The 52,517-nt window shown below is 60.1% G+C and carries 34 protein-coding genes; 21 read left to right on the top strand and 13 right to left on the bottom strand.

Features of this window, described 5'->3' with window-relative positions:
* Positions 1-223: 223 nt before the first annotated feature.
* The 3 genes from ACV4UY_RS10430 to ACV4UY_RS10420 all read left to right on the top strand — a co-directional run bounded on the left by ACV4UY_RS10430 (position 224) and on the right by ACV4UY_RS10420 (position 6,033).
* A complete protein-coding gene (locus tag ACV4UY_RS10430; protein WP_491607532.1) occupies positions 224-1,651 on the top strand; it encodes a hypothetical protein in 1,428 nt (475 codons plus the stop codon).
* 3 nt (positions 1,652-1,654) lie between these two features.
* Positions 1,655-2,083, top strand: coding sequence for a type 2 periplasmic-binding domain-containing protein (locus ACV4UY_RS10425; protein WP_491607531.1), 429 nt, complete (start codon positions 1,655-1,657; stop codon positions 2,081-2,083).
* Positions 2,084-2,160: 77 nt separating this feature from the next.
* Positions 2,161-6,033 carry a PAS domain-containing hybrid sensor histidine kinase/response regulator gene (locus ACV4UY_RS10420; protein ID WP_491607530.1) on the top strand — a complete coding sequence of 1,291 codons (3,873 nt, stop codon included), beginning with the start codon at positions 2,161-2,163 and terminating at the stop codon, positions 6,031-6,033.
* An 89-nt stretch (positions 6,034-6,122) separates the two neighbouring features.
* Here ACV4UY_RS10420 and ACV4UY_RS10415 read toward each other — a convergent pair whose 3' ends face one another.
* From ACV4UY_RS10415 to ACV4UY_RS10400, 4 genes are all read right to left on the bottom strand, one after another.
* A complete protein-coding gene (locus ACV4UY_RS10415) occupies positions 6,123-7,256 on the bottom strand; it encodes a glycosyltransferase family 4 protein (protein WP_491607529.1) in 1,134 nt (377 codons plus the stop codon).
* A gap of 17 nt (positions 7,257-7,273) precedes the next feature.
* Positions 7,274-9,250, bottom strand: a complete 1,977-nt coding sequence (gene asnB / locus ACV4UY_RS10410) for an asparagine synthase (glutamine-hydrolyzing) (protein ID WP_491607528.1) — start codon at positions 9,248-9,250, stop codon at positions 7,274-7,276.
* A gap of 184 nt (positions 9,251-9,434) precedes the next feature.
* Positions 9,435-10,472, bottom strand: coding sequence for a class I SAM-dependent methyltransferase (locus ACV4UY_RS10405; protein WP_491607527.1), 1,038 nt, complete (start codon positions 10,470-10,472; stop codon positions 9,435-9,437).
* A gap of 127 nt (positions 10,473-10,599) precedes the next feature.
* Entirely contained in the window at positions 10,600-12,414 is a 1,815-nt protein-coding gene (locus ACV4UY_RS10400) for an ArnT family glycosyltransferase (protein WP_491607526.1), read from the bottom strand.
* A 624-nt stretch (positions 12,415-13,038) separates the two neighbouring features.
* Between ACV4UY_RS10400 and ACV4UY_RS10395 the strand changes: the two genes are divergently transcribed.
* The 9 genes from ACV4UY_RS10395 (at position 13,039) to ACV4UY_RS10355 (ending at position 26,113) form a co-directional block, all read left to right on the top strand.
* Positions 13,039-15,177, top strand: coding sequence for a PAS domain S-box protein (locus tag ACV4UY_RS10395; protein WP_491607525.1), 2,139 nt, complete (start codon positions 13,039-13,041; stop codon positions 15,175-15,177).
* Between the two features lie 131 nt (positions 15,178-15,308).
* On the top strand, positions 15,309-15,848 hold the full coding sequence (locus ACV4UY_RS10390) for a response regulator (protein WP_491607524.1): 540 nt from the start codon (positions 15,309-15,311) through the stop codon (positions 15,846-15,848).
* A gap of 228 nt (positions 15,849-16,076) precedes the next feature.
* Complete coding sequence (locus ACV4UY_RS10385) at positions 16,077-18,311, top strand: CHASE domain-containing protein (protein WP_491607523.1); 2,235 nt, start codon at positions 16,077-16,079, stop codon at positions 18,309-18,311.
* Positions 18,308-20,344 carry a PAS domain S-box protein gene (locus ACV4UY_RS10380; protein ID WP_491607522.1) on the top strand — a complete coding sequence of 679 codons (2,037 nt, stop codon included), beginning with the start codon at positions 18,308-18,310 and terminating at the stop codon, positions 20,342-20,344. Before ACV4UY_RS10385 ends, ACV4UY_RS10380 begins: the two co-directional genes overlap by 4 nt.
* 16 nt (positions 20,345-20,360) lie before the next feature.
* Entirely contained in the window at positions 20,361-22,643 is a 2,283-nt protein-coding gene (locus tag ACV4UY_RS10375) for a PAS domain S-box protein (RefSeq protein ID WP_491607521.1), read from the top strand.
* Positions 22,644-22,722: 79 nt separating this feature from the next.
* Positions 22,723-23,565, top strand: a complete 843-nt coding sequence (locus ACV4UY_RS10370; RefSeq protein ID WP_491607520.1) for a response regulator — start codon at positions 22,723-22,725, stop codon at positions 23,563-23,565.
* 43 nt (positions 23,566-23,608) lie between these two features.
* Entirely contained in the window at positions 23,609-24,220 is a 612-nt protein-coding gene (locus ACV4UY_RS10365; RefSeq protein ID WP_491607519.1) for a response regulator, read from the top strand.
* Complete coding sequence (locus tag ACV4UY_RS10360) at positions 24,213-25,088, top strand: GGDEF domain-containing response regulator (protein WP_491607518.1); 876 nt, start codon at positions 24,213-24,215, stop codon at positions 25,086-25,088. Before ACV4UY_RS10365 ends, ACV4UY_RS10360 begins: the two co-directional genes overlap by 8 nt.
* The gene (locus tag ACV4UY_RS10355; protein WP_491607517.1) at positions 25,085-26,113 is read left to right on the top strand and encodes an HD-GYP domain-containing protein; all 1,029 of its coding nucleotides are present in this window, start codon (positions 25,085-25,087) and stop codon (positions 26,111-26,113) included. Before ACV4UY_RS10360 ends, ACV4UY_RS10355 begins: the two co-directional genes overlap by 4 nt.
* Before the next feature lie 21 nt (positions 26,114-26,134).
* Here ACV4UY_RS10355 and ACV4UY_RS10350 read toward each other — a convergent pair whose 3' ends face one another.
* The 4 genes from ACV4UY_RS10350 to ACV4UY_RS10335 form a co-directional block, all read right to left on the bottom strand.
* Positions 26,135-26,914 carry a response regulator gene (locus tag ACV4UY_RS10350; protein WP_491607516.1) on the bottom strand — a complete coding sequence of 260 codons (780 nt, stop codon included), beginning with the start codon at positions 26,912-26,914 and terminating at the stop codon, positions 26,135-26,137.
* Between the two features lie 8 nt (positions 26,915-26,922).
* Entirely contained in the window at positions 26,923-28,215 is a 1,293-nt protein-coding gene (locus ACV4UY_RS10345) for an ATP-binding response regulator (protein ID WP_491607534.1), read from the bottom strand.
* A 179-nt stretch (positions 28,216-28,394) separates the two neighbouring features.
* Positions 28,395-28,802 (bottom strand): PilZ domain-containing protein, encoded by a 408-nt coding sequence (locus ACV4UY_RS10340; RefSeq protein WP_491607515.1) that lies wholly within the window; start codon positions 28,800-28,802, stop codon positions 28,395-28,397.
* Positions 28,803-29,275: 473 nt separating this feature from the next.
* A complete protein-coding gene (locus ACV4UY_RS10335) occupies positions 29,276-31,435 on the bottom strand; it encodes a heavy metal translocating P-type ATPase (protein ID WP_491607514.1) in 2,160 nt (719 codons plus the stop codon).
* A 152-nt stretch (positions 31,436-31,587) separates the two neighbouring features.
* On the opposite strand from ACV4UY_RS10335, the gene ACV4UY_RS10330 reads away from it, so the two are divergent.
* Positions 31,588-32,034 carry a Cd(II)/Pb(II)-responsive transcriptional regulator gene (locus ACV4UY_RS10330; RefSeq protein WP_491607513.1) on the top strand — a complete coding sequence of 149 codons (447 nt, stop codon included), beginning with the start codon at positions 31,588-31,590 and terminating at the stop codon, positions 32,032-32,034.
* A gap of 394 nt (positions 32,035-32,428) precedes the next feature.
* Positions 32,429-32,866: a cache domain-containing protein gene (locus ACV4UY_RS10325; protein ID WP_491607533.1), complete on the top strand. Its 438-nt coding sequence runs from the start codon at positions 32,429-32,431 to the stop codon at positions 32,864-32,866.
* A gap of 285 nt (positions 32,867-33,151) precedes the next feature.
* Here ACV4UY_RS10325 and ACV4UY_RS10320 read toward each other — a convergent pair whose 3' ends face one another.
* The gene (locus ACV4UY_RS10320) at positions 33,152-33,598 is read right to left on the bottom strand and encodes a bacteriohemerythrin (RefSeq protein ID WP_491607512.1); all 447 of its coding nucleotides are present in this window, start codon (positions 33,596-33,598) and stop codon (positions 33,152-33,154) included.
* A 445-nt stretch (positions 33,599-34,043) separates the two neighbouring features.
* On the opposite strand from ACV4UY_RS10320, the gene dsrA reads away from it, so the two are divergent.
* The 5 genes from dsrA to ACV4UY_RS10295 all read left to right on the top strand — a co-directional run bounded on the left by dsrA (position 34,044) and on the right by ACV4UY_RS10295 (position 41,183).
* Complete coding sequence (gene dsrA / locus ACV4UY_RS10315) at positions 34,044-35,306, top strand: dissimilatory-type sulfite reductase subunit alpha (RefSeq protein ID WP_491607511.1); 1,263 nt, start codon at positions 34,044-34,046, stop codon at positions 35,304-35,306.
* A gap of 73 nt (positions 35,307-35,379) precedes the next feature.
* Positions 35,380-36,456 (top strand): dissimilatory-type sulfite reductase subunit beta, encoded by a 1,077-nt coding sequence (gene dsrB / locus ACV4UY_RS10310; protein ID WP_491607510.1) that lies wholly within the window; start codon positions 35,380-35,382, stop codon positions 36,454-36,456.
* Positions 36,457-36,467: 11 nt separating this feature from the next.
* Positions 36,468-38,198 carry an NAD(P)-binding protein gene (locus ACV4UY_RS10305; RefSeq protein WP_491607509.1) on the top strand — a complete coding sequence of 577 codons (1,731 nt, stop codon included), beginning with the start codon at positions 36,468-36,470 and terminating at the stop codon, positions 38,196-38,198.
* 21 nt (positions 38,199-38,219) lie between these two features.
* Positions 38,220-38,585, top strand: a complete 366-nt coding sequence (locus ACV4UY_RS10300) for a hypothetical protein (protein WP_491607508.1) — start codon at positions 38,220-38,222, stop codon at positions 38,583-38,585.
* A gap of 531 nt (positions 38,586-39,116) precedes the next feature.
* Positions 39,117-41,183 (top strand): HD domain-containing phosphohydrolase, encoded by a 2,067-nt coding sequence (locus tag ACV4UY_RS10295; RefSeq protein WP_491607507.1) that lies wholly within the window; start codon positions 39,117-39,119, stop codon positions 41,181-41,183.
* Positions 41,184-41,311: 128 nt separating this feature from the next.
* Here the strand turns inward: ACV4UY_RS10295 and ACV4UY_RS10290 are convergent, their stop codons facing one another.
* Positions 41,312-42,124, bottom strand: a complete 813-nt coding sequence (locus ACV4UY_RS10290; protein WP_491607506.1) for a hemerythrin domain-containing protein — start codon at positions 42,122-42,124, stop codon at positions 41,312-41,314.
* 195 nt (positions 42,125-42,319) lie between these two features.
* On the opposite strand from ACV4UY_RS10290, the gene ACV4UY_RS10285 reads away from it, so the two are divergent.
* Positions 42,320-43,921 (top strand): alkaline phosphatase D family protein, encoded by a 1,602-nt coding sequence (locus ACV4UY_RS10285; protein ID WP_491607505.1) that lies wholly within the window; start codon positions 42,320-42,322, stop codon positions 43,919-43,921.
* Positions 43,922-44,138: 217 nt separating this feature from the next.
* Here the strand turns inward: ACV4UY_RS10285 and ACV4UY_RS10280 are convergent, their stop codons facing one another.
* The 3 genes from ACV4UY_RS10280 to ACV4UY_RS10270 are packed head-to-tail and all read right to left on the bottom strand — an operon-like array spanning position 44,139 to position 51,920.
* Entirely contained in the window at positions 44,139-46,388 is a 2,250-nt protein-coding gene (locus ACV4UY_RS10280; protein ID WP_491607504.1) for a response regulator, read from the bottom strand.
* Positions 46,385-49,561, bottom strand: a complete 3,177-nt coding sequence (locus tag ACV4UY_RS10275) for a 7TM diverse intracellular signaling domain-containing protein (protein ID WP_491607503.1) — start codon at positions 49,559-49,561, stop codon at positions 46,385-46,387. Before ACV4UY_RS10275 ends, ACV4UY_RS10280 begins: the two co-directional genes overlap by 4 nt.
* 7 nt (positions 49,562-49,568) lie before the next feature.
* The gene (locus ACV4UY_RS10270; protein WP_491607502.1) at positions 49,569-51,920 is read right to left on the bottom strand and encodes a bacteriohemerythrin; all 2,352 of its coding nucleotides are present in this window, start codon (positions 51,918-51,920) and stop codon (positions 49,569-49,571) included.
* Positions 51,921-52,186: 266 nt separating this feature from the next.
* On the opposite strand from ACV4UY_RS10270, the gene ACV4UY_RS10265 reads away from it, so the two are divergent.
* Positions 52,187-52,517, top strand: a 331-nt coding sequence (locus ACV4UY_RS10265) for a response regulator (RefSeq protein WP_491607501.1), incomplete at its 3' end; no start/stop codon positions are given.

The following is a 52,517-nucleotide window of genomic DNA, read 5'->3' as shown; positions in this document are numbered from 1 at the left end:
GGAGAACCCCCACACCCCCCGTACCATGGACCTCCCTTCGGGAGTTCCATGGTAAAAAAGAAGGTATACAAACTTGTAAAACATGGCGTATGCTCTTCACCATATCACGCGCGCGCCGAGTCTAAAATGAGGCAGGGCGCGCGAGCCGGATCATGCCCCCAGAAACGGCCTCTCCGGCCAGCAACACCACGAACAAGACGCGCTTGTCATCCATCATCGGCTCATGAAAGAGAAAGCGCATGGTTTCCTGGTATCCCACATCCTGGCACGCCTGACGCAGAATCCGGACCTTGCCATGCGCGACCCGACCCGACACGCGACGATCCGATCCCCATGGTTGCCGATGACCCGCTCCAGCCTGATCATCGCCCTGCTCGGATCCATCCTGGCCTGGCTCCATCCCACCCGTGCCATGGCCCTGGAACTCCAGCCGCCGAGCATCCATGGTTATGGGACGCTGGGATGGGTCCACGACGACCATGCCCGATCCGCCTTCACCCGCGACATCAACCAACGTCCGAAAGACTCCCTGCCCGAGAATCAATCCTGGTTCAACAACGACGCCTGGCTGCGGGATTCGCGATTGGGGATCCAGGCCAGCATGCGCCTCTCCCCGGAGCTGTCGCTGATGTCGCAGGGGGTGCTGCGCGATCAGATCAGCCGTGATTTCGGCTACTACGTCGATTGGGCCCTGTTGGCCTGGAACCCGTTTCCAGAGACGCAGCTGCGCCTGGGTCGAGTGGGATACGATCTGTTCCTGATCTCCGAACAACGCCACATGGGATACGGTTACCCCTGGATCCGTCCTCCGGTGGAGTTCCATGGCTGGATCCCCCTGTTCTCACTCGACGGGGTGGATCTCTCCCATTCCGTGCTCGTCAACGACGCACGATGGCGCGTCAAACTCCAGGGCGGACGCTCCCTGGGCATTGGCGTACCCATGGATGACGATCTCTATCATCTCGATCTGGATCGGTTGTTCGTGGCCACGCTGACCTACGAAAAAGGGCCCTGGCAGGTCAAGATCGGCCACTCCCAGCTCCACCTCAACCACGAGGCCAAACCGTTGACCCTGCTCCACGACGGTCTCGACGGGTTGACGGGATCCGGTCTGCCGGCGATCGAGGCCCAGGCCGCCCAATACCGACGCGACATGGGCTTCGCCGGATCAAGCATCACCCTCTCCACGCTCGGGGTGGTCTTCGACAATAAGGATTGGCTGGTTCAGGCCGAAATAGGCCGGACTTCCGCCTCCATCGACATGTCCACCAACCATGACATGGGCTACCTGGCGGTGGCCCGACGCCTGGGAGACTGGACCCCATACACGCTGGTCAGCGCCATACGTCCCCATCATCCGGCCCATGCCGCGACCTTCAACTGGGGCGACGGACTGCCCGCCGGCGTGGCCGATGGCCTCAACGGCCTGCAACAGGCCGCCATCACGGCGATCAACTCCAGTCGCATGGATCAGGAGACCTACTCCCTGGGGTTGCGATACGACGTGACCCCCTGGGCAGCCCTGAAGTGGCAGTGGGATTCCACACGGATCCATCCGAATGGTTATCTGCTGCGCCCCGGAAACCTTCTGGACCGCTCCCAGCCCCTGTCGGTTCAGTCGCTCTCCATGGCTCTGGATTTCGTGTTCTAACGCATGAAAACGGCCCTCACACTCCTGATTCCGATGCTGGCCTTCGTTCCCGAAGCGGCGCTGGCGGAAAATCTCGTGGTCGTGGTCCACCCCTCGAACGGACTGACGACCTTGACCCGACCGCAACTCTCCGACCTGTTTCTCGGTCGCGGCACCACCTTTCCCGATGGACGTCGCGCCATGATCGTCGAGCAGGCGCGCGACAGCCGGACCCGCGAACTCTTCTTCCGCATGATCAACGGCATGTCCCTGAATCAGGTCAACACCTACTGGGCCCGTCTGACCTTCAGCGGACGGGTCAACCCGCCGACCTTCATGACGGATGGTCAGGGCGTCCTGCAAACGGTCGCCAACAACCCGGCGGCCATCGGTTATGTGGAGGCCGGATGGGTGAATGAGTCGGTGCGGGTACTGTTGGATCTGCGCGAGTAACTTTCGATGCGGGACTCCCCTCCCCGCCGCCCGCAGAGTTCCCTGACGAGCGTTCCACGGTAAAGGATCACACGCCGATGATCACCCCCTCGCGGAGTCTGAATCGTAAACTGGCCACGATCATCGGCCTGAGCATGCTGCTCTTCTCCCTGGTGGTGAGCCTTGTCTCCTACTCCTTCACCTACACAAACGAAATCGCGGCTGGAGAACGGTTTCAGGAACGTCTGTTCCTCACCGTCAAATCCCAGGCCGAAGTCGGGGTTTACGCCCGCAACGAACCGATCGCCCGGGATGTGGTGGATGGCCTGATGGCCCACTCCCTGTTCGTGGGGGTGCGCATCGACGGCATCGATGGCTTTCGCGTGGAACAAAGCCGACGCTTCGGGGTCGATTTTTCCCACGGCAGCCCCTTTCCGCTCCACTCTCCGGTGAATGGCCAGGATGTGATCGGCTCGCTGGTCCTGGTGGTCAACGCCGAGGAGACCGATGCGATCGCGGTTCGCACCTCGTTGATTCAAGCCATGCTCTCCCTGGGCCAGAATCTTCTGGCCACCCTGATCCTGGCCTGGCTGATCCGTCAATATCTGGGCAAACCGGTGATCCGGCTCGCCGAAAAAATGCGGGAGATCCTGCCGGGAACGGGGATGCGTCTTCCGGTGGAAAAGGGACATGAGGCCGACGAGATCGGTCTGCTCGCCCAGTGGATGAACCGCATCCTGGAACGGGCGGATGAGGGGATCCGACGCGAGGGCCGGTTGCGCGCGGATCTGGAACACAGTGAAAAGCTGTTTCGCACCATCTTCGAGCAGGCCGCGGTCGGGGTGGCGCTGATCCACTCCGAGTCCGGTCGGTTCACGCGACTCAACCACCGCTATGCCGAGATGCTCGGCTATACGGTGGACGAGATGCTGGATCGCGGGTTTCAGGATATCACCCACCCGGATGATCTGGCGGCAGATCTGGCCAACATGCGGTTGCTGATCGACGGCATGATCCGCAGCTTCACCATGGAAAAACGCTATTTTCACAAAAGCGGGGCCACGGTGTGGGTCCGGCTGACGGTATCGCCCACCTGGAGCGGCGACGAGATGCCGGAACATCACATCGCGGTGGTGGAGGACATCACGCCGGAAAAGATCGCACGGGAGGATCTGGCGCAACAAAAACTCTTTCTGGCCACGGTGTTGGAGAACATCCAGGATGGGGTGGCGGCCTGCGACAGTCAAGGCCGGATGACCGTGTGCAATCCGGCCTATCGCGCCTTCATGTCCATGGAGAGCGATGCGCCGACCGGGGAGCCGTGGGTGGAGGATGGGCTGTTCCGGTTGTCCGACGGGGTGACGCCGTTGCCTCCGGACCGGGAACCCCTGACCCGCGCCTTGCGTGATGAGCCGGTGCTGGACGAAGAGTTGATGCTGGTCTCCCGGAGTGGCGACATGCGCCGCGCGCTGATCGTGACCGCACAGGCGATGCGCGATGTGCAGGGGGAACAACTGGGGGCGGTGATCTCGTTGCACGACATCACCGCGCGCAAACAGGCCGAGGAGCATCTGGCGCTCAGCGAAAAACGCTTTCGTGGCGCCTTCGAAACTGCGGCCCACGGCATGGCCCTGGTGTCCACGAACGGCTTCTTTCTCAAGGTCAACCGGGCGTTGTGCACGATCGTCGGGTACGACGAATCCGAACTGTTGGGCATGAATTTCCAGGAGATCACCCATCCGGAAGACCTGGAGCTGGATCTGAAACTGCTCCGGGAGACCCTGGACGGGAAACGAAACACCTTTCAGATGGAAAAACGCTATCTCCACAAGGACGGACAAACGCTCTGGATCCTGTTGAGCACCTCCTTGCTGCGCGACAAGGATGGCAAACCGGTCCATTTCGTGTCGCAGATCCAGGATATCACCGATCGCAAGTGGGCCGAATCGGCGTTGCGGGATAGCGAGACCCGTTATCGGATTCTGTTCGAATCCGCGCCGGATGCCATCGTGCTCACGGATCTGATCACGGATACCATCGTCAGCGCCAATGGCACGGCGTGCCGCTGGGTGGGACGTTCCCTGGAGGAACTGCGCGGCACGCCACCCGCCCGGTTGCATCCCGCCGCGATGCAGGCCGAGGTGGAGGCGTTCTACGAACCACGTCGGGAGTGGTTCACCATCGAGGCGGGTCAGAGTCTGGAGTTGGCCCTGCAGTCCAGGGATGGACGGATCGTGCCGGTGGATGCGAATGCCACGGTGCATCGTCTGGCCGGGCGTCTGGTGCGGCAGGCAGTGTTTCGCGACATCACGGAGCGCAAACAGATGGAGGTCGCCTTGCGGGCGGCCAAGGAGGCGGCGGAGACAGCCAATCGCGCCAAGAGCGAGTTTCTGGCGGTGATGAGTCACGAGATCCGCACCCCCATGCACACCATCATGGGGTTGGGACATCTGTTGCGGGACACCGGGTTGGATGCGGTGCAGCTCAGTTACGTGCAGACCATGATCGCCAGCGGCGAGAGTCTGCTGGGGATCATCCGCAACATCCTGGATCTTTCCAAGATCGAGGCCAATGCCTTGACCCCGATGAAGAGCCCCTGTCCGTTGCAGGCCCTGGTGGATGGGATCGCGCGACGGTATGCCACCCAGGCCAGGGCCAAGGGTCTGGAGCTGCGGCGCGCGGGTCTGGAAAGCCTCCCGGAGTGGGTGATCACCGATGGAGAGCGTCTGGCGCAGGTGCTCAACAACCTGTTGGACAATGCCCTCAAGTTCACCCAGCAAGGCGCGATCACCCTGGATTGCCGCGCCAGGACACAATCCGAAGCCATCGCCCTGGTCACGCTGGAGGTGCGGGATACGGGTCCCGGTTTTCCCGAAGGGTTCGCGGAACGGATGTTCGAACCCTTCACCCAGGTGGACAGCTCCCCGAGTCGCACCTTCGAAGGTGCGGGGCTGGGACTCTCCATCGCCCACCGGTTGACCGGGTTGTTGGGTGGCGTGATCGGCGGCGAGAGTCTGAGGGAGGGGGGCGCCCGGTTCTGGATCACCCTGCCCTTCCCGCTCACCGCTCCCCCGTTGGAGGAAGAAGAAGAAGAGTCGCTGCCCGAGCAGATCGGCGCGCCACGGGTGTTGCTGATCGAGGACCATCAGCTCAACCGAACGATCACGGCCCGGCTGCTCGAACAGGTCGGCTGTCGGGTGAGCGAGGCATCGGGCGGGACCGAGGGGTTGGAGCGCTTGAAGGTGGAACCATTCGATCTGGTGCTGATGGATGTGCACATGCCCGGTCTGGACGGGTGCGCGACCACGCGACGGATTCGCGCCCTGGATGGGGCGGTGGGACGCATCCCGATCATCGGTTGCACCGCGGATGCCCGCCAGGAGAACATCGATGCCTGCCTTGAGGCCGGCATGGGGGATGTGGTGACCAAGCCGGTGGTGCCGTCCCGCTTGCGGGAGGTTCTGCAACGTCTTGCCCGAGACCGGAGCGCGGATGATGCCGCGCCGGAGCGGGATCCGGAGGATGGCGGGAGTGCGGCATCCCTCCTTGGCGCCGAGGCGCCGGAGGCATCATCCGTCCGCGCTTCCGATCGGCCTCCTCGGGAGCCAACCAAACAGGAACCACACCGCCCCGCCCTGCTGGATCCGAAACAGTTCCGGCTGATCGGCTCGGCCATCTCCCCCGAGGGGTTGGTGGCGTGGAAGGAGGCGGCTTGCGCGGATGCGCGCGGTCTGTTGGTCGAGGCGCGCCGGCATCTGGATGCGGGGGATGCCCACGCGGCCCACGAAAGCCTGCACAAACTCAAGGGCAGCGCGCGCCTGATCGGCTGGGAACGACTGGCCGAGAGCGCCGAACTGGCCGACGATCCCCAGACCCTCGCGGATCCGACCCGTGCCCACACCCGGTTGGAAAGCCTGCATACCCTGCTGGAAGCGAGCCTCCAAATCCTCGTCCACGCCGACCCCGCGTGACCCGAAGGGTTGCCCTGGACGGCACCCCCGATCAGACCGCTGCGGCGGACGCATCCCGCCGCCGCATCCAACCGGAACTCAACGCGGCATCAGGGCGACCCCGCGTCGTTCTGCAACCTCTCGTAGATGTCCAGATGACCCGCGACCACCTGATGCACATCGAAAACCTCCTCTGCCCAGCGACGACCTGCCCGCCCCATCCGCGCGCACAGGATCGGATCCGCGAGCAGACCTCCGATGGCATCGGCCAGAGCCCCTGAATCACGCGCCGGCACCAGCAATCCGGTCACACCGGATCGAACCGCATCGCGACAGCCCGGGACATCCGTGGTCACCACCGGGCGTCCGCAAGCCGCCGCCTCGCACAGAACCTTGGGCAGACCTTCACGGTAGGAGGGAAGCACCACGATCGTCGCGGCGGCCAACACCGTCGGCATATCCCGACGCTTTCCCCAGATCTCCACCACCCCCTCCCGAGCCCACGCTTCCAGCTCCTGCCGGGTCAGGCTCGCGGGATTGCCTGGATCGGGCGCACCCACCAGCACGAATCGGGGCGATTCCGTTCCCTGACCATTCGTCTGGACGTGGAACGCCCTGGCAGCCGTCACGAACTCTCGAACCCCCTTGTCGATCAGCATGCGGGCCGCCAGCAACACCACGGGACGTCCCGTGGGCAATGGCGTGTCCACGAATTGATCCAGCGCAACGCCAGAGCCAGGAATCAGGGTGAGGCGCCCGGCAGGCAGGCGCGCCAACCGGGAGACCATTTCCAGGTCATCGCGATTCTGACAGATCACCATGCCATGCGCATGTCCCAGCGCCACCCGAAACAGCACGCCGATCACCTTGCGCCGAATGGCCGGCCAGATCCCCCGCGCGATGAAGACGAATCCCAATCCTGGAAGAGCCGACACCAGAACCGGCACCCCCGCCAAACGTGCCATCACGCCCCCGAACACCACCAGCTTGAGGGTGATCAGATGGACCACATCCGGCTGGATCTCCCTGAAGAGCTTCCACAAACGGATCAGCAGTCCCACGATCTCCCCAATGCCCACATGGCTGCGCGTCATCGGCAACGGATGAACGATCAAGCCATACGCCCGCAATTCCGCCATCTTGTCGGAGATGCCCGTGGCAACATGCACTTGATAGCCCTGTTCAATCGCTTTCAAGGCAATCGGCAGACGATGCGACAAAAAGAACCAATCAATGTTGATCACGAAAAGAATCTTGCGGTTCAATGGCGATTCCTTTCCAACCAGGATTGAAACATCAGAACAATCCAGAGTTGATGCTGCCAGTTGCGTTTGCCTTCCAGATGCTCGCGCCATTTTTGTCGAATGGGACCGGGTTCCAGATATCCCTCGCGGCGTAAACGGGCGGGATCGAGCAACGATTCGGCCCAATCCCGCATCGGCCCGCGCAACCAGGAATCGATCGGCACCCCGAATCCCATCTTCGGACGTTCGATCAGCGTGTCCGGGAGGTATCTGCGCAACACCTGACGCAAGATCCATTTGCCTTGTCCCTGGTTGATCTTCATCGACACCGGGATCCTCCAGGCAAACTCCACCACGCGATGATCCAGAAAGGGGACGCGGGTCTCCAGCGAGACCCCCATGGCCGCCCGATCCAGTTTCACCAGAATGTCATCCGGCAGATAGCCTGCCAGATCCCAGGCCATCATCTTCTGGACGAAACCGGATGGTTCCATCACACCATCCGGACGACACCAGGAGATCGACGGATCCTCGCGCGCGCCGACAACCCGATGCGCGGCGTTCCAATGGGAAACCAATCCAAGATAGACCTCCTCGGGCGTGGTGGCGGACAAGATTGCGGAGAGCTTGAAAATCTTGTCCGCTGGTTGCGCAAACCGGGTCTCGCGTGGCAACCATCCGCCGATCCGGTTCATCCATCCGTCGCACACGGATGGAGGCACGGATTGCAACACGGACGCCAGCGCACGCCGCATCGACACGGGCCACTTTCCGAACCGGTTCCAGATCGCTGGCGCGACACGATACCGGTTATACCCCCCGAAAAGCTCATCCCCTCCATCCCCGGATAGCGATACGGTCACATGACGACGGGTCAACCGGGCCAAAAGAAAGGTCGGAATTTGCGAGGAGTCCGCAAACGGTTCGTCGTACAGATCCGGCAGACGCGGAATCACCTCCAGGGCCATATCCGGCGTGACATAAAGATCGGTATGCTCGGTACCCAGATGACGGGCCACGGCTCTGGCATGATCGGCCTCGTCGTATCCGGCCTCGTCGAAACCAATGCTGAACGTTCGCACCGGGCGACCGGAACGGGATTGCATCAGCGCCACCACCGTGGAAGAATCGATGCCTCCCGACAGAAAGGCCCCCAACGGAACATCCGCACACATCTGCCGCGCCACGGCATCACCGAGCAGCCGATCCAACTGGTCAATCACCCCCTCGGGATCGCGGGTCGGCACAGGGTCGTTCATGCCCTGTTCGACCACATCCGCAAGCCGCCAGTAGGCTTTGGGAACCGCCTCCACGCCATTGGCGCCCAGCGCATCCCAGGCGACCGTCAACAGACATCCTGGCGGAAGTTTGCGAATATCACGGTAAATCGAAGCCGGAGCGGGAATGTTGTTGTATCGCAACATCAAGGCAATGGCCCCGCGATCGATCTCTCCAACAAAGGCCGGATGGCCCTGCAACGCTTTCAGTTGCGACCCGAAAAGAAACACACCATGCTGGCATCCATAATAAAGCGGCTTCTCCCCCAGTCGATCCCGCCCCAGGATCAACCGTCTGTCGTGTCGATCCCAAACGCCGAAGGCAAACATCCCCACGGCATGCCGTATCGTCTCCTCGACCCCCCAGACATCGAAACAGGCGACCAGGGTTTCGGTGTCGGAATGACCGCGCCAGACCGGTTCCACCCCTGTGTCGGCGAGTTTGCGCCGCAACTCCCAATGATTGTAAATCTCACCGTTGAATACGATCAGAAAGCGACCACTGGGCGATTCCATCGGCTGGTGCCCGGCTGACGACAGATCGACAATGGACAGCCGTCGATGCCCCAGGGTGATACCGGTGACCGGATCATGCCAGATCCCGGCATCGTCCGGACCCCGATGGACGATGGCATCCATCATCCCGAGGATGATCGTCCGCGCATCCTCTGCCTGCCTGCCGGTTGCAGGTTCCAAAAAACCAGCGATTCCACACATCGTACCATCATCTGCAATTCAGCAGCCTCGTCTATCCGCGCATCAGGCCGATGCCACGGATCAGCCTCTTGCAAGGGCTCATGGATCATGAAGCACCGGGAGCGGTGCATGCAGGATACGCTGTCGCCCGGTCTTTCCTCGGAATCTTTTCAGCTCCAATGGATGTTCTTGCCCTCTCCAGAGTTCAACTCCGGGTCACCTCATGCTCGCTCCGCGATGCGGATTCGCAGAGAAAATGCCAGTATGGCATGTTGTCCGAAATGGTGATCGTGTCGAAATGGCCTTGAAGAGCCAGGATCTGCGCACGGGTGACCCGTTGCTCGATGCTGGTGAAAAACCGGTCGTACACATCCTGACGAATACGCAAGACGGATTTGTTGGCATACCCCTCATACAAAGGCACCAGCTTGCCCCGTTGAAAGCGTTCGAGCAGATGTCCCAACCCCACCAGAGGCAGGTAAAGTGCGAGCGTCAGCAGCCAGGTCAGGAACGAACGCGCCAGGGGGTGATGAACGGTGTGCAGGATCCGCCGCACGACTGTCACCCCGTTCAACAACCAACGAAAATAGAAGGGACGATTGTCCAGCGCGTAGTACAGGTAGACCAGCAAACGGGGTGCATAAACGCCCAATTTTCGGGTCATTTCCAGTGCATCGCTTGGCAGGTGATGAAGGACGCCCAGGCAGAACAGAAAATCGGCAAATCCCTCTCGAAACGGGAGGCGTGTCAAATCGCCGAGAAAATAGATCACCTGTGGATTGGTGCGCAAATTCTCGCGCGCGACAAAAATGGCATCCGAAAAATCCACCAACACCAGTTCACGACACTGGTCAGCGAGCCAGTAACTCCAGCGACCGATACCACAGCCCAGATCACACACCCGACTGTTCTTCAAGGTTGCCAGATCGACAAGATCGAAATACCGATCAAACTCCACCCGGTGTTCCGGCAATACCCGATTGAAGGTCTTCCACTCCTCGCCAAAGGTGAACTGGATCTCCCTGTCCATCGTTTCGGAACCGGCGCTCCGCGCGCTGTCCAGATTGCGCTCTCCTCTCAGGAATGGCGGGTACTCCTCGGGAGAGAGCAACACAATGACATCCCCGACAATGGGATAAAGGCGCCCATTCACCATCAGCCCTTCTTCGGATATCCCGACACGATCCGTGGCAAAAATATCCTTCAGACTGTCCAGTTTGTCCGAATAATAAGAAGCGATCATATCCCTCCAACTTGATGATCCTCTGACCTCCGCACGGAGTCGTCCCAAGGAAAGACGCCTGGTGGACATCCGGCTTCACAAAACGTTTTTTCCAACGCACCGTTTCCCGGAAACCGTGGCAAGGCCCTCAATCAAGCGGCTTCCCGGTCTGGCACCGGGTCTGAGGATCGCTACACACGTCTGCCAAGGCTCTCCCCCGATCAACGGCGTCCTGACCAAAAAGCATGAGAACGAGCATCGAAGGCGTCTGAAAGACAATCTCGCCTGCCTGCTTCCGGATCACCTGTTCGACCAGAGATGCGTTCAAAACCCGGTGATGCCACCAACCGCTTTCGGCAACCACGGATTTCTTCATCTTTTCGACATCCAGTTCTCGAATATAGCATGATTTTGTCCATTCAGGAACCGGGCTGACCTTCCCGGCAGACAGGCCATGGATGTTGCTGTTTTGTGTATAATGTAAAGGCGGGTTGGGAACCACCAGGAACCGGATCGATTGTTCGGTGACAAACCGATTCAGAGGCTGTTCGCAGTTGTTATAATAAATCGCATGTTCTCCGAAATAAGGACGGATACTCCAGGGACGGGTACGATCCGCGGGATCTTCAAGAAAGACGATGCGATTGTTCGCATCCACCAAGGATCCGATTTTGTTGTGCAACTTACGTTGTATTGACACGTCTTGCGCAACAATTTTCTTGACCACCCCAGGAACCGCATGCCATGCAAACAAACCAACAAAAAAAGCCAGCAGTAAAACCGATCCAACAGGCGTGATCCAACGCGCGGAAATCGCATAAAGGGTAACCGACACGCTGATGACAAAAATCGGCAACAGTTGCAGATGATCTCGCATCTGGCGTATACTTGTCGGGAAAAACAAAGAAAAAACAACAGCAAAACACAGCATGACAATCCAGGGGGCATGCACCTTCAGCTCCCCTCCCCAGTCAGGGGGCACGGAAACACCAGAAAGACGCAGCAACAACAAAAGCATGGCCGCTCCAAACAACACAAACAGCGCCTTGACAAGCCCATCCGACAGCATCATGTTGTTCCTGACGAATGAGACAGGCACGGAAACCAGTTTAAGTCTTGATTTTATCTCATGAAAATCAAGCGTGAACCGCACTCTGTTGATCTGCGTCATACTGGTGGTCACAGTCGATCTGTCTTGTCCCGCAGCGACACTCGGATGCTGATGCATCCCGATCATGGTCAACAAGATCAAATAAACACCCAGGATACCGGCCATCAACGTACCCGAGGTGACGGCCATTTTTTTGGCTTGCGCTTTCCAGCCCTGCCTGATCGACAGCCCGTCGAGTACGACTACGGCAAAGAATCCGGGGGCATTTAACAGAACACTGGGATGGACATGACTTCCTTCGGCAAGCGCAACACCAGCCATCAGCAGATAGAACAATCTGACTCTCGACGTCACCTCCAGAAACCGAACCAGAAAATAAAAAGCCATCAACAGAAAGAATATTGACAACGTATGCAGAAACTCGATTCTGGAATACGTGATCAGAATGGGAATGCAAACATACCACACAGAGGCCAACCACCCGACCCACTGATTGGACAATCGCCGACAAACAAGAAGGATCAAGTATGCGTTACAAGCATCAATCAAGATATTGAAAATCTTGATGGCATAGTCCTGATTCTCAAACACCCTCAATGCCCATGAGAACAAATAGAACGAAACAGGGCGATAAAGCCTTGGCTGATCGATTTCCAGAATCTCCAGACCATGACGACCATCACTCCATCGCATGGCAAAGTGCCAATACAAGAACTCATCGCTCCCACCGACCCCAATCTCCGAAATTCGCAGGAAACGCAACAAAAGAACGCTGAATATCGTCAAGAAAAACGCAAGACCGACGATCTTCTGCGCTCGATCCGCATGGACAACGGAAGACCAGGTATTCATAAGCCTCCAACGAACCTGATGTGATTGCACCATTCAACCAACCTCTCGCGGGTCAGAACAAAGAACTCAATTTTTCGAGTCCAGATTGTACCATCAAGCACCGACTTGGCACTTACCCTCACCCGCGACCACCGGATCCAGAAAAAGCACAATGACATATTGGCTCAATTTGGATTCCAGAGGCTTGAGCATACCATTGAATTGCGATAATCTCCATACTGATCGTCACTCCGGCAGAAGATCGGGAATGGTGCCGCACCCCAGATCAAACCGCGCCCAAAAACGAAAGACTTGCGATGGGCAAAAAAAAGGGGAGCAGGTGCATTCGGGAGCATCCGACCACAGGACGAAATTCTCAATTTTCAAGGATCATCAACCGGTTCGAGGCGGACCACGATGACACCCGTGCCCGGTAAAAACCAGTCCGACCGACCCCGATCCAATCGTGCGACCGATCTCGGGTCAACCGTGTTCGCGCGCATCCGCCGGTTTCTGACCGCCTCCCTGCGTCGCCAATGGATGCTGGGTGCGGCCTCGGTTTTCGCGGGGTGGATGGGTTTGTTCATTTTCGATCTCGTTGTGGCCCAAGAAACGTTCCTCGAACGACAAAGTGAACGACACGCCGTGAATCTGAGTCGCCTGTTGGCCGTCAGCAGTCGCTCCAGGCTGCTTGCCAACGACAGGATCGGAGTCGCAGAGGTGCTGCACACCCTGGCGACCGATCACGAGATACGAAACGCCATGGTGCTTTCTCCCCAGGGGGAGGTGGTCGGGCACGAGGATCCGCAACGGGTCGGCACGCTGGTGGAGGATGCGGTCAGGCAGAAACTGCGGCCTGAAACCCATCAACCGGTGGTGTTGCTGTCGAACCCGCTCAAGGTCGATGTCGCCATGCCGATCCTGGACCAGGAACGGATGATCGGTTGGGCGCGCATCGCTCTTGATCGACATGTCAACCAGGACGAATGGCAGAGGGTCTCCCGCAACGGCTGGATCTTGACCCTCGCGGCCATTCTGATCGGCGCCCTGTTTGCCCGGTGGCTGGCTCACGACATGACATCGGGATTGTATCAACTCTTGAAGGTGGCCGAAGCCACGCGCAAAGGACGGCGGGACCTGCGCGCACCGGATGCGCGTCTGGATGAGTTGGGACAATTGGCAACCGGTTTCAACCGGATGCTGGATGCACTGGCCAAAAAAGAGCGCTCCCTGATCAAGATTCAACACCGTCTCGAAAACTCCAGGCAGGAGGCCAGAAATGCCGCGCGTCGTTTAAGCGTCAGTCACGCCTTCATGCACCAGGAACGCAACAAACTGCACACCATCCTCCACAGCACCCGCGAAGGGATCGTGATCACCGATGCCCAGGGTGAGATCATCATGATCAACCCCTCCGCCGAACGCCTGTTGCAGAAGTCCAGCGAACAGATCGAGACGGAAGGGTTCGACAAACTGGTGGATGATCCCGACTTCATCCGCGACTGTCTGGAGCACGAAGAGGATGGCCGCTCCTTTACGCGCGCCTACAAGGGCAGGATTCTGCATTTTGATGCCTCGACCTTCCGGGAGGAAGGAGCCCCCGTGGGTACGGCGGCGCTGATCCGCGACATCACCGAAGAGGAGCGACTGAAAGAGGAACGCAACGAAATCATCAACCGGGCACCCTTCGGAATCGTCGTTGCCGATGATCAGGGCATCATGCGGGGGTTCAATCCCGAGGCGACACGCATGTTCGGCCATGCTTCTTGCGAGATCATCGGCCAATCCATCCTGGCATTGATCCCGGAGGATCTGCACAAACGCTACGCAGCCCGATTCGGAAACCTGTTACATCCGGAATCGGGTGATCAAACGACGCAAGAGACGCTTGCCTTCGAATCCGAGGCGCTGCGCCGTGACGGCATCCGGTTTCCGATGCGCATGGCGGTCAATCGGATGCAACTGGACGGTCGCACCTCCCTGGTAGGGATGATCGTGGACATGACCGAGGAGAAGATCCTGCAGGAGGATCTGATCCGCTCGGAGAAAATGGCGGGGCTGGGTGGGATGGTGGCTGGCGTGGCACACGAACTCAATACGCCGGTCGGCATCGGCGTCACGGCGATCTCCGAATTGCAGGATCGCACCGCGGTTTTTGAGACGCTGTTGCAATCCGAAGGGATCAGCGAGGAGGAGTTGCAGGGCTACATCGCTTCCACGAAACGGTTGGTCGCCCTGGTGCAACTCAGTCTGGGGCGCACCGCCGAACTGGTGCAGAGCTTCAAATCCGTGGCAGCGGATCAATCCAGCGAACGCCTGCGCACGTTCCGTCCGAGAGCCTCGGTGGAAGTCTCGGTTCAGACCTTGCAGCACGAATTCGAGAACACCGGACTGTCGATCGAGATCCTGTGCGACGATTCGCTGGAGATTCGCAACGATCCCGGTGCATTCACCCAGATCGTCATCAACCTGCTCAGCAACTCCCTTCTCCACGGTTTCGCCCCTGGAGAAACCGGGCACATCCGGATGGCCTTCGAACGTCAGGAAGACGAACTCCGTTTCATCTACCGGGATGACGGGCGCGGCATGACGGAGGAGATTTGCCGTCGGATGTTCGATCCGTTCTTCACCACAAGCCGCGTTCAAGGCAGCAAGGGGTTGGGGATGCATACCGTCTACAACCTGGTCACCCAGACCCTGGGGGGCACCATCTCCTGCCAGAGCCAACCGGGTCAAGGGGTGTGCATGTGCATCCACATTCCCGACCTGCTCGAAGAGTCATGACATCCAAAAGGATATTACCGGAAAATCCGTGAATTATGTGATTGTTTACAAGCGTTGCACGCCATGCTATCCTTTCATGCAAACAGGAAAGGAAGGGCTTTCCATGCCTCTTATCCGACAGGGGTACACTCATGTTCAAGATCCTGATCGTCGATGACAACGAAGCGGAAATCCGCCGTCCGTTGGTACGTCTGCTGGGCCGCATATTCGATCCAGAATCGATTCTGGAGGCTGAAAACGGAAAAATGGCGCTCGATATCCTGCAATCCTCCGAAGAGCCGATCGGGGTGATCGTATTGGATGTCATGATGCCGGTCATGGACGGAATCACCGCCTGCAAGGCGATTCGCGGCATCGACGGTCATGATAACACCTACATCATCATGCTGACCGGACGCGATGGCGGATTGCCGGAAGGGTTGGAAGTCGGGGCCGATGTCTACATCCGCAAGCCCTGTGCCACGAACGAATTGATCGCCCTGGTGCAAAAAGGGTTGCTGGAGTACGAACAACGCAAGAATCAGCGCGATGAACGAAAAGAGTTGACCAACCTGTTGCACCGCGTCGAAGAGGAAAAATTCCGACTCCAACAAACCCAAACCATCCTCGACGTACCCTTCATGGAAGATTCGGGAGTCAATTGGCTGAACCTGGTGGATGACACTCGGTAACGTTCATGGAGGGGGACCTCTCGTGATCCCCCCTTGCCATGAAATTCCCGAAAGGAGGTCCATGGCAAGGTTTCCGAAGGGAGCAAGGGGGTTCTCCCCCCATCATGCAAGTTACGGTAACCTTTCGGATTGCATCACCCTCCGCCGACAGCAGGTTCATCAATCGGCATCACCTTCAATCGTTTCGATGGCCCTTGCATGGACAGAAGACGATCCCTTCGGTTGCTCATGTTCATGGTCGCCTTGGGCGGCACCCTGCTCTCCCTGGCCGGAGGCTATCTGACCGGTCATCTTCAAGCACAAATCCATCGAAAAGAGTTCGAGAAAGGGGCAAGCGAACGGTTCGAGGCGATCAACAACCGTCTCGGTCGCTATTTGGGGGTCGCGGAAGATCTGAGCGGTTTGTTCGCCGCCTCCCAACAGGTCGATCGTGACGAATTCGCGACCTATGTCCAGCCCATCCTGAAACGCCTGAAGGGGCTTCATTCACTCACCTGGAACCGAAGGGTGCTCGCGGCGCAACGGCAAGCCTTCGAGACGAAAACCGCGCGGGAATTCCCGGGTTTCCGGATTACGGAACAATCGAACACGGGAACGATGATGCCGGCTGCCCTGCGCGACGAGGCCATTGTCATCGACTATGTGGAACCGTTTTCCGGCAACGACAAGGCGTTCGGTTTCGATGTCGCCTCGGACCCCGTGCGCCTGGCCTCGTTCGAGTTGGCCAGGGACTCCGGAGAGACGACCGTCACCCCGCGGACCCTGCCGGTTCTGGAGAAGATCAACCAGTACGTCGCGCATATCATCCATCCCATTTACGCAAACGGCCAAACCGTCGAAACCGTCGAGGAGCGTCGTCACCATCTGTCGGGATTCGCCGTTGGCGTGATCTGCTTTCGAGACTTGATCGAATCCGCCATCGCCGGCCTGTCGCCGCGCGGCATCACCTTCTGGCTGCATGACATCTCCGACTCCGGGAAACCGGTTCTTCTCTACCGTCACCTGACCCGACTGGCCTCTCCAGGCGACGCACCGAACCATCCACCGTCCACCGACGCCCTGCATCTGGACAGAACCCTGACGATCGCCAATCGGCAATGGCTTTATACGGCCTTGCATCATCACGACATCCAATACGATGCGCATGTGTTCTCCAGGGGATTGTTCATCATTCCCTTGATTGGATTCTCCTTGACGATCCTCTCCCTGCTCTTCTTGAGGCGCCTGCTGCGCAACGAAACGGAACGGCTCGAACTGGAAACCGCCTTGAGAAATGGCGAGGAGCAGAAACGCATCATCATCGAACAGGCCCCTTTCGGCATCATCGTGGCTGACCGACAGGGAAGGATCCAGGAGTTCAACCTCGAGGCCGAACGCATGTTCGGGCATGCCCGCCCGTTGATCCTGGAGCAAAGCGTGACCGACCTGATTCCTCCTGCCTTCAAGAAAGCCCATGAGGCGGGATTCCGTCGTCATCTGGAAACCGGAAAGAGCCGCATTCTCGGACTTCCGCCGTTCGAAACCGAAGCGCTGCATCAGAACGGATCCACCTTTCCGGTGCGTCTGGCGGTCAACCGGATCCAGATGAAGGAGTCTCTCACCTTTCTGGCCGTCATCATCGACATCACCGAGGAAAAACGTCTGATCACGGAGTTGATTCAATCGGAAAAGATGGCCGCCTTGGGCAACATGGTGGCCGGGGTGGCCCACGAGATCAATACGCCCGTGGGCATCGGCATCACCGCCTCCTCCGATCTCGAAGACCGGATCCGCGCCTTTGCGCTCACCCTGCGACAGGAAGGGATCTCGGAAGAGGAACTTGAAACGTTCATCCTGGCAGCCGGACGGATGGCGGAGCTGATCCGGGTCAATCTGGAGCGGGCCGCGGATCTGATACGCAGCTTCAAATCCGTGGCCGTGGACCAGTCCTGCGAAGAGATGCGTCCGTTCAAGATCCGGGATTGCGTCGAATCCGCGATCAAAACGCTGCATCCCGAACTGCGCACGACCCGACTCGAAATCGACATCGACTGTCCGGAAACGCTGGAGATTCTCAGCCATCCCGGAGCCTTTTCGCAAATCGTCATCAACCTGGTCAACAACTCCCGCATTCACGGTTACACCCCGCCCGCGGAAGGCCACATCACCATCACGTTCAAGGAGGTGGGGGCCTCGCTGTATTTCAGTTACAGCGATGATGGCGCCGGCATGAGCGACGCGGTGGTGAAACGGATTTTCGATCCGTTCTTCACCACGAATCGTCAGCACGGCGGAACCGGCCTCGGGATGCACATCGTCTACAATCTGGTGACGCAGACCCTGGGCGGGACCATTGACTGCCACAGCGCCCCCGGACAGGGAACCCATTTCCGGATTCAAATCCCCCTGGATCAGGGCCGGAAAACGCAACACCTGTCCATTGGGAATGATTCGATCCGGACGACGAACAGGAGCGGCACATGACAAGGGATGATCAAGCCAGTCAACTCGAACGACTCCGCAAGGAGATCGAGGTGCAGCATGCCATCAACGCCTTCCTGAAACACTCCCTGGCGGCGACCCATGTCGATCAGCTGCTCAAAGAGGTGTTGGAGCTTTTTCCGCACCTGACCTTTCTGGGAGCCCAGGACAAAGGGGCGGTTTTTCTCATGGACGAACAGAAGCAGTCCCTGGTCCTGGTGGCCCATCGCAACCTGGCCGACGACCTGTTGACCCTGTGCGCCGTGGTGCCGTTGGGACACTGCCTGTGCGGACGGGCGGCGCTCACCGGACACATTCAGTTCGCCTCCGAGGTCGATGAACGACACGAGATCCGTTTTCCCGGCATGCACCCTCATGGGCATTTCAATGTCCCCATCCTGGTCGATGGCAAAGTGGCGGGGGTGATCGTTCTCTATCTCCACCATCGTGCGCCCATGGATCCGGAGTGCGTCCGGTTTCTCGAAACCGCCGCGACCATCGTGGCAGGAGCGCTGAAACGGCTGCAAACCGAACAGCAGGTGCGGATCAGCGAAGAGATGAAACGCATGGTGATCGAAAACACCCCGTGCGGCATCATCACGGTCAACCAGCATGGCATCATCCGGATCTTCAACTCCGCCGCCGAACAGTTGTTTGGGTATGACAAAGAGGACATAAAAGGCAGAAGCATCATCGATCTCGTGCCCTTGCCCCTGCAAAATTCTTCGAAAAACATCATGCAATGCTGCATCGATACGCACAATGTGCCTATTCTGAGCGTGCCCTTCGAGGCAGAAGGCATGCGTCGGGATGGCTCGGTTTTTCCGGTGCGTTTGGCCATCAACCGCATTCACGGGCTGGAGGACTGTTTCTTCATCGCCATCATCATCGACATGACGAATGAAAAACGACTGCTCGAAGAGATGGTGCATCTGGAAAAAACCATCATCGAGTACGCCCCTTTCGGGATCGTCGTCACGGATAACGACGAACATATCCTGACCTTCAATCTCGAGGCCGAGAATTTGTTCGGCTACTCCCGAAACGAGGCCATCGGTCAAAAGGCTTCCGAATTGATTGCGCAGGGGATGCGTCACTTCTATTCGCAGGGTATCCGGAGCCCTTTCTCATCCGAGAAAAGAGGGATGAAGGCCTTCGAATCCGAAGCCATCCGCAAGGATGGCTCGTTTTTTCCAATCCGTCTGGCTGTCAACCGCATCGTGTTGCGGGGAAAACCCGCCTTCCTGGGCATGATCGCCGACATATCCGAAGAGAAGCGGTTGTATGCCGAACTGGTCCAATCGGAGAAAATGGCCGGACTGGGCAGCATGGTGGCCGGCGTGGCCCATGAAATCAACACCCCGGTCGGAATCGGCGTCACGGCGGCATCCGAACTGGAAGAACGAACCCGGGAATTCAACACCTTGTTGCACAACGAGGGGATTTCCGAGGAGGAGTTGGAAGGGTATATCGCCTCGACCTCCCGGCTGGCCGGGTTGATTCGTTTCAACCTGGAACGGGCCGCCGACCTGGTACGCAGCTTCAAATCCGTGGCCGTGGATCAATCGAGCGACAAGCTGCGCACCTTCAAACTGCGCGCCTATGTGGAATCGTCCGTCTTGACCCTGCATCACGAACTCCGCCATACCCAGTTGCTGGTGGCCGTCGTCTGTCCGGATGACCTGGAGATCCGCAGCCATCCGGGCGCCTTTTCCCAAATCATCCTCAACCTGATCAACAACTCCAGAATTCACGCCTTCGATCCCGATCAGGCCGGTCAGATCACCATGGAGTTTCAGGTCGAAGGCGACCGACTGATTTTTGTCTATCGTGACAATGGAAAAGGGATGACGGAGGAGGTCAGCAACCGCATTTTCGAGCCTTTCTTTACAACCCGACGCGATCTGGGCGGCAGTGGCCTCGGGATGCACATCGTCTACAACCTGGCGACCCAGACCCTGGGAGGGGCCATATCCTGTCAAAGTTCGCCAGGAAACGGTCTGTTGGTGCGCATCGCCATCCCTTTGATCCGGTAACCATCAGGAGTGAGCGATGTTGTCATCTTGGCACAGTGTCACGGCAAAGATCATGCTCTTTGTTCAGCTGTCCCTCTCCGCGATCATTCTGTCACTCTCGTTCTATCATGGTCAGCAAGCGGAAACGACCATTCTTGCCCAGAACGAACGGTCCCTGAAAATACTGGCCTCCAGCATCAGCAGTGGAATCCACACCATCATGCTCTCCGGAGAAGGGACTCTTGCCGGAAGTTTCATCGAGGCCATTCGCATGGACACGAAGATTCTCGATGTCCGCATCCTCCGGCCCGATGGCCTGGAAGCTTTTCAGGACAACCGCACGATTCGCCATGTCAACGAGCAGATCGGTCAGGAGCGTTTCACGCACCGGAGTCAGGAAAATTTGTTGCGCATTCTTGAAGCGGATGATCCCAATCTGTTGAACGCTCTGGCGCAAAAGAGACCCCAATCCGTGTACCATCGCTTGGACGAACAAGCCGTGATGACCATTCTGGCGCCCATCCAGTTTGAAAAGCCCTGTATCTCGTGTCACACGGATCGTGCGCACACCTTGGGCGTCATGAAGATCACCACCTCCCTCTCCCAGGTGGAGTCCGATATCCGTCGCACCCACCAGGAAGCGCTCCTCATGGGAGCGCTCGCGCTGATCATCGTCTTGTCCTTGAGTTATCCGATGATGCGTCGTCTGCTGATCCTGCCACTGGCACGGCTCAAACGTTCCATGGATCGGGTGGCCGATGGCGATCTGACGGAACGCATTCAGGTTCCCGGCAAGGACGAACTCAGCCGGATCGCGGACACCTTCAACGAAATGGCGGCCCGCCTTCATGCCACCCATGCCGGACTGCAACAGGAACGCGACAAGCTGGGCACCATCATCCACAGCGTTCAGGAAGGGATCGTGGTGACGGATGCGCACGATCGGATCATCCTGGTCAATCCGGCCATGGCACGACTGCTCGACAAATCGATGGGGCAGATCGAGGCAGACGGCTTTCTCAATCTGCTGGATGATCCCGCCACCTTGCGTCCCTTCCTGGATCAGGAGGGTCAAGCGCTGCCGACCACCCTGACCTACAAGGAGAAACATCTGCAGGTGCAGGCCTCGACCTTCCACGAAGGCGGAAAACGCATCGGTTCGGCAGCGCTGATTCGCGACATCACCGAGGAGTTCAGACTTCGGGAGCAGTTCCAGGAGATCATTCGACAAGCCCCCTTCGGGATCATCGTCGCCGACGACCAGGGGAGGATTCATCTCTTCAATCCGGCGGCGGAGCGGATGTTCGGCGCGACAAGCACCGACATGATCGGCGAAAACATCGTTGCCTTGATCCCTCCGTCACTGGCCGAAAAACACGCCGTTCAGTTCCAGCGTTTCTTTCTGCCTGATCGGGAGCGAACGGATCATGCTCCGACGTTCGAATCGACCGCCCTGCGGCAAGACGGTTCGACCTTTCCCGTCCGGCTGGCGGTCAACGCGATGCGGCTGGATGGACGCCGGGCGATCGTGGGCATGATCTCGGACATCTCGGAAGAGAAACAGATGCTGGAGGATCTCATCCAGTCCGCCAAGATGGCCGGACTCGGCTGCATGGTGGCAGGGGTGGCGCATGAAATCAACACCCCCGTGGGCATCGGCGTGACGGCTGCCTCCGAATTGAAGGAGCGCACCGCCGCTTTCCAAACCCTGGTCCAGACCGAAGGGATCAGCGAAGAGGAGTTGAATGCGTGCATCGACTCCACGAAACGGTTGACCGATCTGACCTTGCACAATCTGATCCGCGCCGCGGAACTGGTACGCAGCTTCAAATCCGTGGCCGTGGATCAATCCAGCGAGCAGGCGCGCACGTTCAAGGTCCGGGAGTATGCGGAATCCACCATTCTGACCATGCATCATGAACTGCGTAACAGTCGGTTGCGCATCCGCATCGACTGCGATGCCCAATTGGAGATTCATTGCCATCCCGGAGCGATCTCCCAGATCCTCATCAATCTGATCAACAACTCGCGCATCCATGCCTTCGAGCCGGACGAGGATGGCGAGGTGATCCTGGAGTTCCAGGCCATGGGGGATCGTTTGCGTTTCGTGTACCGGGACAATGGCAAGGGGATGACGGAGGAGTCCCGGCAGCGCATCTTCGAGCCGTTCTACACCACCCGCCGCGATCTCGGCGGCAGCGGTCTGGGCATGCACATCGTCTACAATCTGGCCACCCAGAGTCTGGGGGGAACCATCTCTTGTCAAAGCGCACCAGGATGTGGCATAACCATTCAAATGGAAATACCTCTGACCCGCTGATCAGGCGTGATCAGCAACGCCGATATTCGGGATTGCCAGGGATGGTCGTTCCTGTTTTCCAGGCATGCGGGAGAACACAATGGCCAAGATTCTGATCGTCGATGACAATGAACGCGAGATCCGGCGTCCTCTGGTCCGGCAGATGGGGCGAATCTTCGGTCCGGACAAGATCCTGGAAGCGGAAAACGGTCAGCAGGCCCTGGAGATCGTGGAACGCGAACACCCCATGGTCATCCTGCTGGATGTCATGATGCCGGTCATGGACGGCATCTCCGCCTGTCGTCTGATCCGCAGCAAACCGCAGTTCAGCGGACTCTACATCATCATGCTGACAGGCCGCGAAGGCGGGTTGGCGGAAGGTCTGGATATCGGCGCGGATGCCTATGTGCGCAAGCCCTACGACATCGACGAACTGACCGCCTTCGTGCGCAAGGGGCTCAAGCAGTCCAAGGAACGCAGCGTTCCGGCCATGGATCCGGTGACCGGACTGTTCAACGAATCCTTTTTCCTGGAATCCCTGTTGGCGGGTGAATTGGCCCGCGCCACCCGTTACGAACTCAATTTCTCCCTCATCCGGTTTCGTCTCGACCTGCCCGTATCGGAAGCGGAACCGGACGACGAACTGCTGCGTGCGGTCTCCCGCCTGCTCTCCTTTCGGGAGAGCGATCGGGTGGCCTATCTGGGCGGTCATGACTTCGTGGTGATGTTGCCAAGCACGCCACCGGCCCATGCTCTGGGGATTGCCAACCGTTTGTGCAAACGGGTCGCGGAGAGCGCCTTTCCCGGTCACGGACCACTGACGGCCAGCTTTGGCGTGGCCAGCTTCGATTTTGCGGAAGGGCTGTTGATGCAACTGGCCGAGGATGCCCTGAATCAGGCGCAACTTCAGGGTGGCGGCATGGTACGCGTGGCAGGGGCGTAATCGATCGCGACACACACGCTTCATTCGATAAAGGAACAACCCCATGGAAGACAAAAAAGAGCGGGAAGGCCGAATTCTGATCGTGGACGACAAGGTGGAGGAGGAGTTGAACACTCTGGTGCGCTCTCTCACCCGTTTGGGCTACGTGGTGCATACCAGCGTCAATGCGGCCGGCGCCTTTGCCAAACTCAAGGAGACGCCGATCGACGTGGTGGTCACCGATTACAACATGCCCTTCGCGGATGGGCTGGAACTGTTCCACAAAATCCGCGCCACCTTCCCGGAGATGCCGGTCATCATGATGAGCGGCGTCGGATCCACGGAAGTGGCGGTGGAATTCATGAAGGCACGGGGCACGGATTACATCTCCAAACCCGTGAATCTGAACGAAATCGACCAAAAGATCCGTCGCGCCGTGGGCATGGCCCTGAATGTGGAATTGGGACATCTGCGCAAGACGCTCGAATTGGTCAAAGGGCATCTCAACCTGGCTTCGGCCAGCGGTCGCTCCATTTTTGCCGCCGCGGATCGCATCCGGGGCAATGAATCGGAGGTGCGGGAGATTCTCTCCGCCTCCCGCAATCTCGGACAAAATCTCATCGCCGCGATCAAGGCCATCGAATCCCACGAAGAGGGCAAACGTCACGATGGGTAAAATCCTGATCGTCGATGACGAAGAGGACCGGATTCTCACCCCTTTGGTACGACAACTGGGCCGGGTGTTCGGTGGCGAAAACGTCGAGGGCGTGACCAGCGTCACCTCTGCGCTTCAATACGCCGAACAGGAAAACATCGACGTGGTGGTCACCGACCTCATGATGCCCGAGCGGGACGGCTACGATTTCTGCCGAACCTTTCGTTCCAATCCTCTGAATCTGGGATACATCATCATTCTTTCGGGACGCGATGGCGGCATCGCCGCCGGATTGCGCGCCGGTGCCGATGTCTATTTTCGCAAACCCTACGACATCGACGATCTGGTCGCCCAAATCGAAAAAGGAATCGAGGTCACGCGCAACCGCCTGTTTTCCATGCAGGATCTTTTGACCGGACTCTTTCTGCGCCGCATCTTCGACGCGGTATTCACCCTGGAGGCGGCCAAACTGCACCGCATGCCGCAACCGCTCTCCGCGATCATGTTCGACATCGATCATTTCAAGAAGATCAACGACACCTTCGGTCATGCCGTCGGTGACATCGTGCTGCACGATGCCGCGCAACTGCTCAAGAAATGCAGCCGCAAGAGCGATCTTTTCGTGCGTTATGGCGGCGAGGAGTTCCTGCTGTTGCTTCCCGGAGCCTCCGAGGACAAGGCTCTGGAAATCGCCCAGCGTCTGCATCAGGCCATGGTTGACTACACGTTCCCGCAAGCCGGTCGGGTAACCGCCAGTTTCGGCGTGGCCACCACCACGCACCATCCAGAGAACCTGGTGACCCGGGCCGATCAGGCTTTGTACGCCGCCAAGAACGCCGGTCGCAACCGGGTCGTCACCGCCGACCCGGAAGGGAATCCGCCGACATGAAACCCCTGGTCCTCATCGCGGCGGCTCTGACGGAAATCCGCCTGCTGGCCAGAATCCTGGAAAAACAGTTCGAAATCGCCATTGCGCTCGATGGGGAGAAAACCATCTTCGCCACCCGGCAGCGCAAACCGGATGTGATCCTGCTGGATGAGAAAATCCGTCTCGCCGATGGCGGGATGGTCTGCACCCGCATGCGGGACGAAATCCCGGAAAGCCAGGAGATTCCCGTGCTGTTTCTTCTGGACAGCGGCGCGCATCGCAGCCTGGCACGGGAACAAGGCGCCGTGGATTATCTGCATAAACCCTTCGAAAACGAAGAGGTCCTCTCGCGCGTCCAGACCTTCGCCTCCTTGAGCCAGATGCAGCGTGCCCAGAAACGCTACAGCGATTCCTTGGAGGTCACGGTTCGGGAGCGCACCCGAGCGTTGGAGGAGAGTCGCCGGGAGACCATCTACATGCTGGCCCGGGCCGGCGAATTCAACGATACCGATACAGGGGTGCATATCTGGCGCATGTCCGCGTATGCCCAGGCGTTGGCCGTGGCTGCCAAGGCATCCCAAAGGGAGTGCGAGTTGCTGCAACTGGCTGCACCGATGCACGACATCGGCAAGATCGGCATTCCCGACTCCATCCTGAAAAAACCCGGCAAACTGGATGCCGACGAGTGGCAGGTCATGAAAACCCATACCCGCATTGGCCGGGATATCCTGTTGGAGAGCCAGGATCCGCTGTTCCAGATGGGCGCACTGATCGCCCATCAGCATCACGAACGTTGGGATGGACAGGGGTACCCGCAGGGGATCCAGGGCGATGCCATTTCGATCTGGGCGCGCATCGTCAGCGTGGCCGACGTGTTCGATGCCTTGACCATGAAACGCCCCTACAAGGAGGAGTGGCCGGTGGAGAAGGCCGTGGAAGTCATGCGCAAGGACAGCGGATCCCATTTCGATCCGAGAATGGTGGAACTCTTTCGGGGCATTCTTCCGGAAATTCTCCGCATCAAAGAGGAGTTCGGTCAGCGTTGAGATCGATGGGCCGTACCGTTTTCAATCCAGCGTCCGCACCTCCAGCATGATCCACTTCTCCTGTCCCTTGGAATCGCAAATGACCCGTCCCGACAGCAATACCGGCACCCCTTTTCCCGATCCGCTCCGCACGGTTTTCGGGATCTCCCTTGCCTTGGTATTGGCAAGCAGATCCTCCAGAAGCGGTCCCATATCGCTTTCTGAAAACAGCTGCCCTACCGGAAGATCCCGCAATTCCTGCGCCGGACGCCCGATCAACCGGACAGCCGCAGGATTCATGTAGCGGATTCGTCCAAGCGGGGTCGGCGTACACAGGATCAATCCGACACTCAACGACGTGATGATGTCCTGAAAGGCCCAACGGCTTTCATTCAGATTGCCGACCTGATTTTCCAAGACCTGCTGCTTTTCCAGATTGGCCTGGTATTCGGCCACTTCCGCCATACCTTTTTGCACGATGGCGAGCAACTCCTCGAACGAACAGGGTTTGCGCAGATAGACGTCGGCACCCACTTCAAGCCCTTCGGGCAGCCCCCCCTCCCGGCCCGTCAGCATGATGATGTACGTGCCGTTGTTCTCCGGCAAGGAGCGAATCACCCGGCAGGCCTCGATCCCATCCATGAGCGGCATCATGACATCCAGGATGATCACCTCCGGACGGTGCCTGGCAACCATTTCGACCGCCATGCGGCCATTCGCCGCCTCCAGGATGCGTTCTTCACCAAAGACGCGGCCCAATTGTCTTTTCAGGGGTTGACGCACCTCTTCTCGGTTGTCATCGACAATCAGAATACCAGACATGATTATTATTATCCTTCCAGAGACAATGGCAATGTGAAGGTAAAATGAGACCCCTGACCCGGAGTGCTCCGCACCTGGATCTCTCCACCCTGTCTGCGCACCAGTTCACGCGTGATGGGCAACCCCAGACCCGTGCCTCCGGCTTGACGGGTCGCAGAGTTGTCCACCTGCTCGAACGCCTCGAAGATGAGAGAGAGCTTTTCCGGAGGAATGCCGCACCCGGTATCCGCGATGCAGAACGACGCCTGGCGTTCCTCTCGAACGACCGACAGGGTGACGGATCCCGCGCTGGTGAACTTGATGGCATTGCCCAGCACGTTGAACAGGATCTGCTTGAACCGCTTTCCATCGGCAAGCACGGAGAGATCCTCATCCAGACGCACCTCCAGCTGCAATCCTTTTTTGTCGGCCAGGGGGCGCAAGGTGGCGAGGACATCCTGAATCGGTTGCCGGACCGGATGGGGGGTGATGGAGAGGGTCAATTTGCCGGCCTCGATGCGGGCGAAATCCAGAACATCTTCGATCAACCCCAGAAGATGCTCCACGGATTTCAGCCCTTGCGAAGCGATCTCTTCCACCTCGTCGCGTGTCTCCTGGAGAGCGGCGGTGAATTGGCTCTTCAGGTTTTCATCGTGCATGGAACCAATCAGCGCCTGGAGTCTCTTCATGCCGACGAACAGATGGAACTGACTTTTGAACTCTTCGAACGGCCCCTTGGTCCCTTGCAGAGGGGTGCGAAGTTCGTGGCTCATCATGTGCAGGAAATTGGATTTGGCCTGACTGGCCGCATCCGCGGCCCGGCGCAATTCGCTCTCCCGTTGCCGGGCCAAATCGAGTTCACGGATATCCCGATGCGCACGCAGGGCAACCTTGAGCGCTGTTTTCAATCTCCGGCTGGTAAGATCGGTTTTTTCCAGAAAATTATTGATATCATACTCTTCGAAGATTTTTTCTTCGGGAAACTGACCGGCCTGACCGGTCCGCAACAGAATCCGCAGATTCTGGTTGCGAAGTTCTTCCCGGATGAATTTCACGACATCCAGACCTGCATGATTGGTCTCCATGACCACATCCAGCAGGATGACCGCCGCATCTTCGTGTTTTCTCAACAGTTCTCGCGCTTCCTGACCGGAATGACCCGCAATCAACCATAAATGGCGCCCCTCGAACGTAAAATCTCGCAACACCTCTTCCGTCAGTATATGAATCTGGGGGTCGTCATCCACCACAATGATCTTCCATGAGGATCCGGATGTCTTGTCATATTCCGTGCGCGCTTCACTTTTTTTCTTGAAAACCATGATCTTTTTTTCAGGAGTTTGTTCAATCCCGTTCATTGCGCACATCCTGGTTGAAGATTATATCCGTGACATGGGCTCTTTCTGGAACAGAATGGCCTGGTTCTCCATGAGGCAGGTTTGGTGGTTCCCTGAATGGAATCACCAAACCTGCACGAACCGAAAAAAACGATTCGTTCTTCTCAAATTGCCGCGCAATTTGACGGGCCATGAATGGCCCGCGTCGGCTGTTTGGCATTTGCCAAACAGCCTCTCTGCGAGACGGTCGTAATCATGTCGTCAATACTATCCACGATCTCGGTTTCCGGATTGATAAACTCGACACCCACGCCAGAATCATTGAACCACGCCAATCGACAAGGCATTTCCAACACATAGGGGCTTATATTGAATAGAAATTGAGGTTGAACGAACAGTTTCAGCACACCATCCTTGCAATTCAGAAACTGATCTTCAATAGGAATATCCATCCGGATCCCACCGGAACTGATATCGACTACCGGAACATTGTACAGAAACCCTGTTCGGCAATGAAAAGCGGCCTTGATCGAGAAAGCAACCCGAATATGCGTTCGTCGTTCCCTGCTCATGACTGTTCCCGACATGTTGATCTTGGAGAGAAAATACTATTTTTTTGCAACTGTTCAGGATCCCCGTGAAGGGACCGGGGACTGCAAGATTCCCGACGGAGGTTCGGGGGCGGCGCCTCCGAGGTTTCGACTTTAGCTTTTGGCGCGCTCGACAAAGAACATTCTTGCGCGCTTGGCAACCCTTCAGGCCCCTACATTTGGCGAGGTTCCGAAATGGTTACCATTTTTTCATTATCACGCCGAACGATCCATCAATGCAACAGAAATCCCAGGGCAATCGTTACTGAACGGACGTTCCACCGCTCTTTCATGGCGACGCCACCTTGAAGGCTCCGACTGTACGTCAAAGCCGCAAAGAGCCCTTCTTTACCGTGGAACTCCCGCAAGGGAGGTCCACGGTTGGTGGGGGTGAGGGGGTTCTCCCCCCATCATGCAAGTTTGTGCGTGTCATTTGTTTGTGGCCGTCATTCTGCTCAGGCGAAAAAGCGCAACAAGCGCCGTCCATTGAAAATCACCAGCAGACTGGTGCCCATGTCGGCCAGTACCGCCATCCACAAAGTGGCCACGCCGAATCCGGCCAGAATCAGAAAGAAACTCTTGATGCCCAAAGCCAGGACGATATTCTCCCACAGAATCCGCCGGGTGGCTCGACCCAGGCGCACAAACTCGGCCACCTTGCCCAAATCGTCGTTCATGATCGCCACGTCGGCGGTTTCCAAAGCCGTATCCGTGCCCGTGGCGCCCATGGCGATGCCGATGGATGCCCGTGCCAGGGCCGGGGCATCGTTGATGCCATCGCCCACCATGGCGACCACCCCGAATTGGTCCATCAACCCTTCGATGGCGCGAAGTTTCTCCTCAGGCAGCAGTTCGGCGCGCACGTCTTCGATACCGGCATGACGGGCGATGGCTTTGGCGGTGGCCCTGTTGTCGCCGGTCAGCATGGTCACGGTGATGCCCAACTCCCGCAGGCGCTCCACGGCGTGAGGCGCGCCTGCCCGCATCCGGTCAGCCACGGCGATGATCGCCAACGGTTCACAAAAAGATGAAAGCACCACCACCGTCTTTTCATCCTGTTCCAGGGGCAGAAGGATCTTCTCCACCTCCGGGCGGCACAGCCCCAACTCCTCCAACAGGCGATGATTGCCCAAATGATGAACCTCTCCGGCGATCGTTCCCCGCACGCCCCGCCCGGCCAGAGCTTCGAAATGACGCACCTGGAGCAATGGTCGTTCTTTTCCCCAGGCTGCCAGGATCGCGGCGGATACCGGATGCTCGGAGTGGGATTCCAGACTCGCGGCCAGCCGCAGCACCTTCTCTTTGTCGTGATCATTCAGGACCATGCAATCCGTCATCTCCAGCTGACCGTGAGTCAGGGTTCCGGTCTTGTCCAGGGCCACGGCACGCAGGGCATGGGCCTGCTCCAGATACAACCCGCCCTTGATCAGGATGCCCCGCCGCGCCCCGGCGGCCAGGCCGCTGACCACCGTCACCGGAGTGGAGATCACCAATGCGCATGGGCAGGCCACCACCAGCATTACCAGGGCGTTGTAGACCCATACCGAAAAGGATGCGCCGAACAGCAACGGCGGCAGGAGGGCGATGCCCGTCGCGATGCCCACCACCGCCGGGGTGTAGTAACTGGCGAACCGGTCCACGAAACGCTGCATGGGCGCCCGTTTGGCCTGAGCCTCCTGCACGGTGTCGATGATCCTGGCCAAGGTGGAGTGGCGAAAATCGGCGGTGGCGCGAAACTCCAGCACGCCGGAACCGTTGATCGATCCGGCGAAAAGGGGCTGACCGGTCTCCTTCATGACAGGCACGCTCTCCCCGGTGATCGGGGCCTGGTTGACCTCGGAACGCCCCTCCGTCACCACGCCGTCCAGAGCGATGCGCTCCCCCGGTTTGACCCGGAGAACGCTGCCGACGCTCACCGAGGATGCGGACACACTCTCCCATTCCCCGGTGGCGTTGCGGAGGGTGGCCGTTTCCGGCGCCAGGGCCATCAGCCCCCGGATGGCGTTGCGCGCCCGGTCCATGGAGAGCGCCTCGATGCGCTCGGCCAGACCGAACAGAAAAACCACCATGGCCGCTTCGGGCCACTGGCCCAGCGCCATGGCCCCCAATACCGCCAGACTCATCAAAAAATGGATGTTGAGGGAAAAATGACGCACGGCGATCCAGCCGCGCTTCAAAGTGCCCACACCTCCGACCGCAAGCGATGCCAGGGCCAGAGCGACGATCCATGGCGATTGCTCGTCCAGCCCACCCCAGACCAGCCCTTCCGCCACCAGAGCGGCCAGGCCGGCAACGGTCGTGATGGTCCACTCCCGACGGGAAACGCTGGTCCGGGGCGGGAGCGAACGGCCCGGAAGCGTATCGGCCACTGTCGGCTCCGGGTCCGGTTCCATGTTCACGGTGCGCAGGGCAGCGCAGATCATCTTTCGATTGGCTCCGCGATGGATCACCATCAATTCCCGGCGCATGAAATCGAAGTCAAGATGCAGGATCTCTTTCATGTCCATCAAAGCCTTGCGGATCAGATCGGCCTCCGTGGGACAGCAGAGTCGGGAAACCCGCAACACCATACGGTCGCCATGCAGAACCGCCGGAAAAGGCAGTCCGGATGACACGCTGGCACTCTCGGAAGCGCAAGATCCAGAGCAGCAGGTCGTCGTCGATTGGGAAGGCATGCATGTCTCCTGTGGATCGGTTCGGGAAATCGTGCGATCATTACACACCCTGTAGCAGCTACGGAGTCAAGCCTATTTTTCAGGAGCATGTCATGCGAATCGGTGAACTGGCCCGACGGGCGGGTTGTGATGTGGAAACCGTGCGTTACTACGAGCGCGAGGGGTTGTTGGCAGAGCCGGAGCGGGAGAGTTCCGGCTACCGCCGTTATGATGCGCCCCATCTGGAGACGTTGCAGTTCGTGCGGCACTGCCGTTCGTTGGGCATTAAACTGGTCGAAATCAGGCAGTTGTTGAATTTCCGCCACCATCCGGATGAAGACTGCGCAGGCGTGAACGCCCTGCTCGATGTACAGATCGTGCGGGTGGATGCGCAGATCACCGCCATGGGAATGCTCAAGGAGCAGTTGATGCTTTTGCGCGGAGAGTGCGAGCAACGGCAAACCAACCGGCGCTGCGGCATCCTGCGTTCCCTCAACGACGCAGCCCGGGGCGCTCCCTGTCCCTGCCATGCCAAACCGGTGGGGATGATTCAATCGTGACGCACCACCACCCAAAAGGCGGAATACCGGGATTCTGGTGGTGCCTTACGATCATCCAACCCTTTCCTCATCCATCTGTTATCGAAAGAATGGTGCGTGACACAGATGTTTGTATTGCACCATGTGGATTCCAGGATATTCATGGTGTGATCATGACGCATAAAGATGCATGCGATGCCAAGGAGGCCGCAATCATGGCGTCAGCACGGAATGTGAATCCAGGCGCTTGGATGTTCGGGATGCATGGACCTCTTTGCGACGGGCGTTTGGGGATGCTATGCTGGCTCTTCTCCACGGTTCGCGATTGAATGCACGGTCGCGGCGTGGTCAAGGGGTTGGCCCCGGCCACCCGTTCATTCCACAACTGAAAAAGGAGGGGACAGGCATGAAGCGCATGGCATTTGCCGGCTCGTTGCTGGCCATGATGATCGGGATGAGCGCCTCGGTTCAAGCCGCCGAGTTCGGCACGGCGGACGAGGCCAAATCGATGCTGGAAAAAGCGGTCGCCGCGGTCAAGGCGGACAAGGCCAAGGCCCTGGAAATGTTCACCAAAGGCGAGGGCGGTTTCAAGGATCGTGACCTCTATCCCGGCTGCGGCGACGCGGCAGGCAACTTCTCGGCCCATCCGACCCTGGTCGGAAAGAGCCTGAAAGAGTTGAAAGACAAGAACGGCAAGGGGCTTGGAGCGGAGATGTACGCCGCCGCGCAGGAGGGCAAGATCAGCGAAGTCAGCTACATGTGGCCGCGTCCGGGCAGCTCCGATCCGGTGCAGAAGGTCAGCTTCGTCACCAAGGTGGGGGATCAGGTCTGCTACGTAGGCTACTACAAATAAGCCACGAGCGTTGGATGGATTCAGAGGCTGTTTGGCAAATGCCAAACAGCCGACGCGGGCCATGCAGGGCCGGCCAAATTACGCAGCAATTTGAGAAGCACGAATCGTTTTTTTTCGATTCGTGCTTCTCAGAGAGTCAATCGGTCGGCGGTCCGTCACGGCACCGCCGACCCTCCTCCACCCAAGGCAAGCCCGCACCACCCGCCGGTGGATCCCGGCCCTGTTTCGGCTTCCGCGCCAAGACAACCGGACACATCCTCTCCTACCGCGCCAACCGGGACGACCTCACCCCTTTTCGTCGTGATAGTAGGTCGCGGCGATCTTCTGGATCTCCGGGGTGTTGAGGTAGGGCATGTACCTCTTGTCCTCGCCGAGGATGTGGCCGACCAGCCACTGGTTCAGAAACACCACCACCGCGTCCACCACCGCGTTGCGGGTTTCATCGTCCTGGGCCTTGTTGAAACGGGAACGGAATTCGCACAGATTCTCGCGGATCTTGTCGTGCAGTTCCTCGTGCTCATCCAGCTCCACATAGCCGGCCTTGCGCATCAGACGCTCCTCGAACCGGAAATGGCTGGTGACATAGCCGCGCAGCTGCACGAAAATCCGGTCCAAGGTCGATTCGGTGTCGCCGTTGTGGACCGAATCCATCAACAGTCCGAACAGTTGAAACAAACGTTGATGCTGATCATCGATGGGGCCAACCCCGACGCTGTATTCCGGTTTCCACATGGCCGTTATCCTTGTATCCTGATGGAGTCAAGAGAGATGATGCGCGCAATGGTCTGTGCAGTCGATAAAATGAGTTGATAAGCGAGAACCCCCCTCCAGGCAAGCAAAAAAACGAGCAAGATCAAAAATTTCCGGATCAGCTTATCATGATATTCTGAAATTAAAATATTGATGGTGGAATTGCGGAACTTTTTGGTATAGCATCGACTCTATTCTGAAATGTAACCATGCAATAATTATTGGCAAGCCAACACATCGGCTTGATGGGGAAACACCCCCACCCCACCCGAAGATCACCTTGCGGAAGGGGCGAAGTAAACTTGGCCTGATGGGGGGAGCCCCCTCACCCCCGACCGTGGATCTCTCTGACGGGAGTTTGACGGTAAAATAAGAATCAATATAAGAATCGTCTTTGGTTTTTCATAAGCGTCACGGGAGCGACCTCATGAGCGAACAACAAAAAAAAAATGATGAAAAGTTTCAACTCAACCCAACCCCAATGATCGACGAGCTGGAAAAAGGGCCTTGGCCGAGCTTCGTCAAGGGGTTCAAGGAGACCGCCCAACGCACCGGCAAGACCATGGTGCGCGGGGTGCTCGATCAGCTCAATTACTCCTACGAGACCCGCATGGGGTACTGGAAAGGAGGCGTGGTCGGCGTGCATGGATACGGCGCCGGCATCATCAGCCGCTACAGCATGATCGGTGACAAGTTCCCCGAAGCCACCGAGTTCCACACCATGCGCATCCAGCCGGCCCCCGGTCTGCACTACAGCTCCAAGTCCCTGCGCGAGATCTGCGACATCTGGGAGAAATACGGCTCCGGCCTGCTCTCCATGCACGGCCAGACCGGCAACCTGCAACTCCAGGGAATCAAGGCCGAAAACGTCCAGGCCTGCTTCGACGAACTCAACCGGCTCGGCTGGGATCTGGGCGGCGCCGGTGCCACCGTGCGCACCGGTCTCTCCTGCGTCGGCCAGGCCCGCTGCGAACAGGCCTGCTACGACACCCTGCATGTCCATGGCAAGGTGCTCTCCTACTACGCCGATCTCACCCACCGTCCGCAACTCCCCTACAAGGCCAAATTCAAGTTCTCCGGCTGCCCCAACGACTGCACCAACAGCATCCAGCGCAGCGACTACTCGGTGATCGGCACCTGGCGCGACGACATCAAGATCGATCAGGCCGAGGTGGCCAACTTCATCGACGCCAAGGGGCTCGACTACCTGGTCAACAACGTCATCACCCGCTGCCCCACCAAGGCCATCACCCTGAAAGGCAATGAGATGGTCATCGACAACCGGGACTGCGTGCGCTGCATGCACTGCCTGAACGTCATGCCCAAGGCCCTCTCCCCCGGCGACGATCGCGGCATCACCCTGCTGGTCGGCGGCAAGGGACACCTGAAGGTCGGCAACATGCTCGGTTCCGTGATGGTCCCCTTCATGAAGATGGAGACCGACGAGGATGTGGATGCCTTCATCGAACTGGTGGACCGCATGATCGACTACTGGTCGGAAAACGGTCTGGATCACGAGCGCATCGGCGAGTGCATCGAACGGGTGGGCATTCAACAGTTCCTGGATGCCGTCGGCCTGGAAGCCACGGTGGAAATGATCGCCCATCCGCGCGACAACCCGTTCTTCAAGGCGGGCGAGTACAAGGCCGACGACGAGAAGGATGACGACGAAGAGCGCGACGCCGCCTGATGGCGCGTGTCCATCCACTGTTCGTCCATCCCGATCCATTGAATCGATCCTATCTTAGGGAGTTGCAGCACCCATGGCTACCGAGCGTACCTGGAAAACCATCGAAAACGGTCCACACGAGCTGGACGAGTTCCTCCACCCCGTCAGCCTGAAAAACTATGGCAAGTGGAAATACCACGAACGGCCCCGTCCCGGCGTCTTGAAGCATGTCGCCGAGAGCGGTGACGTGCTCTTCACCGTGCGCGCCGCCACCCATCGTCAGGTGACGGTCGATATCGTGCGGCGCCTGTGCGACCTGGCCGACCGCTTCGCGGATGGTCATCTGCGCTGGACCGTGCGCAACAACGTGGAGTTCATGACCCCCAACGCCGCCAACGTCGATCCCCTGATCGCCGCCTTGGAGGCCGCCGGTCATCCGGTGGGCGGCACCGGCCCGTCGGTGAGCGCCATCGCCCACACCCAGGGCTGGCTGCACTGCGACATCCCCGCCGTGGACGCCTCGGGCGTGGCCAAAAGCATCATGGATGCCCTGTTCCACGACTTCGCCCACGAGGAGATGCCCAACCGCGTCCGCCTCACCACCTCCTGCTGCGAAATCAACTGCGGGGGTCAGGCCGACATCGCCGTGGTGGTGCAACACACCCGTCCACCGCGCATCAACCACGAAATCCTCGCCAACGTCTGCGAAATGCCCAGCACCGTGGCCCGCTGCCCGGTGGCCGCCATCCGTCCCACCACGGTCAACGGCAAGCCCTCGCTGATGGTCGTCGAAGAGAAGTGCATCTATTGCGGCGCCTGCTTCGGCGCCTGCCCGGCCATGGAAATCAACCATCCGGAACACTCCAGGCTGGCCATCTGGGTGGGCGGCAAAAACTCCAACGCCCGCACCAAGCCCGGCAACATGAAACTGGTCGCCCACGGCCTGCCGAACAATCCGCCGCGCTGGCCCGAAGTCTCCGAACTCCTCAAGCGCATCCTGGCCGCCTACAAGGCCGGGGGTCGCGACTGGGAGCGCCTGGGCGAGTGGATCGATCGCATCGGCTGGAAGCGGTTCTTCGAGGAGACCGGTCTGCCGTTTGACAAGTTCATGATCGACAACTATCGTCATGCGCGCGTCTCGTTCAATCAATCCGCCCACATCCGGTTTTGACAGAGGCGCTCATGATCGCGACCAATCCCTATTATCAGTCCGCCAAGGAGTGGGTTTATCAACCCTTCGTCGTTGAGCAGGGACTGGACCGCGTGGTCGCCTATGGCGACCGCAGCGGCAAATGTCCCACCTATGTGGAGCGGGTGCCGCCCTGCTCCAACGCCTGCCCGGCGGGCGAGGACATTCGCGGCTATCACAACCTGATCCGCGGCGTCTGGAAGGATGGCCCGGATCCCTGGGCTGCGGCGTTCCATCGGCTCACCCGCACCAATCCGTTTCCGGCGGTGATGGGACGGGTCTGTCCGGCGCCGTGTCAGGGTGGCTGCAACCGGCAGTATCGGGACGAAACCATCCACATCAACGCCGTGGAGCAGGCGATCGGCAATTACGCCATCGAAAAGGGACTCGCCTTCCCGAAACCGACGAAAAAAACCGGCAAACGGGTGGCCGTGGTCGGTTCCGGACCGGGCGGTTTCTCGTGCGCCTATCAACTCGCCCTGCGCGGTCACGACGTGGTGATTCTGGAAGCCCATGACAAGCCGGGCGGCATGATGCGCTACGGCATCATGGGGTATCGCGTCAGTCGCGAGGTGCTGGAGGCCGAGTGCCAACGGATCCTCGACCTGGGCGTGAAACTCCAATGCGGGGTGAAAGTGGGCGTCGATGTGTCGCTCGAGCAACTCTCCCGCGACTACGACGCGGTGTTCCTGGCGGTCGGCGCGCAAAAGGGGCGTGGACTGCCGATTCCGGGCGCCAACGGCGCCAACGTCACCAATGCCATCGACTTTTTGCGCCAGTTCGCGCTGGAAGGCGAAAACATGCCGATCGGCTCGCATGTGGCGGTGATCGGCGATGGCGACGTGGCCATGGACGTGGCGCGTCTGGCGTTGCGTCTGGGATCCAAGGCCACCTTGATCTCCGCCGTGCCGCGCGAGGAGATGAAATGTTCCGGCTACGAGTTCGACGAAGCGTTGGCCGAAGGGACCGAGATGGTCTACCAGTCCGGCACCGTCGAAGTGGTGCGCGATGGCGAGCGGGTGACCGGCTTGAAGTGCATCAAGATGGTCAAGAAGGAGAAAGGCGAGGAGGGATGGAACCATCCGATTCCGTTCTTCCGCTTCAAGCCTCAGGCCGGCACCGAGTTCATCATCGCGGCGGACCAGGTGGTGGCCTCCATCGGCCAGTCCACGGACATGACCGGTCTCGAGTCGGCCACCGGCGGCACGCCGTGGTTGAAGGTCGATCACAACCAGAAAATCGAAGGACTGAACAACGTCTTCGGGGGCGGCGACGCAGTGGCCATCACCCTGCTCACCACCGCCATCGGCCATGGCCGCAAGGCTGCGGAGTCCATCGATCTGCTGTTGAACGGCAAGCCCCTGCCCGCCAAGCCGCAACGGCGCGACGTGATCAAGTACGACAAGCTCAAGTCCGACTACTTCGTCCAGTCACCGCAACAGAAACGTTCGGTGGACCATCCGGAGGTGGTGAAGGGATCGTGGCGCGAGGTGCTGGTTCCGTTGTCGCGCGAGCAGGCCGCCGCCGAATCCGGGCGCTGCATGAGCTGCGGTCTGTGCTTTGAGTGCAACCAGTGCATGCTGTTCTGTCCCCAGCATGCCATCACCAAGTTCGGCGGCAATCCCGAGGGCGAGGTGATGTTCACCTACTACGAACGCTGCGTGGGGTGTCACATCTGTGCGGAGATTTGTCCGACCGGATACATCGACATGGGCATGGACTGATCGGTCGAGGAGCGAGAGAACATGGACAAATCCGCCATGCTGAAACGTTTGGATGAGGCGATCGCCGAGGCGCGCGGCTGGGCCACGAGCGGCTGGACCATGACGTTCGGTCGCAACGCGGTCCGGATCGGCTCCCTGCCCGAAGCCAGGGCGCAATCGGACCGGTTCGTCAACCGTCAGGAGGCGTTGGCCTACTGGCGTAGCGTCGCCGAGGCCGGCGAGGAGACTGCGGCACAGGGGGAGAAGGCCAAGGCCGCCCTGGAACGCGGGGACCTGCGCCTGGCCGAGGGCGCGGTCTACTTCGCGCTGCTGGTGGAAAAAAGGCTCAACAAGCCCAGCTCCACCTGGGAGCCGTTGTTGACCGGCATGCGCGCGCTGGCCGCGTGATCGCGTTGAATTGAAGTCTCACGGGGGGCGGGGTGTGGACCGCCTCGTCCCCCGGTCGTGTCGCACGCCACCGCCATGAGGCGCCAACCGCCCCTGGGCGTCCTTCCTTGGGATCTTCCGATTGGCCCGAACGGTCACCGATTGGGGCCCAGATGCTCCTTGCCGCATTGCGGGCAACGCCAGGTTCGTCCTCCGCCCATCCACAGATCGTTGTTCTGCCTCAAACAGTCGGTGCAGAGCGCGAAGCCGCACGCACAGGCCCAGGTGAAACCAGGGTCCGCGTGACAGGCCAGGCAAGCGGGAAACGTTTTGCCGCTTTTGCGGGTTCGGGAGGTTTTATCGGAGATCATGACCAACTCTGATGAAAAGGGGCACCATCAACACTTGCATGCAGAAATGCAGTCCATTAGTCTAAATATGATGATCCAGGAAAGATTGTAAGGCAAGCAGGTTCGATTGCTCCCCTGCGTTTCTGTTGCCGGCATGGTTTGGCGATGACCTTGAACGCATGCTTTTAAAAGGTGATTCCCGATGAGTCTCGAAATGAATGCAGAGGAAGGCTCCGCCTTGATCCAGGCCCTGCGGGTGCTGGAGCGCTCCAAGGTGTCGAAATCCGACCTGCGCGCCAGCTTGAACGCCATGGTCAAGGGCTACGAAAAACTCGTCAAGGAGAGCAGAAAAAGCCTGCGCAAGAACGAACGCGACGAAGAGCGGCTCATCCAGGCCCAAGCCACCCTGGAGCGGCATCAAAACGAACTGCTCGAGGCGAACCGCAAGCTCTCCGAGCACGAACGGCTGCTGGAAGAGACGGTCCGCCAGAACACCGAAGATCTGGTGGGCGCCAAGGCGCGCATGCAGAAACTCATCCAGCTGGGCATCTCCCTGGCCCAGGAGCGGGAGATCGACCGTCTGCTCGAGAATATCCTGTTGGGCGGCAAGGAGCTGACCAATGCCGATGCCGGCACGCTCTATCTGCGCTCCAAGGACGACCAGCTGAAATTCACCATCGTGCGCACCGACTCCCTGGGCATCGCCATGGGTGGGGTGGGCAAAAAACCGGCCACCCTCCCCCCGGTGCAGATGAAAAAGGAGGACGGCACCCCCAACATGGTGAATGTGGCCGCCTATGCCGCCAATACCGGTCACACGGTGGTGATCGCCGATGCCTATGACAACACCGAATTCGATTTTTCCGGCGTGCGCAAGTTCGACGCAGCCACCGGCTTCCGTTCCCAATCCTTCCTGACCGTACCCCTGACCCCGCGCGGTGGCAAGGTGATCGGCGTGATGCAGTTGATCAACGCCATCGATCCGGAAACCGGCCAGGTGGTCCCCTTCGATCCGGAGATCGTCAATCTGGTCGAGGCCCTGGCCGCCCAGACCTCCATGACCCTGGACAATCAACTGCTCCTCCAGGCCCAGAAAGATCTCTTCGACGCCTTCATCCGGTTGATCGCGGGTGCGATCGACGCCAAGTCGCCCTACACCGGCGGTCACTGCGAGCGCGTGCCGGAACTGGCGCAGATGCTGGCCCTGGCGGCCAGCGAAAGCAACCATCCCAATTTCGCCGATTTCTCGATGACCGACGACGAGAAACAGGAGATGCGGATCGCCTCCTGGCTGCACGACTGCGGCAAGGTGACCACCCCGGAGTATGTGGTGGACAAAGCCACCAAGCTCGAAACCATCTACAACCGCATTCACGAGGTGCGGATGCGCTTCGAGGTGCTGCATCGCGACGCCCGCATTGCCTGTCTGGAGGATGTGATCGACCGGGGCGCCCCGCGCGAGGCCCGCGAAGAGGAGATGCGGGCCACCCAGGCGGCGTTGCAGGAAGAGTTCGCCTTCATCGCCAAGGCCAATGTGGGCGGCGAATTCATGACCGCGGCGGACAAGGACCGGGTGCGCGCCCTGGCGCAACGCACCTGGATCCGCTATTTCGACGACAGTCTGGGGCTCTCCCATGCGGAGATCAGGCGGCGCAAGGAAATGCAGAACGCGGTCGGCGTGGAAGAGTTCCTGTTGACCGACAAGGTGGAACACATCATCCCGCGCGAAAACGACACCAAGACCCGCGACGAGTCGTTGGGGATCAAGATGCCGGCTCCGGAGCATCTTTACAACCTCGGCGAGGTGTACAACCTCTGCATCGAGCGCGGCACCCTGACCGCCGAGGAGCGCTACAAGATCAACGAGCATGTGGTCCAGACCCTGGCCATGCTCGAAAACCTGCCCTTCCCGGACAACATGGCGCGGGTGGCAGAGTTCGCCGGCGCCCACCACGAGACCATGCACGGCACCGGCTATCCGCGCAAGCTCAAGCGCGAGGAGATGTCCCTGCCGGCGCGGATCATGGCCATCGCGGATATCTTCGAGGCCCTCACCGCCACGGACCGTCCCTACAAGGAGCCCAAAACCCTCAGCCAGGCGATGAAAATCATGGGCTTCATGCGCAAGGATGGCCACATCGATCCGGATCTGTTCGAGCTGTTCCTGGTGAGCGGCGTCTACCGTCAGTACGCGGAGCGGTTCATGGATGCGAAGTACATCGACGAGGTGGATGTGGCGTCGTATATCCCGGCAAAGCCTCCCGCCTGATTTTTCCAGGTTTATCGGACTCTCACCAACGGGTCAGGCACGCCAGCCTGACCCGTTTTGATTGTGCGGGGCCTGTTTCCCTCATGGAATCTCAACCGCGCCAGAGGGACGAACCATCCGCATCCCCCTCAACCCGCCTCCACCAGCCCGTACCCCTGCCGGATCCACTCCTGAATCCCGCCGATCAACTCGCATGCCTTGAGGTCGTGCTCCTGAAAGGACTCCAGGGCAATGGCCGCGCGCGGTCCGGAACGGCAGATCAGCACGTACAGGGCGTCCGGATCGAACCCATCCGGATCGAAACGGGTCGCGAAAGAGTGCCGGAACGGTCCGGTATCCTGACGATCGATCAGGTTGTGGTCGCACGGAAACAACTCGGAGCCGGTGATGATCCCCTCGGCGTGCTCGCTTTCGGTGCGCAGATCCAACAGCACCATGCCGGGTTTGCCCAACTCGATGGCGCGGTGCAGATGCTGCACCGAGATCATCTCGTTGAAGAGCGCCTTTTCGGTGATCTCGCGGGTTTCGGCCCATGCGAAACAGCCCCGGTATTGGCGATCGTCCTGGTTGATGTGGGTCTGCAACCAGTCCAGCAGGAAACTCTCCAGATGGACGATCGCCTCGGAACGGCGCGCCGCCACATCCCTCTCCAGTTGCCGCAGATGGCGGATCAACTGCTGGTGCAGGCCGATGTGCGTCTCCAGATGGGCATAGCCGTGCTGGCGCATCAGCGCCTCTTCGGCCTCGAAATGCTCGTGGGTGTATTTATCCAGGCGCGGAAAGAGCGAATCGACCTGATCCCACTCATCCTCGAAGGGGGCCCGTTCCCCGAACCGCTTGGCCAGTCGCTCGAACTCGATCACATAAAACAACAGACGCTGGTGATCGTTGTTGAACCGCTCGACGCCGACATCGGCGATGAAAAGCGCTTGTTCACTCATGGGGCCACCCCGTTCCTGGCGAGAAGGAGATTATTTACACGAGTTTAGCGTTAAATTTCGGTTGCGGTCAAGGTGAACGCATGATAAGAATGAATCGTTTTCTTCAACAGAATTCAGGCCATCCAGCCCCTCCTCCGGACCACCGCGCGGGACGGGTGTCGGATCGCCCTCCGATCCGTCAGGAGCGCCCACGCCATGCGCATCACGCCCACACGCCGGACCGATCCGACCCGCCGCGCCTTCCTGGGCCGAATCGGCGCCCTGGCCACACTCGCTGCCCTGCCCGAAGCGGGATGCGCGGGTTTGCAACCGGTCGGACCCGCGCCATCGCATACCCCCTTCACCCTCGGTGTCGCCAGCGGTTCCCCCACGGTGGATGGTTTCGTGCTCTGGACCCGGCTGATGGGGCCGGAGATCCCGGCGAACCAGCCGGTGCGGGTCGGGTGGGAACTGTTCGAGAACGGGAATCCCCAGCGGATCCTCCGGCAAGGCCAGACGGTCGCCCTGCCCGAGCTTGCCCATTCGGTGCATGTGGAGGTGAACGGGTTGGCGCCGGATCGCTGGTACGGATACCGTTTCCGGCTGGGCGATCAGATCAGCGACGCGGGACGCGCCCGTACCCTGCCCCCCACCGGTTCCATGCCGGCGCGCCTGCGCTTTGCCTACGTCTCCTGCCAGCATTGGGAACAGGGGTATTACGCGGGCTATCGGCACATGCTCGACGAGGGGATCGATTTCGTCCTGTTCGTCGGGGATTACATCTACGAATACGCCTCGAGCAGCAGTTCCGTGGCGGTGCGACACCACAACCTGCCCGTGGCGCGCACCCTGGACGATTTCCGCGCCCGCTACGCGGTCTACAAGAGCGATCCCGACCTGCGACGCATGCAGGCCCACTGTCCCTGGCTCTTGACCTGGGACGATCACGAGGTGGAGAACGACTACATCAACCTGCACTCGACCAACGGCACCGAAAACTTCCCGGCTGTGCGCGCGGCGGCCTATCAGGCCTACTACGAGCACATGCCGTTGCGGGCCGCGACGCTCACCGAGGGGGTGGCGGGTCTGGCGCGCGGCGCGGAGCTTAAAATCCGCGCTCGCTGCGAATGGGGCGACCTGGCGACCTTTCACCTGCTGGATGGCCGGCAGTACCGGGATGGACCGGTGTGCCGGGAGGGGTTCGGCCCGGTGCTTCGGGCCTTCTGCGTGCCGCCGGATCCCAGGCGGAGCATGCTGGGCATGGCCCAGGAGCGCTGGCTGGAAGCAGGGATCGCACAATGCGCCCGAGAGAAGAAAACGTGGAACATCCTGGTGCAACAGAGTCGTTTCACGCCGGCCAACTATCCGGATGGGGCGGGGATCAAGGCATCGGTGGATCGGTGGGATTCGTTCCCGGAGGCGCGTCAACGGATTCTGGATGCCCTGGTGGCCCACAAACCGCGCAACACCCTGGTGATCGGTGGAGATCTGCATCAGAACTGGGTGGCACGGGTGCATCGCGATCCGTATGACGTGAACTCGCCGGTGATCGCCAGCGAGTTCACCGGCACCAGCATCTCCTCGTACATGGGACGCAAGCTCGAATCCGCGCAACGGGAAGCGGCGCGCAATCCTCACTGTCTGCTGGCGGACACCACGCGACGCGGTTACGGGGTGGTGACCCTGACCCCGGAACGGGCCGAGGTCGATCTGCGCGTGCTGGCCGATGTGCGCGATCCGTCGTCGGCCCTCACCACCCTGGCCCGTTTCGTGGTCGAGGATGGCAAGCCGTTGCGCCGGGTGGAGGGTGGAGGATAGAGTCGCTCCGCGGACTCCAGGATGGCATCGTCCGGCTTCATCCTTCAAGTTGTACCGTGGAACGCCCGTAAGGGAGGTCCACGGTAAAAAGCGGAAACGAAGCTCGCCAAGGCTGCGCGCGGCGCCTTTTTCGCAAAAGACGCGAAAAAGGTTTTTTTGAGAAGAGCGCGCTCAAGTCAGCCTCCATTTCGTCCAGCGAATGGGACTCCAGGGCAAATCACGTCGAACCCCAGTACCCGCGCAACAAGGTGGCGGCGCGGCGCGCAGCCTCTTCGAACGCCCGCGCCGCTTCGGGCATGGCATGGGTCCGGGAGATCTCCGCCTCCAGAGCACCCGACAACCGTTCCAGCTCCGCCAACCCGTAACTGCCCGCCAGACCCGACAACTCCCGTGCCGTCTCGGCCAGACGACGGTGGGATCCCGCCACGATTTCGGCACCGACCCGTTCCAGCATCCTCGCCAGGGAGTCGTTGGCCATGCCCAGGAACCGTTCGAACCGCACCTCGCCCAGATCCTGACGAAACCCGAACAGACGCTGCTCCAGATGCAGCGCATCGCGCAACCGAACCGACTCCTCCTCCAGTTTCGGCAGCCATGCCAGCGCCTCCGCAAGCTGGCCGCGTTCGCCGATCACCTCCAGGGAGGTGGCGCAGTGGGCCAGAGCCAAGCCCCCCAACTGGGACGCGCCACCGCGCAGACCATGCGCCACCCGGATCAACGCCGCGGACTGCCCCTGCTCCACGGCGCGACGAATCGCCTCGATCCGCTCGGGCAGCAGCTTGAAGAACTTCTGAATCAGCGTCTCGAACTCCCCTTCCAACGCCTCGCGCAACCGCCCCACCGCCTGGCGGTCGAGCACCGTCATCGGACCGGAGCCCCCATCCAGGGCCAGACCATCCAGCGGCGCATCCCGTGACAACCAGCGCATGATCGCCGACTGCATGCCACGCCGGGTCACCGGCTTGGCCAGATAATCGTCCATGCCAGCGGCCAGGCACCGTTCCCGATCCCCCTGCAGCGCATAGGCGGTCATGGCCACGATGGGCATGTGACGCCCTCCGGCCTGTTCCCGCTCGCGGATCTCCCGACAGGTGGCGAACCCATCGAGCCTGGGCATCTGGCAATCCAGAAACAACAGATCAAAGCGGGCGTTCTCGAGAATTTCCAGCACCTGGCGACCATCCTCGGCAAAACTCACCTCCAGATCGAACCGTTTGAGCATGCCGCGCAGCACCGCCCGGTTGATCGGATCATCCTCGGCCACGAGAATGCGCGCCCCGCGCACGAAATCCGGATCCACCCGCGCGCCATCCATGGCCGCCACCGCCGTCTCCGGAGGGTCGCAGATGCGCATCGGCAACAGCACCACGAACTGGCTCCCCACCCCCGGTTCGCTCTCCACCTCGATCCGTCCCCCCATCAACCGCACCAGCTTGCGGGAGATCGCCAGTCCCAACCCGGTGCCGCCGAAGTGACGGGTGGTGGAACGATCCGCCTGTTCGAAAGCCTGAAAGAGCCGCGCGAACTGCTCCCGACTGATCCCAACCCCGGTATCGCGCACCTCGAAACGCAACGCCTGTCGCAACTGGGAATCGTTCACCGGTGCGGCGCTCAAGGTCACGCTCCCGATGCGGGTGAACTTCACCGCGTTGGAGAGCAGATTCACCAACACCTGTCGCAGACGGGTCGGATCGCCGAGCACCCAATCCGGCAGGTTGTCGGCGATCCGCGGCTCGAAGGCGATCTGTTTCTTGCCGGCAAACCCCTTGAACAGCAGCACCAGATCGTTGAGCAGCGCGCGGGGATCCAGGGGAATCGATTCGAGATGCAGCTTGTCGGCCTCGATCTTGGAGTAGTCGAGCACATCATCGACGATGGTGAGCAGGGAGCGTCCGGAGTTCAGGATGGCCCGCACATACTCCCGTCCGCTCTCCGGCATGTCGATCTCGGAGAGCAGTTCGGCCAGACCCAGCATGCCGTTGAGTGGGGTGCGGATTTCGTGGCTCATGGTGGCCAGGAAAGCCCCCTTGGCCTTGTTGGCCTCGTCGGCCTCCTGGTGGGACTGGATCAGCGCCCGTTTGCGCGCCTGGAGGGTCAGGTGGGTGGAAACCCGCGCGGCGACGATGGCCGGACGGATCGGCTTGGCGATGAAATCCACCGCGCCCACCTCGAACCCTCTGGTTTCGTCCTCCTCGGAGTCCATGGCGGTGATGAAGATCACCGGAATGTCGGCCAGGTGGGGCTGCCCCTTGATGCGCCGGCACACCTCGAAGCCGTTGATGCGCGGCATGACGATATCCAGCAGGATCATGTCCGGATAGGGTGCCGAGGCCAGTTTCTTGAGAGCCTGCTCGCCGGAGGTGGCCACGAACACCTGGGCCAGATACTTGAGCGCGCTCCCCAGCACATGCAGGTTGTGCTGCTCGTCATCGACGATCAGAATACGTGGCAGATTGGCTGGGTTCATGCTTCGGACTCCTCGTATCCCTCACCTTTGAAACGTTCCCGTACCGCCCAACGCATCGCATCCAGGATCGCCAGGGCCTCCTCGTTGGCAAAGGCGGCCACGCGGCTCTCCAGACGGGTTAACAGCGCACCCTCGTGACCGGCCAGCGCCCCGGCCAAAGCCGGCAACTGCTCCGAGGCACTGAAATCGCCGATCTCCAGCAAACGGGTCAACTCCCGACAGCAGCGCTCGAACGCCTCCGGATCGATGCCACCGACCCCACGGCCCGCGCCCTCGGGAGGCGGCAGCGGCGGGAGTCCGGCCAGGCCATCCAGAATCCGTTCCAACTCCCGGGCCACGCCCTCGACCTCGGCCTCCCCGGCCACGCCACGCGCCAGGGCGGCATCCAGCTCACGCGCGCGCGCGCCCAATTCCAGCATGCCGAGATTGCCGGACAACCCCTTCAAGGCATGCACCTTCGGCTTGAGCCGCGCCAATCCCCCCCGCGAAAGCTCCCCGCGCAACTCGTCCGGCACCACCCGATAATCCGCGGCAAAGGCGTTCAACGAGTGGCGCAACAGACGGCGATTGCCATGCACCAACCGCAACGCGCGTCGCCAATCGATACCCGGCAGGGCGACCTCTTCGCCATCCGGCTCCTCCTCTCTGCGCTCCAGAACGCCGGAATCCCCGTCCGTCTCCCGTTCCGGAAGCCACTCGACCAGCTTGGAGAAAAACCGTTCCGGCTCCAGGGGCTTGGCCAGATGGTCGTTCATCCCCGCCTCCAGACAGGCCAACCGATCCTCGGCCATGGCGTGGGCGGTCATGGCCAGGATCGGCCACGCCTCTCGACCCGGCAGATTCCGGATCGCGCGGGTCGCCTCCAGCCCGTTCATTCCCGGCATCTGGATATCCATCAGGATCAGATCGAAGCTCTCCAGGACCGCCAGTTCAACGGCCCGTTGTCCGGAACCGGCCACGCTCACCTCGATCCCATACCCCTCCAGAAAGGCCCGGGCGATCTGACAGTTCAGGGCCACATCATCCACCAGCAGCACCCGCGCGCCACGCAAACGGGCCAGATCCCGCGCCTCGGGTTTCCAGGCCACTCCGGGCCGGACGGAAAAACGTCGCTCCCCGACCTCTCCATCCCCGGCGAACAGACCACGCGACCACGGCAACAAGACCGTGAAGGTACTCCCCTCCCCCGCCGCGCTCGTCACATGGATCCGACCGCCCATGGCGGTCACCAGCCGCTCGCAGATCGCCAGCCCCAACCCGGTGCCGCCATGCTGACGGGCATGGGAGATGTCGCCCTGCTGAAACGGTTTGAACAGCTTGCCCAACTCCTCGGGCGCGATGCCGATCCCCTGGTCGATCACCCGAAACCGCATCCACCGTCCCTCCTCGTCCCCCGCGTCGGTTTCCACCGGTTCCACCACCAGACGCACCGCACCGCGCGGGGTGAACTTGATCGCGTTGGCCACCAGATTCAACAACACCTGGCGCAACCGCAACGGATCGCCATGCAGCACCCACTCCCCGTCGGGAAGCTCATGGTCGAAAATCAACCCCTTCTCATCCGCCTTCGGAATCATCAGCAGCACGATCTCGTCGATGACCGCGCGCAACGAAAAATCGATCCATTCGATGCGCAACTCCCCAGCCTCGATGCGCGAGAAGTCGAGGATATCGTCGATGATCCCCAACAGCGCGTGGGAGGCGTTCTGGATCACCTCGAGATGCTGACGCCGCCGGTCCGGCGCGTCATCCTGCAACACCAGATGGCTCAACCCCATGATGGCATTCATCGGCGTGCGGATTTCGTGGCTCATGTTGGCCAGAAACAGACTCTTGGCCTGGTTGGCATCATCCGCGCGCTTGCGGGCCGCCTCCAGATCGTGGGTACGCTCCAGGACGCGGGCCTCCAGTTCGCTTTTGACCCTTCGGATCGCCTCGTTCTCGCGCTGGCTGGCCAACTCCTTCTCGCGCCTCAGGATGTTGATGTGATCCACCAGCGCCAGCGACAGAAACAGGGCCTCCATCCACAAACCGAGGCGTCCCGCCCACAGGCTGAGAAACTGGGTGGGGAAATAGCCGTAAATGCGCGCCATGCTGATGGCAAAGCCCAACAACAGAAAACACCAACCCAGGATCAGGAAACGGGCCCGATCCTGACCGCGCAACCACAAGGAGATGCCGATGATCGGCATGGAGGGGAGCATGGGAATGGTCAGGAGCAGCACGGTGAGCAGACCCACCGCCTTGAAACCGAACAACACCAGACCGATCGTACCCAGCATCACCAGCATGTAAAAACGCATCAGCCGGTCCATGCGCGGGGCCAGGCGCACCGATTCCAGAAACACCCGATTGAACTGCAACCCCATGATCAGGGAGATCTGAATGGCAAGGGTGGGCACGAATTCGGTCATCCAGACCGAATCGGCGTAGAGATAGCGATGTCCCAGCCCCATGAGCGCCGTGGTGGCAATGGCATACCCGCCCACATAGGCGACATACCAGAAGTACTCGCGCATGCGCGTGGCGAAATAAAGGAACAGATTGTACACGGTCATGAAGAACAGACCGCCCAGATAAATCCCAATCCCCAGATTGTTGCGATCCCGATGCAACGAAAAGGCTTCCGGGGTCCAGATCCACACCTCGGCATCGACGAAGCCGACCTCCTCGAAGGCCAGACGGATATAAACCGTGCTCTTTTCGTGGGGGTGGCTGACCAGCGGGATGATCGGAACCTCGAAGGGCACGGTCTGGTTGGCGAGGGGACGTCGATCGCCGAGCCGCACAGGCGGAATGACGCGACCCGGAACGCGATGATGGGCATCGACGTAATCCAGGGTCGGACTCAAGGTCTGGATGTACCAGGTCACGGCGGTGGGTTCGGGATTGATCACCTGGAGCTTGAGCCACCAGGCGGATCGGGAGAGCCCCCGGCTGCTGATCGCGCCGACGGGCTGGAACCGTCTGTCCACTTCGGGACGCTCCAGATCCTCGACGGTCAGCGTGCGCTCGGCATCCTCGAGGATCTCCAGATGACCTCCGGCGGGCAAACCTTCCATGTGGGCCGCGAGCCGCAACGGAAAGATGGTCTCCGCGGCGCAAACCCCACCACCGGGCCCCATGAACCAGCAGGTCAGCAACCATGCCAGGATGCGCGTCCCCGTTCTCACCACCGAATCATTCGACTCCCTTGCTCCGCAAGAACGGCCCAAAATGCATGTCCACCCCCATGATATGCTCGATCAACCAGCTTTTGGCAATGGCCAACAGATCGATGGCCACCGCGAAGTTGCCGGCCTCGAAACGCTGGATCAATCCGACCACCGCATCGAGCAGCAATTTGTGTTCGCGCATATGCGCTTCCCGATCCGGATAGCCGTGGCGGGCGAAATAGGTCTCCTCGCGCTGGAAGTGGAACACCGTGTAATCGGCCAACTCCTTGAGCATCGCGCCCAGCACCTCGCGCCCCTGCCCCTCCTTCATGGCGTGATGGAGCCGATTCACCATGTCCACCAGCTTCTTGTGGTCGGAATCGACATCGCGGATCCCGGTGATCAGGCGATCATCCCACGGGAAGAAGGGCCGGTATTCGACGGCCAATCCGGTCTCGCCCAGATAGAGCCGATCCAGATGGAGAAAGAGCGCGCCACGCTGCTTCAGGTGGTCGATCAGCCGCCGTTCGGCCTCGACGGGGTTGCCGTCGTCCCTGACCAGGGATGCGATCGTCTCGGCGTGTTGCGTCAGACCTCGCGCCAGGTCGGCGATGGCACCGAACAGCTCGCTCTGACCGTGGGGTTGACGTGGCGCCTCCTCCAGCCACTTGAAGGCGCCGGCCACGATCCGCGCGCTCTCCCCCGCCTCGAAGGGGCGCCGCCCGCTGATCGCCATCTCCAACCGCGCCTGCAACAGCAGGAACGCCTCCTTGATGGCGCGGATATCGAACAGGGGGGTTGCACTCTCCAGATCGAGCCGGGTGGCGTAGAAGGCGTTGATCATGTCCTGGAACACCGCGCCCAACCGGTCGAACTGCATGGCCGATCCGTGCATGAGGGCGGCGGTGCGGCGGGCGTGTTCCATGTGTTCGCGCACCACGGTGGAGGCGTCGCGGGTCTTTTCCGCCGACGCCAGAATCGACCGTACCCGCGCCAACGCCTCGCCGGTGTCGGCGGCAGAGGCCTTGGCCGCCACCGCCACCTCCGAGGAGGAGCGGGCGATCTCGCTGGTGCCGAGCTTCACCTCGTCGGCGGAACGCGACACATCCGAGGCGGCCAGCATCAACCGTTCCGTCCCTTCGGCCACCTCGCTGGTGGCCTCGGCGATGCGGCGCATGTCGCGACCGATGCCCAGGGTGCTCTCCATCTGCGCGTTGACCGCGCCGGAAATCTCGGTGGTCGCATCGGTGATGCGCTCGATGCTGGTGACGATCTCATGGTTGGACTCGGCCACCGCCACGGTGGTCTGCTTGATCTCCAGGGTCCGTTCCAGGATCAGCCTGGTGGCGTTGGCGGTCTGCTGGGCCAGATCCTTCATCTCGTTGGCCACCACCGCAAACCCCCGACCCGCCTCGCCGGCCCCGGCGGCCTCGATCGAGGCGTTCAGGGCGAGCATCTTGGTCTGATCGGCGATGGTGTCGATGATCTCCACCACCTGGCTGATCTCGTGGGTGGCATCCGCCAGCCGCGACATGATCGCTTCGCTGGCGTGGGCGTGACGGCTGGTCTGATCGGATTCCCGCGCCGCCGACTCGCACTGCTGCCGGATGGTCTCCAGGGATTCGTTCATCTCGGCCACGGCGGTCGAAGCGTTCCGCACCGAGTCATCCACCTCCCCCATGCCCTGGTTGACCTGCTCGAGATTTCCCTTGATCTGCTGGGCGATATCGGCCAGCTCGGCGATCGACACACTCGACTCCTCAACCCCGGCGGCAATCGTCAGAACATTGGACGACACCTGCGCCGAGGCCGCCGAGATGGCGGTCAGATTTTCCATGGTCTCCTGAACCGAATGGGTGACCCGAACGATCTCATGGGAGAGCAGATCGTTCTGATCCGAAACCACGGTCACGTTTTCGCGGGATTTTTCCGCGTCGGTCTGGATCAGGCCGCGCATCTTCATCAGCTCGCCGGCACACGCGGTCAGGTTGCCGGCATGCAGGGCCATGACCGACTGGATTTGACCCTGCCGGGCGCACAGGTCGCGGAGATGCTCCGAAAAAAGCCGCTCCTCCGCGGACGCCCCGCCCCCTTCCAGGGTCGATCCACCCTGGATCGGCAGGGTCAAAAGCCGCCCGAGCCGCCGCAACAACCGATGGAGCAGGGTCGAGACCAGGACGACCACGCCAATCCCGACCAGGGTGACCCACAGCGCCGACCAGAACAGCAGATCCGCGATCCGGGCCGATTCGGGGATGCCCGGCTGACGGGCGATCCAGAAATCGTACCAGAGCACCCCGGCGAACAGCGCCACCGCGAGCGCCAGAATCCAATCGATGCGCACTTCAAGCGAACCGGATGAAACCGAGCGTTTCATGTATCCCTCCCTTTCCGATCGATCGGAAAGCTTTGCCAGACCCGTCCACGGAATCTGGTGAGAAACCGCCAGAAATGGTTTTTATTACTCCAAAATTCGCATCATGCCCAATCAAAATGCGCTCCTGACCTTGCCAACAGATTGCCGACAGATTGCCGACATGTTAGTATCAGGTTCACGCATACGCACGCACACCATTCTTCACATGCATCGATCCGGCATTCCGAACGGATTTTCCATCTTCGAAAGCGGGAGACAACCAGACCATGGCGCAATCATCCCCGTTGATCGGTCTGTTGGAAGACGATCCCAGCATGCGCTTTCTGATGCGTTCGTATCTGGAAAAATCGGGATTCCGGGTTCAGGCAAGCGCCACGGCAGTGGATTTTTTCGTGGCGTTCGAGCGGGAACGTCCGGACTGCCTGCTCATCGATCTGGGGTTGCCAGACGAGGATGGTCTGGTGGTGGTGCGCAAGATCCGCTATCTCTCGGACTTGCCGTTGTTCATCGTGTCGGCCCGTCAAGACGAACGGGACCGTCTGGCCCGGACTTTCTACTTGAGAAATACTTTCCAGCCCAAAAAAATCAACGAGATAG

It is taken from the genome of Candidatus Magnetaquiglobus sp. (assembly GCF_058402785.1).
Note: the sequence above shows the minus strand (reverse complement) of the source record. Positions and strands in the feature narration are given on the sequence as shown.

Bases quoted from the DNA above. Each gene is read 5' to 3' on its own strand.
- ACV4UY_RS10365 (WP_491607519.1), top strand. From the start codon at position 23,609: ATGGAAGACAAAAAAGAGCGGGAAGGCCGAATTCTGATCGTGGACGAC.
- ACV4UY_RS10420 (WP_491607530.1), top strand. From the start codon at position 2,161: ATGATCACCCCCTCGCGGAGTCTGAATCGTAAACTGGCCACGATCATC.
- ACV4UY_RS10340 (WP_491607515.1), bottom strand. From the start codon at position 28,802: ATGAGCAGGGAACGACGAACGCATATTCGGGTTGCTTTCTCGATCAAG.
- ACV4UY_RS10300 (WP_491607508.1), top strand. From the start codon at position 38,220: ATGGACAAATCCGCCATGCTGAAACGTTTGGATGAGGCGATCGCCGAG.
- ACV4UY_RS10400 (WP_491607526.1), bottom strand. From the start codon at position 12,414: ATGAATACCTGGTCTTCCGTTGTCCATGCGGATCGAGCGCAGAAGATC.
- ACV4UY_RS10320 (WP_491607512.1), bottom strand. From the start codon at position 33,598: ATGTGGAAACCGGAATACAGCGTCGGGGTTGGCCCCATCGATGATCAG.
- ACV4UY_RS10355 (WP_491607517.1), top strand. From the start codon at position 25,085: ATGAAACCCCTGGTCCTCATCGCGGCGGCTCTGACGGAAATCCGCCTG.
- ACV4UY_RS10405 (WP_491607527.1), bottom strand. From the start codon at position 10,472: ATGATCGCTTCTTATTATTCGGACAAACTGGACAGTCTGAAGGATATT.
- dsrB (WP_491607510.1), top strand. From the start codon at position 35,380: ATGGCTACCGAGCGTACCTGGAAAACCATCGAAAACGGTCCACACGAG.
- ACV4UY_RS10290 (WP_491607506.1), bottom strand. From the start codon at position 42,124: ATGAGTGAACAAGCGCTTTTCATCGCCGATGTCGGCGTCGAGCGGTTC.
- asnB (WP_491607528.1), bottom strand. From the start codon at position 9,250: ATGTGTGGAATCGCTGGTTTTTTGGAACCTGCAACCGGCAGGCAGGCA.
- ACV4UY_RS10345 (WP_491607534.1), bottom strand. From the start codon at position 28,215: ATGGTTTTCAAGAAAAAAAGTGAAGCGCGCACGGAATATGACAAGACA.
- ACV4UY_RS10270 (WP_491607502.1), bottom strand. From the start codon at position 51,920: ATGAAACGCTCGGTTTCATCCGGTTCGCTTGAAGTGCGCATCGATTGG.
- ACV4UY_RS10380 (WP_491607522.1), top strand. From the start codon at position 18,308: ATGACAAGGGATGATCAAGCCAGTCAACTCGAACGACTCCGCAAGGAG.
- ACV4UY_RS10280 (WP_491607504.1), bottom strand. From the start codon at position 46,388: ATGAACCCAGCCAATCTGCCACGTATTCTGATCGTCGATGACGAGCAG.
- ACV4UY_RS10295 (WP_491607507.1), top strand. From the start codon at position 39,117: ATGAGTCTCGAAATGAATGCAGAGGAAGGCTCCGCCTTGATCCAGGCC.
- ACV4UY_RS10390 (WP_491607524.1), top strand. From the start codon at position 15,309: ATGTTCAAGATCCTGATCGTCGATGACAACGAAGCGGAAATCCGCCGT.
- ACV4UY_RS10285 (WP_491607505.1), top strand. From the start codon at position 42,320: ATGCGCATCACGCCCACACGCCGGACCGATCCGACCCGCCGCGCCTTC.
- ACV4UY_RS10305 (WP_491607509.1), top strand. From the start codon at position 36,468: ATGATCGCGACCAATCCCTATTATCAGTCCGCCAAGGAGTGGGTTTAT.
- ACV4UY_RS10360 (WP_491607518.1), top strand. From the start codon at position 24,213: ATGGGTAAAATCCTGATCGTCGATGACGAAGAGGACCGGATTCTCACC.
- ACV4UY_RS10370 (WP_491607520.1), top strand. From the start codon at position 22,723: ATGGCCAAGATTCTGATCGTCGATGACAATGAACGCGAGATCCGGCGT.
- ACV4UY_RS10330 (WP_491607513.1), top strand. From the start codon at position 31,588: ATGCGAATCGGTGAACTGGCCCGACGGGCGGGTTGTGATGTGGAAACC.
- ACV4UY_RS10350 (WP_491607516.1), bottom strand. From the start codon at position 26,914: ATGTCTGGTATTCTGATTGTCGATGACAACCGAGAAGAGGTGCGTCAA.
- dsrA (WP_491607511.1), top strand. From the start codon at position 34,044: ATGAGCGAACAACAAAAAAAAAATGATGAAAAGTTTCAACTCAACCCA.
- ACV4UY_RS10325 (WP_491607533.1), top strand. From the start codon at position 32,429: ATGGCATTTGCCGGCTCGTTGCTGGCCATGATGATCGGGATGAGCGCC.
- ACV4UY_RS10430 (WP_491607532.1), top strand. From the start codon at position 224: ATGAAAGAGAAAGCGCATGGTTTCCTGGTATCCCACATCCTGGCACGC.
- ACV4UY_RS10375 (WP_491607521.1), top strand. From the start codon at position 20,361: ATGTTGTCATCTTGGCACAGTGTCACGGCAAAGATCATGCTCTTTGTT.
- ACV4UY_RS10425 (WP_491607531.1), top strand. From the start codon at position 1,655: ATGAAAACGGCCCTCACACTCCTGATTCCGATGCTGGCCTTCGTTCCC.
- ACV4UY_RS10385 (WP_491607523.1), top strand. From the start codon at position 16,077: ATGTTCATGGTCGCCTTGGGCGGCACCCTGCTCTCCCTGGCCGGAGGC.